This window comes from Telluria sp. ZB4P36 (assembly GCF_059685865.1).
The window spans coordinates 1-55,525 of the sequence record NZ_JCASIE010000021.1 but is presented as its reverse complement, the minus strand read 5'-3'; the positions used below and the strand labels follow the sequence as shown (position 1 = coordinate 55,525).

51 protein-coding genes, 2 pseudogenes and 1 riboswitch (1 of these 54 cut by a window edge) are annotated in these 55,525 nt (G+C 67.6%); of the genes and pseudogenes, 32 read left to right on the top strand and 21 right to left on the bottom strand.

The window, feature by feature from the left end; genetic code table 11:
- Nucleotides 1-986: the 5' end (the start) of a beta-galactosidase gene (locus AC56LK_RS21450; protein ID WP_497186498.1), read on the bottom strand. 1,366 nt of this gene lie to the left of the window's left edge; only the first 986 of its 2,352 coding nucleotides appear in the window; it begins with the start codon at nt 984-986; its stop codon lies off the left edge, out of view.
- Between the two features lie 144 nt (nt 987-1,130).
- Here AC56LK_RS21450 and AC56LK_RS21445 point away from each other — a divergent pair, with 144 nt between their 5' ends.
- The 3 genes from AC56LK_RS21445 to AC56LK_RS21435 are packed head-to-tail and all read left to right on the top strand — an operon-like array spanning nt 1,131 to nt 4,850.
- A complete protein-coding gene (locus AC56LK_RS21445; protein WP_497186497.1) occupies nt 1,131-2,456 on the top strand; it encodes a BNR repeat-containing protein in 1,326 nt (441 codons plus the stop codon).
- A complete protein-coding gene (locus tag AC56LK_RS21440) occupies nt 2,453-3,583 on the top strand; it encodes a glycoside hydrolase family 88/105 protein (RefSeq protein ID WP_497186496.1) in 1,131 nt (376 codons plus the stop codon). The genes AC56LK_RS21445 and AC56LK_RS21440 overlap by 4 nt, the downstream gene beginning before the upstream one ends.
- Before the next feature lie 13 nt (nt 3,584-3,596).
- Nucleotides 3,597-4,850 carry a DUF2264 domain-containing protein gene (locus tag AC56LK_RS21435; protein WP_497186495.1) on the top strand — a complete coding sequence of 418 codons (1,254 nt, stop codon included), beginning with the start codon at nt 3,597-3,599 and terminating at the stop codon, nt 4,848-4,850.
- 34 nt (nt 4,851-4,884) lie between these two features.
- Here AC56LK_RS21435 and AC56LK_RS21430 read toward each other — a convergent pair whose 3' ends face one another.
- Nucleotides 4,885-6,774 carry a PKD domain-containing protein gene (locus AC56LK_RS21430; RefSeq protein ID WP_497186494.1) on the bottom strand — a complete coding sequence of 630 codons (1,890 nt, stop codon included), beginning with the start codon at nt 6,772-6,774 and terminating at the stop codon, nt 4,885-4,887.
- Between the two features lie 258 nt (nt 6,775-7,032).
- On the opposite strand from AC56LK_RS21430, the gene AC56LK_RS21425 reads away from it, so the two are divergent.
- Nucleotides 7,033-8,187, top strand: a complete 1,155-nt coding sequence (locus tag AC56LK_RS21425) for an MFS transporter (RefSeq protein ID WP_497186521.1) — start codon at nt 7,033-7,035, stop codon at nt 8,185-8,187.
- 43 nt (nt 8,188-8,230) lie between these two features.
- Nucleotides 8,231-8,734, top strand: a complete 504-nt coding sequence (locus AC56LK_RS21420; RefSeq protein WP_497186493.1) for an arsinothricin resistance N-acetyltransferase ArsN1 family B — start codon at nt 8,231-8,233, stop codon at nt 8,732-8,734.
- A gap of 6 nt (nt 8,735-8,740) precedes the next feature.
- Here AC56LK_RS21420 and AC56LK_RS21415 read toward each other — a convergent pair whose 3' ends face one another.
- The 3 genes from AC56LK_RS21415 to AC56LK_RS21405 are packed head-to-tail and all read right to left on the bottom strand — an operon-like array spanning nt 8,741 to nt 11,626.
- A complete protein-coding gene (locus AC56LK_RS21415) occupies nt 8,741-9,052 on the bottom strand; it encodes an ArsR/SmtB family transcription factor (protein WP_497186492.1) in 312 nt (103 codons plus the stop codon).
- Nucleotides 9,049-10,284: an MFS transporter gene (locus AC56LK_RS21410; protein WP_497186491.1), complete on the bottom strand. Its 1,236-nt coding sequence runs from the start codon at nt 10,282-10,284 to the stop codon at nt 9,049-9,051. The genes AC56LK_RS21415 and AC56LK_RS21410 overlap by 4 nt, the downstream gene beginning before the upstream one ends.
- Nucleotides 10,285-10,312: 28 nt before the next feature.
- Entirely contained in the window at nt 10,313-11,626 is a 1,314-nt protein-coding gene (locus tag AC56LK_RS21405; RefSeq protein ID WP_497186490.1) for an FAD-dependent oxidoreductase, read from the bottom strand.
- A 166-nt stretch (nt 11,627-11,792) separates the two neighbouring features.
- Here AC56LK_RS21405 and AC56LK_RS21400 point away from each other — a divergent pair, with 166 nt between their 5' ends.
- From AC56LK_RS21400 to arsH, 7 genes are all read left to right on the top strand, one after another.
- Entirely contained in the window at nt 11,793-12,152 is a 360-nt protein-coding gene (locus AC56LK_RS21400) for an ArsR/SmtB family transcription factor (protein ID WP_497186520.1), read from the top strand.
- A gap of 116 nt (nt 12,153-12,268) precedes the next feature.
- Complete coding sequence (locus tag AC56LK_RS21395) at nt 12,269-12,793, top strand: arsenate reductase ArsC (RefSeq protein ID WP_497186489.1); 525 nt, start codon at nt 12,269-12,271, stop codon at nt 12,791-12,793.
- Nucleotides 12,794-12,803: 10 nt separating this feature from the next.
- Nucleotides 12,804-13,313, top strand: coding sequence for an arsenate reductase ArsC (locus AC56LK_RS21390; protein ID WP_497186488.1), 510 nt, complete (start codon nt 12,804-12,806; stop codon nt 13,311-13,313).
- 73 nt (nt 13,314-13,386) lie between these two features.
- Nucleotides 13,387-13,719, top strand: coding sequence for an ArsR/SmtB family transcription factor (locus tag AC56LK_RS21385; RefSeq protein WP_497186487.1), 333 nt, complete (start codon nt 13,387-13,389; stop codon nt 13,717-13,719).
- Nucleotides 13,720-13,746: 27 nt separating this feature from the next.
- Nucleotides 13,747-14,226, top strand: a complete 480-nt coding sequence (locus AC56LK_RS21380; protein ID WP_497186486.1) for an arsenate reductase ArsC — start codon at nt 13,747-13,749, stop codon at nt 14,224-14,226.
- Nucleotides 14,223-14,960: an aquaporin gene (locus AC56LK_RS21375; RefSeq protein ID WP_497186485.1), complete on the top strand. Its 738-nt coding sequence runs from the start codon at nt 14,223-14,225 to the stop codon at nt 14,958-14,960. The genes AC56LK_RS21380 and AC56LK_RS21375 overlap by 4 nt, the downstream gene beginning before the upstream one ends.
- A complete protein-coding gene (arsH, locus tag AC56LK_RS21370; protein ID WP_497186484.1) occupies nt 14,953-15,660 on the top strand; it encodes an arsenical resistance protein ArsH in 708 nt (235 codons plus the stop codon). The genes AC56LK_RS21375 and arsH overlap by 8 nt, the downstream gene beginning before the upstream one ends.
- Nucleotides 15,661-15,709: 49 nt before the next feature.
- Here arsH and AC56LK_RS21365 read toward each other — a convergent pair whose 3' ends face one another.
- Nucleotides 15,710-16,333 carry a head GIN domain-containing protein gene (locus AC56LK_RS21365; protein ID WP_497186483.1) on the bottom strand — a complete coding sequence of 208 codons (624 nt, stop codon included), beginning with the start codon at nt 16,331-16,333 and terminating at the stop codon, nt 15,710-15,712.
- A gap of 264 nt (nt 16,334-16,597) precedes the next feature.
- Here AC56LK_RS21365 and AC56LK_RS21360 point away from each other — a divergent pair, with 264 nt between their 5' ends.
- Entirely contained in the window at nt 16,598-17,065 is a 468-nt protein-coding gene (locus AC56LK_RS21360; protein WP_436107788.1) for a GyrI-like domain-containing protein, read from the top strand.
- A gap of 153 nt (nt 17,066-17,218) precedes the next feature.
- Here the strand turns inward: AC56LK_RS21360 and AC56LK_RS21355 are convergent, their stop codons facing one another.
- Entirely contained in the window at nt 17,219-17,491 is a 273-nt protein-coding gene (locus tag AC56LK_RS21355) for a hypothetical protein (protein WP_497186482.1), read from the bottom strand.
- A 220-nt stretch (nt 17,492-17,711) separates the two neighbouring features.
- Between AC56LK_RS21355 and AC56LK_RS21350 the strand changes: the two genes are divergently transcribed.
- Nucleotides 17,712-18,509 carry a DUF4142 domain-containing protein gene (locus tag AC56LK_RS21350; RefSeq protein WP_497186481.1) on the top strand — a complete coding sequence of 266 codons (798 nt, stop codon included), beginning with the start codon at nt 17,712-17,714 and terminating at the stop codon, nt 18,507-18,509.
- Nucleotides 18,510-18,547: 38 nt separating this feature from the next.
- Nucleotides 18,548-19,240, top strand: coding sequence for a DUF4142 domain-containing protein (locus tag AC56LK_RS21345; protein ID WP_497186480.1), 693 nt, complete (start codon nt 18,548-18,550; stop codon nt 19,238-19,240).
- Nucleotides 19,241-19,247: 7 nt separating this feature from the next.
- On the opposite strand, the gene AC56LK_RS21340 is transcribed toward AC56LK_RS21345, so the two are convergent.
- Entirely contained in the window at nt 19,248-19,787 is a 540-nt protein-coding gene (locus AC56LK_RS21340) for an FMN-binding negative transcriptional regulator (RefSeq protein ID WP_497186479.1), read from the bottom strand.
- Entirely contained in the window at nt 19,787-20,263 is a 477-nt protein-coding gene (locus tag AC56LK_RS21335) for an OsmC family protein (RefSeq protein ID WP_497186478.1), read from the bottom strand. Before AC56LK_RS21335 ends, AC56LK_RS21340 begins: the two co-directional genes overlap by 1 nt.
- 88 nt (nt 20,264-20,351) lie before the next feature.
- Between AC56LK_RS21335 and pdxR the strand changes: the two genes are divergently transcribed.
- From pdxR to AC56LK_RS21310, 5 genes are all read left to right on the top strand, one after another.
- Nucleotides 20,352-21,851 carry a MocR-like pyridoxine biosynthesis transcription factor PdxR gene (pdxR, locus tag AC56LK_RS21330; RefSeq protein WP_497186477.1) on the top strand — a complete coding sequence of 500 codons (1,500 nt, stop codon included), beginning with the start codon at nt 20,352-20,354 and terminating at the stop codon, nt 21,849-21,851.
- Between the two features lie 56 nt (nt 21,852-21,907).
- Entirely contained in the window at nt 21,908-22,441 is a 534-nt protein-coding gene (locus AC56LK_RS21325) for a DNA-3-methyladenine glycosylase I (RefSeq protein WP_497186476.1), read from the top strand.
- A gap of 1 nt (nt 22,442) precedes the next feature.
- Nucleotides 22,443-24,092 carry an FAD-dependent 5-carboxymethylaminomethyl-2-thiouridine(34) oxidoreductase MnmC1 gene (gene mnmC1, locus AC56LK_RS21320; protein ID WP_497186475.1) on the top strand — a complete coding sequence of 550 codons (1,650 nt, stop codon included), beginning with the start codon at nt 22,443-22,445 and terminating at the stop codon, nt 24,090-24,092.
- A gap of 90 nt (nt 24,093-24,182) precedes the next feature.
- A complete protein-coding gene (locus tag AC56LK_RS21315) occupies nt 24,183-24,884 on the top strand; it encodes a sensor histidine kinase (RefSeq protein ID WP_497186474.1) in 702 nt (233 codons plus the stop codon).
- Nucleotides 24,881-26,572 (top strand): response regulator, encoded by a 1,692-nt coding sequence (locus AC56LK_RS21310; RefSeq protein WP_497186473.1) that lies wholly within the window; start codon nt 24,881-24,883, stop codon nt 26,570-26,572. Before AC56LK_RS21315 ends, AC56LK_RS21310 begins: the two co-directional genes overlap by 4 nt.
- 2,672 nt (nt 26,573-29,244) lie before the next feature.
- On the opposite strand, the pseudogene AC56LK_RS21305 reads toward AC56LK_RS21310, so the two are convergent.
- Nucleotides 29,245-29,388, bottom strand: a pseudogene (locus AC56LK_RS21305) (patatin-like phospholipase family protein); the annotation flags it as partial.
- Nucleotides 29,389-29,869: 481 nt separating this feature from the next.
- Here AC56LK_RS21305 and AC56LK_RS21300 point away from each other — a divergent pair.
- Complete coding sequence (locus AC56LK_RS21300) at nt 29,870-30,280, top strand: DUF1428 domain-containing protein (RefSeq protein WP_497186472.1); 411 nt, start codon at nt 29,870-29,872, stop codon at nt 30,278-30,280.
- An 89-nt stretch (nt 30,281-30,369) separates the two neighbouring features.
- Nucleotides 30,370-30,888: a hypothetical protein gene (locus AC56LK_RS21295; RefSeq protein WP_497186471.1), complete on the top strand. Its 519-nt coding sequence runs from the start codon at nt 30,370-30,372 to the stop codon at nt 30,886-30,888.
- A gap of 24 nt (nt 30,889-30,912) precedes the next feature.
- Here the strand turns inward: AC56LK_RS21295 and AC56LK_RS21290 are convergent, their stop codons facing one another.
- Nucleotides 30,913-31,290: a GFA family protein gene (locus tag AC56LK_RS21290; protein WP_497186470.1), complete on the bottom strand. Its 378-nt coding sequence runs from the start codon at nt 31,288-31,290 to the stop codon at nt 30,913-30,915.
- Between the two features lie 5 nt (nt 31,291-31,295).
- On the bottom strand, nt 31,296-32,024 hold the full coding sequence (locus AC56LK_RS21285; protein ID WP_497186469.1) for a PhaM family polyhydroxyalkanoate granule multifunctional regulatory protein: 729 nt from the start codon (nt 32,022-32,024) through the stop codon (nt 31,296-31,298).
- 121 nt (nt 32,025-32,145) lie between these two features.
- Here AC56LK_RS21285 and AC56LK_RS21280 point away from each other — a divergent pair, with 121 nt between their 5' ends.
- The 5 genes from AC56LK_RS21280 to AC56LK_RS21260 all read left to right on the top strand — a co-directional run bounded on the left by AC56LK_RS21280 (nt 32,146) and on the right by AC56LK_RS21260 (nt 39,094).
- A complete protein-coding gene (locus AC56LK_RS21280; RefSeq protein WP_497186468.1) occupies nt 32,146-33,261 on the top strand; it encodes a DUF3108 domain-containing protein in 1,116 nt (371 codons plus the stop codon).
- A gap of 4 nt (nt 33,262-33,265) precedes the next feature.
- The gene (locus AC56LK_RS21275; protein ID WP_497186467.1) at nt 33,266-34,030 is read left to right on the top strand and encodes a DUF3108 domain-containing protein; all 765 of its coding nucleotides are present in this window, start codon (nt 33,266-33,268) and stop codon (nt 34,028-34,030) included.
- A 165-nt stretch (nt 34,031-34,195) separates the two neighbouring features.
- Complete coding sequence (locus AC56LK_RS21270) at nt 34,196-35,566, top strand: hypothetical protein (RefSeq protein ID WP_497186466.1); 1,371 nt, start codon at nt 34,196-34,198, stop codon at nt 35,564-35,566.
- Entirely contained in the window at nt 35,559-36,263 is a 705-nt protein-coding gene (locus tag AC56LK_RS21265) for a hypothetical protein (RefSeq protein ID WP_497186465.1), read from the top strand. Before AC56LK_RS21270 ends, AC56LK_RS21265 begins: the two co-directional genes overlap by 8 nt.
- Before the next feature lie 8 nt (nt 36,264-36,271).
- Complete coding sequence (locus AC56LK_RS21260; protein ID WP_497186464.1) at nt 36,272-39,094, top strand: ATP-binding protein; 2,823 nt, start codon at nt 36,272-36,274, stop codon at nt 39,092-39,094.
- Between the two features lie 285 nt (nt 39,095-39,379).
- Here AC56LK_RS21260 and AC56LK_RS21255 read toward each other — a convergent pair whose 3' ends face one another.
- Nucleotides 39,380-40,402, bottom strand: coding sequence for a S41 family peptidase (locus AC56LK_RS21255; protein ID WP_497186463.1), 1,023 nt, complete (start codon nt 40,400-40,402; stop codon nt 39,380-39,382).
- Nucleotides 40,403-40,562: 160 nt separating this feature from the next.
- Nucleotides 40,563-41,081 (bottom strand): CcdC protein domain-containing protein, encoded by a 519-nt coding sequence (locus AC56LK_RS21250; protein ID WP_497186462.1) that lies wholly within the window; start codon nt 41,079-41,081, stop codon nt 40,563-40,565.
- A 105-nt stretch (nt 41,082-41,186) separates the two neighbouring features.
- Between AC56LK_RS21250 and AC56LK_RS21245 the strand changes: the two genes are divergently transcribed.
- Nucleotides 41,187-41,357 (top strand): hypothetical protein, encoded by a 171-nt coding sequence (locus tag AC56LK_RS21245; protein WP_436107765.1) that lies wholly within the window; start codon nt 41,187-41,189, stop codon nt 41,355-41,357.
- Nucleotides 41,358-41,367: 10 nt separating this feature from the next.
- On the opposite strand, the gene AC56LK_RS21240 is transcribed toward AC56LK_RS21245, so the two are convergent.
- Nucleotides 41,368-45,825: a translocation/assembly module TamB domain-containing protein gene (locus AC56LK_RS21240; protein WP_497186461.1), complete on the bottom strand. Its 4,458-nt coding sequence runs from the start codon at nt 45,823-45,825 to the stop codon at nt 41,368-41,370.
- Nucleotides 45,825-47,699 carry an autotransporter assembly complex protein TamA gene (locus tag AC56LK_RS21235; protein ID WP_497186460.1) on the bottom strand — a complete coding sequence of 625 codons (1,875 nt, stop codon included), beginning with the start codon at nt 47,697-47,699 and terminating at the stop codon, nt 45,825-45,827. The genes AC56LK_RS21240 and AC56LK_RS21235 overlap by 1 nt, the downstream gene beginning before the upstream one ends.
- A gap of 150 nt (nt 47,700-47,849) precedes the next feature.
- On the opposite strand from AC56LK_RS21235, the gene queC reads away from it, so the two are divergent.
- The gene (gene queC / locus AC56LK_RS21230) at nt 47,850-48,560 is read left to right on the top strand and encodes a 7-cyano-7-deazaguanine synthase QueC (RefSeq protein WP_497186459.1); all 711 of its coding nucleotides are present in this window, start codon (nt 47,850-47,852) and stop codon (nt 48,558-48,560) included.
- Between the two features lie 10 nt (nt 48,561-48,570).
- On the opposite strand, the gene AC56LK_RS21225 is transcribed toward queC, so the two are convergent.
- Nucleotides 48,571-49,089 carry a hypothetical protein gene (locus AC56LK_RS21225; protein WP_497186458.1) on the bottom strand — a complete coding sequence of 173 codons (519 nt, stop codon included), beginning with the start codon at nt 49,087-49,089 and terminating at the stop codon, nt 48,571-48,573.
- A gap of 82 nt (nt 49,090-49,171) precedes the next feature.
- Nucleotides 49,172-49,558 (bottom strand): RidA family protein, encoded by a 387-nt coding sequence (locus tag AC56LK_RS21220; RefSeq protein WP_497186457.1) that lies wholly within the window; start codon nt 49,556-49,558, stop codon nt 49,172-49,174.
- Nucleotides 49,559-49,676: 118 nt separating this feature from the next.
- Between AC56LK_RS21220 and AC56LK_RS21215 the strand changes: the two genes are divergently transcribed.
- Nucleotides 49,677-50,570 carry a LysR family transcriptional regulator gene (locus AC56LK_RS21215; RefSeq protein ID WP_497186456.1) on the top strand — a complete coding sequence of 298 codons (894 nt, stop codon included), beginning with the start codon at nt 49,677-49,679 and terminating at the stop codon, nt 50,568-50,570.
- A gap of 37 nt (nt 50,571-50,607) precedes the next feature.
- On the opposite strand, the gene AC56LK_RS21210 is transcribed toward AC56LK_RS21215, so the two are convergent.
- On the bottom strand, nt 50,608-51,273 hold the full coding sequence (locus AC56LK_RS21210; protein ID WP_497186455.1) for a phasin family protein: 666 nt from the start codon (nt 51,271-51,273) through the stop codon (nt 50,608-50,610).
- A gap of 242 nt (nt 51,274-51,515) precedes the next feature.
- Nucleotides 51,516-51,622, top strand: a riboswitch (TPP riboswitch).
- Here AC56LK_RS21210 and AC56LK_RS21205 point away from each other — a divergent pair.
- Nucleotides 51,584-52,957 carry a D-amino acid dehydrogenase gene (locus AC56LK_RS21205; protein ID WP_497186519.1) on the top strand — a complete coding sequence of 458 codons (1,374 nt, stop codon included), beginning with the start codon at nt 51,584-51,586 and terminating at the stop codon, nt 52,955-52,957. It overlaps the preceding riboswitch by 39 nt.
- A 33-nt stretch (nt 52,958-52,990) precedes the next feature.
- Nucleotides 52,991-53,989 (top strand): GlxA family transcriptional regulator, encoded by a 999-nt coding sequence (locus AC56LK_RS21200; protein WP_497186454.1) that lies wholly within the window; start codon nt 52,991-52,993, stop codon nt 53,987-53,989.
- 10 nt (nt 53,990-53,999) lie between these two features.
- On the opposite strand, the gene AC56LK_RS21195 is transcribed toward AC56LK_RS21200, so the two are convergent.
- Nucleotides 54,000-55,004, bottom strand: a complete 1,005-nt coding sequence (locus AC56LK_RS21195; RefSeq protein ID WP_497186453.1) for a bestrophin family protein — start codon at nt 55,002-55,004, stop codon at nt 54,000-54,002.
- A gap of 6 nt (nt 55,005-55,010) precedes the next feature.
- Nucleotides 55,011-55,418: pseudogene (locus AC56LK_RS21190) on the bottom strand (SDR family oxidoreductase); the annotation flags it as partial.
- Between the last annotated feature and the right edge of the window lie 107 nt (nt 55,419-55,525).

Below are 55,525 nucleotides of genomic sequence, written 5' to 3'. Positions count from 1 at the left end.
GGCGCATCGTAGTCGTAGCTCGTCGTATCGGGACGGAAGGGGCGGTCGCAGCCGCCCCACAGACCAAAAGTGGTGCCGCCGTGCGCCATGTACAGGCTGAACGAACCGTTTGCCTTCAGCATGGTGTCGATATCCCGGATGGCGCGGGCATTGTCGCCGCGCTTGTGCGGCGTGCCCCAGGTGTCGAACCAGCCGGAATAATATTCGCCACACATCAGGGGGCCTTGCTGCACGGCGGCCAGCGCCTTGAAACCGCGTTCCGGATCGCTGCCGAAATTCGCGACCGAGAGCAGTTCCGGGATATGGGTCTTGGCCACCGCATTGGTCGGGTTGCACTGGAATAGCGGGACATCGAAGTGGGCATCCAGCAAGGCCTGGCGCATCACGCGCATGTAGTCGCGGTCTTCGCCGAAGAAGCCGTACTCGTTCTCGACCTGCACCATCAGGATCGGGCCGCCCTGCGTCACCTGCATCGGCGCCAGCACCCGGCCGACTTCCCGCAGCCAGCGCCGCGCCGGTTCCACGAAAGCCGGGGCGCTGGTCCGCAGGAAGCTGTCGCCCGGCTGTTTCAGCAGCCACCAGGGCAAGCCACCCATTTCCCATTCCGCGCAGGCGTAAGGACCGGGACGCAGGATGACCCACAGGCCTTCCGCCTGCGCCAGCCGGCAGAATTCGGCGGCGTCGCGCTGCCCGTCCCAGCGGTACTGGCCTTCGCGCCACTCATGGTAGTTCCAGAACAGGTAGGCGCAGACCGTATTCAGGCCCATGGCCTTGATCGCCTTCAGGCGATGCCCCCAGTATTCGCGCGGCACGCGGGCGAAGTGCATCTCGCCGCAGCGGATCTGCAGGGGCTTCCCGTCGAGCAGGAAATCCTTGTCGCCGATGGCGAAGCGGGGCGCCGCGGCCGCGGCCAGCGGCACATTCAGTGCCAGGGCCGTTCCGGCGGCGGCGCCGAGGAAGCTGCGGCGCGAAGGATGAAGGGGCATGGCGGTTCCTGATCGAGAGGCTGGTGCCCTTCATGGTAGAGGAAGTCCGCATGCCGCAGCAGGGGCTTCTGCACAATGATCAACAGCTTGATTCCGGACGCGGTGATTTGCATAGTAAGGTAGCCGGATTCGCTTGGAGAGATCATGAGAAGGAACCGCAGGATCCGGGGTCTGGCGCTGCCCCTCTTGCTGTGCGCATGCGCGGGGCCGATGAAGCAGCAGGGCGTGCGCATCACCGAAGTGGCGGACGGCTGGGCGGCCAACTCGGTCAATGCCGTGGTGTTCCGCAAGAACTCGCTCGTCACGCATGAGGGTAGCCAGTACATCGCCTTCTACGACGCCACCGGCAGGGTGGTGCTGGGCAAGCGCCGCGCGGGCGACGCGCACTGGCAGCTGGCGCCCACCCAGTACCTGGGCAATGCCAGGGACGCGCACAACAGCATCAGCATCATGGTCGACGGCGCCGGCACCCTGCACGTGGCCTGGGACCACCACAATGGTCCCTTGCGCTACGCCCGCGGCACGGCGCCCGGCGCGCTGGCCCTCGGCCCGCAAGAGGCGATGACCGGGCGCAACGAGAAGTCCGTGTCCTACCCGGAGTTCTACCGCACGCCGCAGGGCAGCCTGCTGTTCCTCTACCGCGACGGCGGCTCCGGCCGCGGCAACCTGGTGCTGAATCGCTACCACCCGGCCAGCCGGACCTGGGAGCGGCTGCAGGACAATCTGCTGAGCGGGGAAGGGCGGCGCAACGCCTACTGGCAGGCTGTCGCCGACGGGGCGGGCACGCTGCACCTGTCCTGGGTGTGGCGCGAATCGCCCGACGTCGCCAGCAACCACGACCTGGCCTATGCCCGCTCGCGCGACGGCGGACGGACCTGGGAGCGCAGCAACGGGGAGCGCTACCGCCTGCCGATCACGGCCGGCAGTGCCGAAATCGCGGCGCATATTCCGCAAAAGAGTGAACTGATCAACCAGACCGCCATGGCGGCCGACCGCGACGGCAATCCCGTCATCGCCAGCTATTGGCGCGAGGCCGGCGACGCCGTCCCGCAATACCGAGTGCTGCACCACGATGGCCAAGCCTGGCAGTCGCACAATCTCGCCTTCCGGCGCGCGCCATTCTCCCTGTCGGGCCTGGGGACCAAGGCGATCCCGATCTCCCGTCCGCAAATCCTGGTCGATGGCGCCGGCGCGGCCTGGGTGCTGTTCCGCGATGAGGAGCGGGGTAACAAGGTCTCGGTGGCCTGCACGGCCGACTTGCGCCGTGGCGGCTGGCAGCTGCTCGACCTCGACCAGCGCGCCATGGGGGCCTGGGAACCGAGCTTCGATACCGAATTGTGGCGCACCTCGCGCCGACTCAACCTCTACCTGCAAACCGTCCACCAGGCCGATGCCGAAGGCGTCCTGCCTACAGCGCCCACCAGGGTCGGCGTACTGGAGTGGACTCCCACCTGTCCAGGCACACCATGAAGACCTACCTCACTGCCGTTATGGTCGCATCCAGCTTCCTGCTCGGCGGCTGTGCGACGCCATCCGGCATCGGCGTCAAGCGCAGCGAAGCGATCGCCGTGATCGACAAGGTCAACAGCTACTGGCAGGCGAAGACGCCGGCGAAGCAGTGGGCGTTCTGGGACGTCGCGGCCTACCACACCGGGAACATCGAAGCCTACCGCGTCACCGGCAACGAAGGCTATCGGCGCTATTCCGAGGAGTGGGCCGAGCATAATGCATGGAAGGGCGCGACCTCGAACAACAAGGCGGCCTGGAAGTACAACTACGGCGAGACCCCCGAGCACGTGCTGTTCGGCGACTGGCAGATCTGCTTCCAGACCTATGCCGACCTCTATCGGCTGGACAAGGACCCGCGCAAGATCGCCCGCGCCCGCGAGGTCATGGAATACCAGATGAGCACCCCCAACAAGGATTACTGGTGGTGGGCCGATGGCCTCTACATGGTCATGCCGGTCATGACCAAGATGTACAGGATTACCGGCGATCGCCAGTACCTGGAGAAGCTGCATGAATACTACGAGTACGCGAACGGCATCATGTACGACGCCGAGGAACAGCTGTACTACCGCGACGCCAAGTACGTCTACCCGAAGCACAAGTCCAGTAGCGGCAAGAAGGACTTCTGGGCACGCGGCGATGGCTGGGTGTTCGCGGGGCTGGCCAAGGTGCTGGCCGAGCTGCCGCAGGACGATCCGTACCGCGCACAGTATGTCCAGCGCTTCCAGGCGATGGCGGCAGCCCTGATACGCCATCAGCAGCCCGAGGGGTACTGGACCCGCAGCATGCTCGACCCGGCGCACGCACCGGGACCGGAGACCAGCGGCACCGCCTTCTTCACCTATGGGCTGCTGTGGGGGATCAATCACGGCCTGCTGCCGCGCGCCGAGTATCTGCCGGCGGCGCAGCGCGGCTGGCGCTACCTGAGCACTGTCGCGCTGCAGGCGGACGGCAAGGTCGGCTACGTCCAGCCGATCGGCGAGCGCGCGATTCCGGGGCAGGTCGTCAACCAGAACTCGACGGCGCCGTTCGGCGTCGGCGCCGTCCTGCTGGCCGCGGCGGAGATGGCGCGCCTGGCCGACCAGTAACAAAGAAGACAATATGGAACGACGACACTTCATGCGCGCCCTGGCCGCCGCCCCGGCCGTACCCGGCATGCTCGCTGCAGACCAGGCTGTCGGTGCAGCACCGGCGGGAGCCGAGCATGCCTACCTGCTGCGCCTGCTGCAACGGATGGCCGAGCCGGTCCTGAGCCTGATGTCGAAAGGCGAACTGAAAAAGAAGTTCCCGCTCGAACTGAGCCCCACCTGGGACGGGCGCGACCGCTCGGTGGCCTATCTCGAGTGCTTCGGCCGTCTGATGTCGGGCATCGCTCCGTGGCTGGCCCTGCCGCTGGACGACACGCCGGAAGGCCGCTTGCGCAAGCGCCTGCAGCAGATGGCGCTGCAAAGCTATACCCACGCGGTCGATCCGCACAGCCCGGATTACCTGAAATGGCGCGGGGAAGGCCAGGCCCTGGTCGATTCCGCCTATTTCACGAATGCCCTCCTGCGCGCACCCAAGGTGCTGTGGGAGCCGCTCGACGCCGCGACCAAGGCGCGCATCATTGCGGAAATCAAGGGCCTGCGCCGGGTCGATCCCCCGTACACCAACTGGCTGCTGTTCGCCGCGATGAACGAAGCCTGGCTGCTGTCGATCGGCGAAGAGTCCGACCCGATGCGCATGAACGGGGCGATCCGCAAGATCAACGAGTGGTACATCGGCGACGGCTGGATCAAGGACGGCAAGGATTTCCACTTCGATTACTACAACTCCTACGTCATGTACCCGATGCTCGTGGAAGTGCTCGAGGTACTGGCGGCAAAGAGGGGGCCGTTCTGGCAGGCCAAGCCGCAGGAACTGCTGGCACAGGCCATCAGACGCGCGCAGCGCTATGGCGAGCACCTGGAGCGCTTCATCGGCCCCGACGGCAGCTATCCGCCGATAGGCCGCTCGCTCACCTACCGCACGGCCGCCTTCCAGCCGCTGGCGCTGCTGGCCTGGCGCAAAGCCTTGCCGGCCTCGCTGCCGGAAGGGCAGGTGCGCGCCGCCCTGCACGCGGTGCACCAGGCGATCTGGGATGTGCCGGGTAACTTCACGGCGGACGGCTTCCTGACCATCGGTTTCCGCGGCCACCAGCCCGAACTGGGAGACTGGTACTCGAACAACGGCAGCATGTATATCGCATCCAGCAGCCTGCTGGCCCTTGGGTTGCCTGCCACCGACTCGTTCTGGACCGCGCCCGCTCAGGACTGGACTCAGAAGAAGGCGTTCAGCGGCCGCAGCTTCCCCAAAGACTATCCGGTGACGTATTGAACAAGGGTGCGGCGGCCGCCGCACCCTTGCCTGCTTACTGCACGCCGACCAGCATCGTTCCGGTTCCGCTCACGACGCTCCCTTGATTGTTGGCCGCCAGGTTGTCGTAGTCGAGCACTTCCGCTTTCGTGACCGGATCGACGTGCGAAATCCGGATGCCGAAGCGGTGCCTGCCGCCGCCTGATCCGGCGCTTGCCGCCAGCGTGAAGCGATAGCTGCCCTTGCCGTTGACGGTGCCGGTGCCGCGGTAGTCGACCTGCGCGCCATTCAGGGACAGCGACTCGATCCGGCTGCTGCGGAAGGCCAGGTTCCCCACGTTGAAGGCGACCGCCGCATGCCCCGTTCCTTTCGCGTCGGAGGCGAACGAGAAGGCGGCGAGCGAGCTGCGGGCCGTGCCAAGCCTGTATGCGGCCGCAGGCGACAGGAAGGCTCCTTCACCCACGATGCCGGCCCCCGATCCGCATACCACCACCGTGCGCTTGACGCTCGTGCGCTTGCCGCCGCTATCCGTGACCGTCAGCTGCACCGTGTAGTTACCGGCCTTGCGGTAGGCATGCTGCCCGCTCGCGTTGCCGCTGCCGTTCTTGCTGCTGACCGTTCCCGCCGAGGCGCTGCCGTCACCCCAGTCCCAGTGGGCCTTGTGGGTGTCGCGCAGGTCCGCATCCCTGAACGCGGCGTAGAAGGAAAGCAGGGCGTTCACGCGCGGGGTGCCCGTGATCTTGATCGGCGCAACGACGGGAGCTTCGTGGTAGCCGCTGCCGCGCGGCACCAGCAGGACCAGGCCGGTGTTCCCGGCGGCGACGATCGACCCGTTGTCCGAGATCGCGACCGCCTGGCCCAGCTCGAGGTCGGACGGCGCGTTCGCGATGCGGGTATTCAGGTCGACGAAGCCTTCCGCGCGCGTCCACACATAGGCGCGGCCGTTGAAGCTCCCGACCACCTGGCCGCGCTTGTTCAGGTCCGCGGTATTGGTGGCGTCGGCCTCGGCGGTCCCGAACACGATGGGACCGGTCTCGCGGCTCCAGACGAAGCCGCGTGAGTTGCCGGGCGAATAGAGGTTGCCGATCACGAGGCCTTTTTCGTTGATCTGCTCGGCGCTGGGCACGTTCGCCGCCGTCACCCCCAGGTCGATGATGCCGGTCTGAGGAGACCACAGGAAGGCCCGGTCGGCGAAGGTCGGATCGAGGCCGCCGTTGCCGACGATCTGGCCGGCATTGTTGATGTCCCAGGCAGCCGAGAAGGGCGTGGCGAAGGGTGTCAGCACCAGCGGCGTCGTGGCCGGCCAGCGCACCGCGTTCTGGCCGATGCCGCCTTCGACGGACTCGGAGCCGCCGACGACCGTCCCGGCGTCGTTCAGCGCAAAGCCGTTGGAGCTCATGTTGAGCGAGCCCAGGTCCACCATGCTGGTCGCCGGCGCCCAGCGGAATGCGTGGAAGCGGCCGGGCGGGAACAGGGCGGTCCCCGTCACCCATCCCTTGTTGTTGATGTCAGCGCCCGTCGATATCCCCGCCCCCGGGGGCGCCAGGTCGATCATGCCCGTGGACCGGCTCCAGCGGAAGGCATGGCTGACATCCTCGGTACGGGTCGAGGATGTCCCCGTGACCTGGCCGGCATCGTTGATCGCCGTGACGGCCGTGGCAGGGCCGCCGAGTGTTCCGATATCCGTGATCACCCTGCCGTCATAGAATTTTCCCCGGGCCACGCCGCCGATGAACTCGGTGAAGGCGACCTGGCCTGCGGCGTTGATGTCCGCAAAGAACGAGCTCGGTGACAGTGGAATCAGCCTGTAGGTGGTGGCGGCCGGCGCGGTGGCGGAGGCGTGGGCGCCCGAAGCCAGCGCCAGAGCTGCCGTTGCCGCCACGGCGAGAAGTGGCCGCAGCAGCCTGCCGGAAACGACGCCGCACTGAACGGTGTTTGAATGCATTTGTTCCTCCTGATCAGTTTGTGCGCTCCGTCAACATGCCACGCGGGAATAGGTGGTAGACCGCGCACTCGGTCCAGCTTAGGGACTGTGGGTAGGAAGGCTTCTGCTTCAGCGCAAAGGCCCAGCGGCTGGCGACGCGTTGCGGCCGCGCATAGTAGACTGGCAGGGCTTTCCACCTTGCCTTGCCCCATGTCCACACCACCTTCCGCCGCATCGTCCACCGCATCTCCTACCCCTCCCGCGCATGCCGGCACGGTGATGCAGATCCTGTTCTCGGTCGCCTTCGTCCACCTGCTGAACGATTGCGTGCAGGCCGTGCTGCCCGCCATTTATCCGCTGCTCAAGCAGGAATTCGCGCTCAGCTTCACCCAGATCGGCCTGATCACGCTGACCTTCCAGTGCACCGCCTCGCTGCTGCAGCCCTGGATCGGCCTCTACACCGACAAGCGCCCGATCCCTTTCCTGCTGCCGGCCGGGATGTGCGTCACGCTGCTCGGCGTCGCGCTGCTGGCCAGCGCCGGCAGCTTCGCCATGCTGCTGCTCGCCGCGGGCCTGATCGGCATCGGCTCCTCGACCTTCCACCCGGAAGCCTCGCGCGTCGCGCGGCTGGCCTCGGGCGGGCGCTTCGGCTTCGCCCAGTCGCTGTTCCAGGTAGGCGGCAACCTCGGCTCGGCCTTCGGGCCGCTGCTGGCGGCGGCCATCATCGTCGGCAGCGGACAGGGCAGGATCGCCTGGCTGATGCTGCTGGTGCTGCTGGCGGTCGCGGTGCTGTTCAAGGTCAGCCGCTGGTATGCGGGCCACCTGCGCAGCGTGACGCGCAAGCTGGCCGTTCATGCCGGACCGGAACTGTCGCGCGGACGCGTGCTGTGGGCGCTCACGGTGCTGGCCCTGCTGGTGTTCTCGAAGTACATCTACATGTCCAGCCTGTCGAGCTACTACACCTTTTACCTGATCGAGAAGTTCCATGTGACGGTGGAGTCGGCGCAGATGTACCTGTTCCTGTTCCTGGCGGCCGTCGCGGCGGGCACCTTCGCGGGCGGACCGATCGGCGACCGCATCGGCCGCAAGCGCGTGATCTGGTTCTCGATCCTGGGCGCCGCGCCCTTCGCGCTGGCGCTGCCCTACGCGGACCTGTTCTGGACCGCCGTGCTGTCGGTGGTGATCGGGCTGGTGATGTCCTCGGCCTTTTCGGCCATCGTCGTGTTCGCGCAGGAGCTCGTGCCCAACAACGTGGGCATGATCGCCGGGCTGTTCTTCGGGCTGATGTTCGGCATCAGCGGCATCGGTGCGGCCGCGATGGGCGCGATCGCCGACACGACCGGCATCGAGTACGTGTACCGGATCGCGTCCTACTTACCGCTGCTGGGGATTCTGGCGGTGCTGCTGCCGCGGACCGGGACGGCGCGCCGCTAGCCTGCCTATAATGGCCGGGCAAACCCCACCGACCGAACCAGCCATGTCCGCCATCACGATCCGTCCCGCCACGCTCGATGACGCAGCCGCCATCTGCGCCATCTACAATCCTTACGTCGCCACGACCACCATCAGCTTCGAGGAAGCGCCGGTGCTTGCCCCCGACATGGCGCAGCGCATCGCCGACGTGGGGGCGGCAGGCCTGCCCTGGCTGGTCGCGGAATTGGGCGGGCAACTGGTCGGCTATGCCTACGCCACCAAATGGCGCGCGCGTCCAGCCTATCGTACTTCGGTGGAAATCTCGGTCTACGTGGATGGGGCAGCGGCCGGCCGCGGGACCGGCACGGCCCTGTACCGCGCGCTGCTCGATGCGCTGCGAACCCGCGAGGTCCACATGGTGATCGGCGGGATCGCCCAGCCGAACGAACGCAGTGTCGCGCTGCATGAGCGTCTGGGCTTTCGCAAGGTGGCCCACTTCAGCGAAGTGGGACGCAAGTTCGGGCGCTGGGTCGACGTCGCTTACTGGGAACTGCGTCTGCAGGACTAAGGGCTGTTACAGCGTGCCGATCATCGCCTTGAGCTGCGCAAGCCGTTCTGGCCGGACGCAGTAGCACACCCGCTGAACGTCGGACGAGCCTTCGATCAGCCCTGCCTCCTTGAGGATCGAGACATGCTTCGAGATGGTCGATGGCGCCAGCGGCAGCACGTCGGCCAGGCTGCCGAAGTAGCAGTCGCCGTGGCTGATGAGGTGGCGCAGAAGCTGCAGCCGCGCGGGATGGCCGATGGCCTTGCATAGGGCGGCAAGGTCATCGATGTCGATATCGGCCGGCGGTGTCGTCGCCGGGCCGCAGCAGGAAGTGGTCATGCTTGCTTTCGATCTGGTTGAGCTGCGAGGATGTCAGGTGTCGCGATGTGCTGCGCACCCGCCGCCGCGGGCTTGACCGCCGACAGGTAGAGTAGCAGCGAGGCCAGAGCGCAGCCGAACAGCACCAGCGGCAGCAGCACTTTCCCGGATGCGCCCGACAGGATCGCCGCCGCGATCAGCGGACCGGCCGCCTTCGACAGCAGCGAGGGCACCGCCAGCGCGCCGCTGATGGCGCCGTAGTGGCGCGGCCCGAACAGCGCGCGCGGCAGGGTGCCGCGGATGATCGTCAGCACGCCGTTGCTCATCCCGTACAGCATGCAGAACAGCGCCACCGCCCAGCCCCGCGTGCCCAGCAGCGCCAGCGCCAGCAGGCCGAAGGGCAGGGTCGCGAACACGAAACGTCCCACCGCCTGCGGCGCCTTGTCGCGCGCCAGCGTGCGCTCGCCGATGCGGCCGGCCACCTGCATCGGTCCCACCAGGGAGGCCAGCAGGACGGCGGTGGCGGCGCTGTGGCCGAGCGACTGCAGCAGCGGGATCAGGTGCACCGCCAGCGCGGAAAAGATGAACACGTTGGCGGAGAAGGCCAGCGCCAGCTTCCAGAATGCCGGGTGGCGTACCGCCTCGCCCAGCGTGTGGCTGTCGCGCGGCGCGTTGACGCAGGCGGGCGGACGCGGCGCATCGCGTCCCACCCACAGGTGCAGGGGCAGGCACACGGCCAGCTGCAGCGCCGCATAGGCGAGGTAGGTGTCGCGCCAGCCCAGCTGCGAGGCGACGGCCAGGGTCATCGGCCAGAAGATGGTGCTGGCAAAACCCGCGAACAGGGTCAGGTTCGAAATGGCGCGCGGCGCGCCGACCTCGATCTTGCGGTTGATGGTCGCAAAGGCGGCCTCGTACAGGGTCAGCGCCATCGCCAGGCCGATGACGGTCCAGGCGCCGAAGTAGGCGGCCGCCGTGGTACAGCGTGCCATCCAGGCCAGGCCGAGGGCGCTGGCGACGGAGCCGGCCGCCATCACGTAACGCCCGCCGTGCCGGTCGACCAGGGCGCCCACCGGCGTCGCCGCGACGCCGGCCACCAGCAGACTCCAGGAGAAAGCGCCGAAGGCGGTTTCGGTGGAGATGCCGAGCTCGCGCTGGATCGCCGGCGCGAGGACGGCGAAGGCGTAGTACAGCGATCCCCACGATGCGATCTGGGTGAAGGCGAGGATGCCGATGGTCTTGCGGGCGGGCGACAAAATATTCTCCTGGAGCGAACGGCGACGCTCAGCAGCAGGTGGCGTCGGCAGCCTTTACTGTACAGCAGGCCGGCGCCTTCTGCTGGTAGACCCTGCGAGTATTGCAGACCCCCGTTTCCGGCAGGTCGAGCTGGACGTCGTCCGCCGACTCCAGGTCGCCCGCGAGCGCCGCCACGACCGAGCGCACCTGCTCGTAGCCGGTGGCCAGCAGGAAGTTCGGCGCCCGGCCATAGCTCTTTGCGCCCACCGCGTAGTAGCCGGTCTCGGGATGGGCCAGCTCGCGGTGGCCGTGCGGACGCACGCTGCCGCAGCTGTGTTCGTTCGGATCGATCAGCGGGGCCAGCGCATCGGTGCTCTCCAGCCACGGGTCGAGGCGCACGCGCAGCTCGCGCGTCAGCGCCAGGTCGGGCCGGGCGCCCGTGGCGCAGACGATTTCGTCGATCCCGTCGATGGTATGGCCGACCGCGTCGATCACCAGGATGCGGCCGTCCATCTCCTTCAGACTCACGATCGGGAACTCCTGGCGCAGCTCGAGCTCTCCGTTGTCGCGCAAGGCTTGCAGGCGCTGTCCCAGGCGGCCGCGCGCCGGCAATCCATCTGCATCGCCGCCGCCGAACACGCGCGCCAGCTGGCTGCCGCGGGTGGCCCAGACGAGCTGGGTGCCGGGATGATCGGTGGCCAGCTGCGCCAGCGCCAGCAGGGTGCCGGCGGCGGAGTGACCGGCGCCGACGACCAGCACGCGCTTGCCCGCATAGCGCGCCAGCTGGCTGCCCAGCACGTCCGGCATGCCGTAGGCGATGCGCGCGGCCAGCGCCGCTTCGCCGATCGCCGGGATGCCGTTTGCGCCCAGCGGATTCGGCTGCGACCAGGTGCCGGTGGCGTCGATCACGGCGCGCGCCAGGTATTCGCGCGGACCGTCCGGCGTGTCGGCGCGGATGAGGAAGGGCGCCTCGCTGCGGCCGCGGGTCTTGACCTTGTCGGTGCCCTCGCGCGAGATGGCCGTGACGCGGTGGCGCAGGCGCAGGGCGCCAGCCAGGGCGGGGAGGGCAGCCAGCGGCTCCAGGTACTGGGCGAGCAGTTCACCGGCGCTCGGCAGCGCCTCAAGCGTCGGCATGCGCCAGCCCGCGCCCTCCAGCAGCCGGCGGGCGGCCTTGTCGACGTTGTACTGCCATGGCGAGAACAGCTGCACGTGGCGGAAGCTGGCAAGGTTCGCGCCCACGCCGGCGCCGGCTTCCAGCACCAGGGGCGTCATGCCGCGTTCGAGCAGGTGGGCAGCGGCGGCAAGGCCGACGGGACCGGCGCCAAGCACGGCGACGGGAAGGGTGGCAGCGATCTGGTTCATGGCGGTTCTCCTCGTAATGGTCTCGGTAAGTTATTCGTCATTCGTCGTTTGACGAATAAAGAATAAAACGCTTGTCATCGTTCTGTCAAATTATTTCGATAGGATTCGAAGCGTGACGCTTGCCGCTAACGGGTGGAAAAGAATGGAAATTTTCAAGGACGCCGACATGGACACCAGGACCGCGATTGCAGCACTTGCGGCATTGGCGCAGGAATCGCGACTCGCCACCTTTCGCCTGCTGGTGCGGGCTGGCCCCGCCGGCATGGCGGCCAGCCAGATCGCGGCGGCGCTCGGCATGCCGGCCTCTTCCCTGTCTTTCCACCTGAAAGAACTGAGCCATGCCGGTTTGACCGGGTCGCGCCAGGCAGGGCGTTTCCTGATCTACTCCGCGCGCTTCGATGTTATGACTGGTTTGGTCGGCTTTCTCACCGAGAACTGCTGTAAGGCCGATACCGGGGAATGCGTCATGCAACCGGTTCGTGCCGGAGCCGGCAGGGAGGTGAAGGCAAACTGCAAGGAGCGCTAATCCCGGCGCCTGAGCGCTCAGTGACCGGTGCAGACTTGCGCTCATGTCATCAAGCTGTCAAAAAAATTCGATATATTTGGAATTGTCGTAAGAGACTTACTCAATCGGAGCCCGCGATGACTGCGCATGCCACTTTCAATGTACTTTTTCTTTGCACGGGAAACACCTCGCGCAGCATCATCGCCGAAGCCATCCTGAATGCAATCGGCGGCGGCCGCTTCCATGCCTTCAGTGCGGGGAGTCACCCGGCGGGCACCGTCCACCCGATGGCGATCGAGGCGATCGCACGCCTGCGATTCCCGCTGGGTGAGCCGCGCAGCAAGAGCTGGGACGAGTTCAGCGGCGCCGGCGCTCCCCATATGCACTTCGTGATCACCGTATGCGACAAGGCGGCCGGCGAAGCATGTCCGCGCTGGCCGGGACATCCCATCACGGCCCACTGGAGCTTCGAGGATCCCGCGGCTTGTATGGGCAGCGAGGAAGAGCGACGCAAGGTATTCGCCAGGGTCAGCCGCGAATTGAAGAGCCGCCTCGACATCTTCGCCATGTTGCCGTTCGAGAAGCTGTCGCGCATGGCGATTGAGGAGGAGCTGGGCACGCTCGCACGGTCCGAAGCCGGTCCTGCGAACCCCCTGTCATGAGGCGCCGCGCATGAGGAACCAGGTTTATCGCGTGCTCTTTCTTTGTACCGGCAATTCGGCACGTAGCATCATGTCGGAAGCCTTGCTGGCGGTGCTGGGGAGGGGGCGCTTCATCGCGTATTCCGCGGGAAGCCGGCCGGCCGGTAACGTGAATCCCCTTGCGATCGAACAGATCAGGCGCTTCGATCCCGCATTCCCGGTCGCCGGGCTGCACAGCAAGGGCTGGGCGGATTTCGCGCAGCCGGCGTCCCCGCACATGGACTTCATCATCACCGTGTGCGATAGCGCGGCCGGCGAAGCATGTCCGCACTGGCCGGGGCGGCCGACCACTGCCCACTGGGGCTATCCCGACCCGGCCCAAGCCGGTGGCGGGGAGCGCGCCAGGCAGGAGGCCTTCGAACAGGTCTTCAGGCAAATCCGCAAGCGGGTAGAGCAATTCATCGCATTGCCGCTGGACTGGCTGGAAGACGATACGGTCCGGCGCGAAGCGGTACGGGCGATCGCAGCAAGGAAGCCTTGATGGCGCCAGGCGCGCCCGGTGCGCTATAATTAATTCCAATATTGTGGAAATATCGAATATAAGGATGGATGACATGGACACCAAACCGGCAATCGCCGCCTTGGCCGCGCTGGCTCAAGAGTCGCGGCTGGCCACATTTCGCCTGCTGGTGCAGTCGGGTCCGGAAGGCCTGCCTGCGACCAGGATCGCTGAGGCGCTGGACGTACCGCCTTCATCGCTGTCCTTCCACCTCAAGGAGCTCACGCATGCCGGTCTGGTTGTTCCACGCCAGGCCGGACGTTTCATCATCTATTCGGCGAATTTCGACACGATGAATGCCTTGTTGGGCTTCCTCACCGAGAACTGCTGTGGCGGCAATCCATGCACGCCGCTTCCAACAGCCGCCTGCACCAGCACAACCAATTGATCCCTCACCATTTTCGAAAGGCCTGACGTGAACGTATTGTTCCTTTGCACCGGTAACTCCTGCCGCTCGCTCATCAGCGAAGCGGTCTTCAACCATCTCGCGCCCGCAGGCTGGAAGGCGATCAGTGCCGGCAGCCAGCCCACCGGCCGCCTGAACGCGCGCGCCTTGCAACTGCTGGCCGAGAAGGGCATCCCGACCGAGGGCTATTACAGCAAGTCCTGGGATGACCTGCCGGACACGCCGGACATCGTCGTCACCGTCTGCGCCAGCGCCGCCGGCGAAACCTGCCCGGCCTACCTCGGCCCCGTGCTGCGTACCCATTGGGGCGTGGAAGACCCGAGCCACGTCGACGGCACGCAAGAAGAAATCGCCGAGGCCTTCGAGCGCGCCTATGCAATCCTGCGCGCCCGCATCGAAGCCTTCCTGGCCTTGCCCCTCGACGCGCTGAAGAACGACAAGGCCCGCCTGAAGGCGGAGCTGGACCGCATCGGGACCCTGCTGCCATGACATTTGCCAGACGAATAGTCGCCGAGGGACTCGGCACGGCGCTCCTGCTGGCCGTGGTCGTGGGGTCGGGCATCATGGCCGAACGGCTGGCGGGCGGCAATGTGGCCATCGCCCTGTTGGCCAATGCGATCGCGACCGGCGCCGGCCTCATCGCCCTGATCCTGATGTTCGGAACCATCTCGGGCGCGCACTTCAATCCGGTCGTCACCCTGTCGGAGGCATGGCAGAAAAACATGCCGGCCGCCGAGGTCATCCCCTACATCGCCGTGCAGATCGCCGGCGCCTTCGCGGGCGTGGCTGCCGCGCACCTGATGTTCGATGTCCCCGTGTTCTTCGCGTCGGAGCATGTGCGCACCGGCGCCGCACAATGGTGGAGCGAATTCGTGGCCACCTTCGGCCTCATCGCCGTCATCATCGGCTGTTCGCGCAGCCGGCCGGGCGTCACGCCGTTCGCGGTCGCGGCCTACATCACGGCAGCCTACTGGTTCACCTCGTCCACCTCGTTCGCCAACCCCGCGGTGACCCTGGCGCGCAGCGCCACCGATACCTTCGCCGGCATCCGTCCCGAGGATGCATTCGGCTTCATCGTGGCCCAGCTGCTGGGTGCCGCTGCCGCGACACCGCTGTTCTGCTGGCTGTATCCGGCGGCACACCGCGAGGCGACAGTGGCCGGCACGGTAGCGCAGAGCGATTTCGCCGGCGCGGAACGAACCCGGGAGATCAAGCATGGCTGAGCTGCCCAACATCAAGCCCGAGCTGCTCGACATGCCGACGCTCGGGAAGCTGGCACCGGTCGGCGACATGCATCACCCGCCGCGCATCCTGATGCTGTACGGCTCGCTGCGCGAGCGCTCCTTCAGCCGCTTCCTCACCTTCGAGGCGGCGCGCATCCTCGAACACTTCGGCGCCGAAGTGAAGATCTTCGACCCGATGGAATTGCCGATGGCCGGCAGCGTGCCCGAGACCCACCCGAAGGTGGTCGAGCTGCGCGAACTGTCGCTGTGGTCGGAAGGGCAGGTGTGGTGCAGCCCCGAGCGCCATGGCGCGATCACGGCGGTGATGAAGAACCAGATCGACTGGATTCCGCTGGAGCAGGGCGCGCTGCGCCCGAGCCAGGGCCGCACGCTCGCCGTGATGCAGGTCTGCGGCGGCTCGCAATCCTTCAACGTGGTGAACACGATGCGGCTGCTGGGACGCTGGATGCGCATGTTCACGATCCCGAACCAGTCCTCGGTGCCGATGGCCTACAAGGAATTCGACGAGGCGGGCCGGATGCGCCCGTCGGCGTATTACGACCGCGTGGTGGACGTGATGGAAGAACTCTTCAAGATTACGCTCCTCATGCGCGGGCGCAGCGATTACCTGACCGACCGGTATAGTGAGCGCAGCGAGCGCGCACTGCGCAAGATCGACGCGCAGATCGCGCGCCTATAGGGGGCGAGGACAGTCCGGAAGGTTTGCTCGACATCGCCAACGAGTAAGCTTATTTGGCGGCGACCACGCTGCCGATACCCGACACCGACTTGTTCACCACGCGCGGGTTGCCGTAGTAGGTAAGGTCGCCCATGCCGCGCACGTTGGCGTTGAGCTTGTCCTTGGCGTAGATGCTCACCGAACCGATGCCTTCGAAGCTGACGTTGGCGTCCTGCGCGACCAGGCCCTTGGTGTCGACTTCGCCGACGCCCTGGGCGCGCAGGCGCAGGTCGCGCACTTCGCCGTCGATCACCAGGCGGCCGGCGCCGCGGTAGTTCACGTCCAGGCGCTCGCCACGGATATTGCTCAGACGCATCACACCGGCACCTTCTCCCTTGAAGGTCTGCAGCGCCGGCAGCGTGACGATCACGCGGTCGCTGTTTTGCAGGCTGTTGCGGGTGCTGTCCTTCATGTCGAGGCGCAGTTCGCCATCGACCACTTCGCTGGTCACGCGTTCGATGAAGCGCGGGTCGCCCTGCACCCTGAGCGAGAAGGATTTGCCGGCTTCCACCACCAGGCTCACCGGGCCGTGCACGGCGATACCCTTGAACGGCGTGACGCTACGGAGTTGCTCATCAGCATGAGCGCACATCGACGTGAGGGACAGGACGGCGGCAAGGATCAGGCGTTGCATGGTGGTCTCCGGTAAGTGGTATGAGACCATTGTAGGGAGACCGCACAGACCGGGTTGACGTTTGCGACGAACTGCAAAAATGCGAGGGTGGACGGTTGTGAATGCGGAATGTACCTACAACAGCGCCAGCGTCAATACGACTGTGTGCGCTGTTGCACATTTGTCCTGCCAGATCGTGAAAAAACCGTGCGCACGATTGGCGGCGTGACAATATTGTCGAGGAGTTAAGGCTATAATTTTCCTGTCCACTTTGTCGCCAATACCATGCACATCTCTACCGTTACCCTACCTGAAATGAAGCTCGCCGGGCTGCCCCTGGCAGGTCCCTTCTCGGTTCTGGAGGCGGACATGCCGGACATCTGGAGCAGCTTCCTGGAGCGCGAAAGCGAACTGGGCGAGACCAACGGGCTGCGCTACGGCGTGAGCCTGCAAGACAAGGACGGGGTGCACATCGAGTGCGTCGCCGCCGAAGTGAGCGACCTCAACAATCTGCCGCCGGGCATGATCGGGATCCGCATCCCGGAGCGCCGCTACGCGATGCTGACCCACCGTGGGCCGGTGACGCGGGTGCAGGCCACCTACCTGACCGGCTATGCCGCGATCGAGCAGCTGGGCATGGTGCAGGACGAGGAAGGCTGGCGCATCGAACGCTACGACCGCCGCTACACGCCGGCGCTCCACGACGGCAACCGCCCGGACAACGCCTACGACATCCTGATCCCGCTGCTGTAAGTGGGCTGCGCGCGTGCGCAGCCCACGAATATGGTGCCGGTATATTTCCCGACCGCCGGCGCCGGTAGGGCGGCTTGCGCCGCCAGCATCCCTTCCCAAGGACAAGGCCATTCTGCCTGCCGATTGTGACAGGCGTTTGACGGAATGTGCCGGTCAGGGAGCGTCGTCGGCCGGCCGTTCGCCCGGTTCCTCATGGGTCGCGGCGAAAATCGCGCTTTCGGTGGACTGCTCCATGTCCTCGAGGCTGTCCTCGTCGATTTCCGGCGGACTGAGCATGTCGGCGAGCATGGCCCGCAGTTCTGGGGTGTCCCAGTCGATGCCGGCCCGCTCGCAGCGTTCGATGTAGTTCAGCACTTCGCGGTTCTGTGCCGGGCTCAGCGGGAGTCCGTGCCAGGTCTCGCCTGGAGACAATTCGGTTTTCATCATCCACCTCGCTTCGCGGCTGCCTGCCGCGTCCATCCAACTATACGCCGGACAGTGTCATGCAGCGCACGACAGGGCCCCCGAACTGGAATTGCAATACGGCTAACGTGCGCTGTTCCGACCTACCCGGCGCTACACTCGAAAACGCTCGACATCGTGCGATGTCATGCCGTCCGGCGATCCCGGAAAGGCCGCCCATACCATCGAAAAACAGGAGAAGATCATGCAGAAGAACCAGGTCGTCAAGCACTTGCTCGCAATCGGCGCCGTGGCCGCCATGTTCAGCGCCTTCGGCGTGCAGGCCCAGACCAGCGGCCAGAGCGCCCAGTCGATGACGAACCAGAGCGCGGCCGGCAAGCCCAACCTCACCGGCAAGACTGCCGCCGACGGCACCGTCAACAACACCAGCAGCCAGGGCATGGAAGACCGCAGCGCGCAGGCGGGCGCAACCGGCAGCCAGGGCACCACCCGCGCCGAGGGCGCGAAGTCGCACACCGCCGACGCCAGGCATTCCAGCTCGGGCGCATCGGGCGCCGCCGGCGCCACCGCGTCCGGCGCGGCCAAGCTGAGCGCCGTCGACAAGAAGGCGATGACGGACATGGCGATCGCCAACATGGCCGAAGTCGAAACCGGCAAGCTGGCGCTGAGCAAGAGCCAGAATGCCGAGGTGAAGACCTTCGCCCAGCAGATGATCGACGACCACGGCAAGGCCCTGTCCGAACTGCAGACCCTGGCCCAGACCAAGGGCGTGACCCTGCCGACCGAACTCGACGCCAAGCACAAGGCGATGGCGGCCAAGCTGGAAAAACTCACCGGCGACGCATTCGACAAGGAATACATGAAGCAGGCAGGCCTGAAGGACCACAAGGCCACCCATGCCAAGCTGCGGAAGATCAGCAAGAGCGCCAAGGATGCCGACGTGAAGGCCGCGGCCGACAAGACCATCCCGACGGTCGAGCAGCACCTGAAGGCGGCCCAGCAGATGTCGTCGGCCAAGTCCGGCACAACCTCGGGTAAATAAGCGGGGCCGGCCTGCACGCAAGCTACAAGGAGAATTCCATGCAGAAGACACTGCGGCTTCACCATGTTCTCGCGCTGTCCCTGGCCGGCGCGATGTTCGCCGCAGGCGCCGTGCGGGCCCAGGCGACGGCACCGGCCGCGACCGCCGCCGCCGCGGCAGCGAAGACGGCGCCGGCCGCTGCCACGACGACGGCCAGCGCTCCTGCGGCCAAGCTGGACCGCTCGGACCGCAAGGCCCTGACCCAGCTGGCCGAGGCCAACATCGCGGAAATCACTGCCGGCAAGCTGGCCCTGTCCAAGGCGAGCAATCCCGAGGTCAAGGCTTACGCCCAGCGCATGGTCGACGAGCACACCAAGGCCCTGGCCGAGGTCCAGGCGCTGGCCCAGGCCAAGGGCGTCGAGTTGCCGAAGGAGCAGAACGTCACGCACAAGGCCAAGGGGGCGATGCTCGAGGCCCTGAGCGGCGACATCTTCGACCGCACCTACATCAAGCAGTCGGGCCGGCGCGACCACCGCGTCACGCACGAGAAGCTGAAAGACAACATGGACAAGATCAAGGACCCGGACATCAAGGCCCTGGCCATGAAGATGCGTCCAGTCGTCGAGCAGCACCTGCTGGCGGCGGAGGAACTGATCGCCAAGACCGCGCGCGGCGCCACCGGCACCGCGGGCACGCCGGGCAACGACACCAGCACCGCGACCGGCAAGGAACCGACGCCGATGAAGAAGTAGGGACGGTTCAGCTTCCCGGCGCGAGGCCCTTCCATTTGCCTTCGATGCGCTCGATGGCGATCTCGATGCCGACGATCGCCTTGAGCATGCCGTCGATATAGGCCGGCGGCGCATCCGCCACCGACCACGGCTGCGGCTGCGCCGCTTCGTGATGCCGGGTCTGCCCGTGCAGGAAGTCCAGCAGCCAGGCCGGATCGTCCACCGCGCGCAGCCGTCCGTGCACGTGCACCACGTGGTAGTCCCAGGTCGGCACCACCCGCCCGCCGGTGTCGCGCTTTTCCTGCTGGTCGGGCGTCACGTAGGCGGCGGGACCGCGGAACACGGCCAGCACCTGCTGGCCGGCGCGGCGCCAGACCGGGTTCGCGCGCGCCACGTGGGCGCGCAGCAGGCCGTGGCCGTCGCCCGACGTCTCCACGAATTCGAAGGGAAGATGGTCGGCATCCGGCCGCCCGTCATCCTGCGTGACGAGCATGCCCAGCGCATGCTGCCTGATGAGCTCCCGCATGGCTTGCGGGTCCTGCTGGCGGTTGCGGGTCGGCAGGTACATCAGCGCTCCCCCACGACCACAGGAATGATCACAATCGCGGTCTTCAGCGAATTCGCGATATAGCAGCGCGCATGGGCTGCGTGATGCAGGGCGTCCAGGTCTTCAGCGGCGGGCTGGCGCTCGCCTGCGAAGGCGATCGCCGGGCGCAGTTCGATGCGCGTCATCGCGACGCGGCCCTCGCCGTCCTCGCCCAGGTAGCCGATGGCATGGTCGACATAGCTGTCGACCCTGAAGCCGCGCTGGGCCGCGAGCGAGAGGAAAAACAGCATGTGGCAGCTGGCGGCCGCGGCCACCAGGGCTTCTTCCGGATCGACGGCCGCCGGGTCGGACATCGGCAAGGCTACCGACAGCGGCGAGGACGAGGCCGGCACTTGCAGGCCGCCGTCGAACCGCCAGTCATGGGCGCGGCTGTAGCGCCCGTCCAGGAAATCCTGGCCGGCACGTTGCCAGGCCACTTGTGCTTCGAACTCCTTCATCGCTCCTCCATGCTGGTGAAGCCATGATCTTAAGCCTGCCTTTGGCTTGCCCAAAGTGCCAATCTGCGCGAAGATGGGCGTACCAATCATGCACATCCACGACCTGTTTGCTTCCGTGCCGCTCGAGCGCAGCGCGGCCACGCCCCTGTTCCGCCAGCTTTATGCCCGGCTCAAGGACGCCATCCTGCACGGCGGGCTGGCGCCGGGCGCGCGCCTGCCCGCCACGCGCGAGCTGGCGCAACAGCTGCAGGTATCGCGCCAGACCGTGCTCGCCGCCTACGAGCAGCTGACGGCCGAGGGCTACCTGCGCGGCGGGGTCGGGCAGGGCACTTTCGTGGATGCCGCGCTGCCGGTGGCGCGCCAGGCGCCGGCCGCGCCGTCGGTAGCGGCCGGCCTGCTGCGCCCGCTGCCGGAGCGGGGCGCCGCGATGGCCGCCAGCATGGCGCGCGTGCGCTACCACGACGGCCCGGTGCGCGCCTTCCGGCCCAGCATGCCGGGACTGGACCTGTTTCCCTTCGAGGTCTGGCGCAAGCTGGAGATGCGTGCGCTGCGCCGTCCGGGACCGCACCTCGGTTATGGCGCCCCGAGCGGCGACCTGCGCCTGCGCGAACTGCTGTGCGCCTACCTGCGCGCCTCGCGCGGCGTCGACTGCACGCCGGAGCAGGTGATCATCACCTCGGGATCGCAGCAGGCCCTGTACCTGCTCGCGCACCTGCTGCTGGCGCCGGGCGACGGCGTCTGGGTCGAGTCGCCGGGCTACCAGGGCGCCTGCGCGCCGATGACGGTGGCGGGCGCGCGCATCTGCACCGTGCCGGTCGATGCCGAGGGCATGGACGTGGCCTGGGCCGCCTCCCACCATCCGGATGCGCGCATGGTGTTCGCGACGCCGTCGCACCAGCTTCCGCTCGGCGTGACCATGAGCCTGGCCCGCCGCCTCGCGCTGCTGCGCTGGGCCGGCGCCAACAAGGCCTGGATCATCGAAGACGACTACGACAGCGAATACCGCTACACCGGGCCGCCGCTGGCCTCGCTGCAAAGCCTCGACCGTGCCGGCTGCGTGATCTACACCGGGACGCTGTCGAAGGTGCTGTTCCCCGCCCTGCGCCTGGGCTACGTGGTGGCGCCGCCGGCGCTGGCCGAACCGCTGGCCCATGCGAAGGCCGTGGTCGACCGCCACAGCGCCATCCTGCCGCAGATGGTGCTGGCGGACTTCATCGCCGAAGGCCACTTCGCGCGCCACATCCGGCGCACCCGCGATGCGTATGCCGAGCGGCGCGCGGCGCTGTTGGATGCGATCGATGCCCGCCTCGGCGACCGCCTGCGCTGCGGGCCCTCGGATGCGGGGCTCGACCTGTGCCTGCATTTCCGCCGCGGCGCCGATGGGCGCTTCCCGGACGAGGCAAAGGTGGCGCAGGCGGCGCTCGACGCCGGTATCGAGCTGCGTCCGCTCGCCTACTACGCCAACCCGCAGGCCGCGTCCGCGTGCGCGGTCGATCCCGGCCTGGTGCTCGGCTTCTCGGCCGTCGGCCCCGACGACATCCGCCGCGGCATGGAACAGCTGGCCGCGGTGCTGGAGCGGACGGCCTGATTTATACTTCCGCGATGACCACCGCGACCTCTCCCATCCGCTGCTCCTGGGCCAATATGGCCAATCCCCGCTACCTCGCCTACCACGACCACGAGTGGGGCGTGCCCTGCCACGACGAGACCACGCTGTTCGAGATGCTCAACCTCGAAGGCGCGCAGGCCGGCCTGTCCTGGGAGACCATCCTGAACAAGCGCGACAGCTACCGTGCCGCCTTCGACGGCTGGGACGCGTCGACCATCGCGCGCTACGACGAGGCCAAGGTGGCCGAGCTGCTGGCCAATCCGGGCATCGTGCGCAACCGCCTGAAGGTGGCCGCCGCCATCACCAATGCGAAAGCCTACCTGGCGATGCGCGAGCAGGGACTGACGCTGGACGCCTACCTGTGGGGCTGGGTCGACGGCAAGCCGCTCGTCAACGTCTGGCCGGACGGCGCGCGTCCCGCCAAGACCGAGCTGTCCGACCGCATCTCGAAAGACCTGTCCAAGCGTGGCTTCAAGTTCGTCGGCTCGACCATCATCTATGCCTACCTGCAGGGCATCGGCGTGGTGAACGACCACGACAAGGCCTGCTTCTGCTACGCGGGAACTTGAGATGGACCTGCGCGCACACTGGCGCGGCCGCGAGCGCTATACGGTGTTCGACACCGCGTATGGCGACGGCGCCCGGGTGCGCGCGCTGCAGGATGCCTGGCGCGCCGATCCCGCGCGGCCGGCGCGGCTGCACGTCGTGGCGCTTGCAGGGGGACTGCTGCCGGGCTTCCACCGCATTCCGCAGGACGACCCGGGCCTCACGCTGACGCTGCTGGCGGCGCCGCTCGACGAGGCGCTGGCGCAACTGGGCGCGCAGCCCGATCACTTCCGCCTGCAAGGCATCGCCGGAACCGGCTTCGCGCGGCCGCTGGCACGCATCGCCGCGGCCGGCGCGCGCCTGCATGCCGAGGGCCTGGACGTTGAACAGCGCGCGGCGCTGCAGGCGCAGGGCTTCGTCTTCGATGGCGACAGCGGACTCGCGAGCTTCGCCAGCCGCAAGCCGCGCCTGCCGCTGCCGCCGGTGCCGCCGGCAGCGCAGAAGCGCGCCATCGTCCTCGGCGCCGGACTGGCCGGCTCCGCCGCCTGCGCCAGCCTGTGCGCGCGCGGCTGGCAGGTAACGCTGGTCGAGCGCCACCCGGCTCCGGCCATGGAAGCTTCGGGCAACCTGGCCGGCATCTTCATGCCGCTGCTGTCGCGCGACGACAATATCCCCACCCGCCTGACGCGCGCGGCCTACCTGTATGCGCTGCGCGCCTGGCGCCAGCTGGGCGGCGTCGGCAACGCCATCGAAGGTGCGGGCTGCGGCGTGCTGCAACTGGCGCGCGACGCCGGCCATGCCGAAGTCTCGCGCGCCATCGCGCGCGAAGCGCACTATCCGCCGGACTTCGCACGCTGGCTCGAACGCCCAGAGGCCGAAGCGCTGCTCGGGCTGCCCGCACCCGATGGCGGCTGGCTGTTCCCCCAGGGCGGCTGGGCGCGTCCCGGCAGCGTGTGCGAGGCCATGCTGCGGTCCTGCGGCGGTCGGCTGGAACGCCGTTTCGGCGCCGGCACGGTGGCGCTGGTGCGCGAGGGCGACGAATGGCTGGCGCGGGGCGAGGACGGTGCCGTCGTCGCGCGCGCGCCGACCGTGGTGCTGGCCAACGGCGCCGGTGCGCGCAGCCTGGCGCAATCGCACGCGCTGCCGCTGGCCGCGCTGCGCGGGCAGGTGAGCCACCTGGACAGCGGCAGCCTGCCTGCCTTGCCGCTGGTGCTGTGCCGCGAAGCCTACCTGACCCCGGCCGCCGGCGGCATCGCCTGCGCCGGCGCCACCTACGACCTGGATGCCGACCCGCGGCTGCGCATCGCCAGCCACGAAGAGAACCTCGAACGCCTGCGCGGCCTGGTGTCCGACCCCGCCGCGGCCGCGGGTGCGCCGCTGGCCGGCCGCGTGGGCTTCCGCTGCGTGGCCCCGGACCGGCTGCCGCTGGTGGGCCGCCTGCCGGATTTCGCCGCCGCCGGCGCCACCGAGCGCCTGCGCGACGTGCCGCGCCATCCCGGCCTGCACGCGCTGCTCGGCTATGCCTCGCGCGGCCTGATCTGGGCGCCGCTGGCCGCCGAACTGCTGGCCGCGCAGCTGGAGGGCGAACCGCTGCCGCTGGAGATGGCCCTGGTCGACGCGCTCGATCCCGCGCGCTTCGTGCTGCGCGCCCGCCGCTGCAGTGTGTTGCTTTGACGCAAAACGTTACATTCCACCATAAACTGTCAAATCGCGGGCGGTATAATTGACGTAAGGTAATTTTCGGCCGAAAGCCCGGCCACTCAGATGGAAGATCCACACTCGCCCCTGTCCATGTTCCTCGCGTCGACTGCGCACGACATGAAGAATTCGATCAGCGTCCTGTCCGGCACGCTCGAGCGCCTGCTCGTCGACGCCTCGCCCGAGACCGAGAAGGCGTATCCGCAGATGGCGCAGATGCTGTACCAGACGCGCCGCCTGAACGACAACCTGATGCAGCTGCTGGCGCTGTACAAGCACGTGGGCACGCCCGAATACCCGTTCGACGTGCAGCCGCTCGAGGTCGGCCAGCTGGCCGAGCAGGTGGTCGGGCTCGAACGCGTGCTGCTGGAATCGCGCGGCATCCGGCTCGACCTCGATCTCGATCGGGAGCTCGTGTGGCACTTCGATGAAGACCTGATCGTCGGCGTGGTGTCGCATGCGATCAACAATGCCGTGCACTACACCCGGGACCGCATCCTGCTGGTGGCGCGCGAACGCGACGGCTGGCTCGAGATCCGCGTCGAGGACAACGGCGCCGGCTTCCCGGCCACCTTGCTGGAGGCGGGGAGCGAGGCGATGAGCGGCACCGCCTTCGGCGTCAACTTTCTGACCAACAGCGCCGGCCTGGGGCTGCATTTCTCGCGCGAGGTGGCGCGCATGCACCGCCACCGCGAACGCAGCGGCACGGTGCGTCTCGAAAACGGCGGCCGGCTCGGTGGCGGCTGCTTCATCCTGGCGCTGCCATGAATGCCGTCGTGAACAGCTTCGCGGCACCGTCGGCGGACCAGGTCGACTGGGCATCCAAGACCTACCTCGTGGTCGACGATTTCATCGGCGTGCGCCAGTTGCTGCGCGAAGCCCTGCGCAGCCTGGGCGCGCGCAACATCGACCAGGCCTCCAGCGGCGGCGAGGCCATGGGCCTGCTGAACAAGACCCGCTACGACGTGGTGCTGTGCGATTTCAACCTGGGCGAGGGCAAGAACGGCCAGCAGGTGCTGGAAGAGGCCCGCATGCGCAACCTGCTGCTGCCCTCGAGCGTGTTCCTGATGGTGTCGGCCGAAAAAAGCGTCGAGTCGGTGATGGGCGCGGCCGAGCACCAGCCGGACGCCTACCTGGTCAAGCCGATCACCGAAGGCGTGCTGCTCACGCGCCTGAACCGCGTATGGCGCAAGAAGCAGGTGTTCAGCCTGATCGACCAGGCTTATGCCGAGAAGGACTACCTGCGCGCCGCGCGCCTGTGCGACGAGCAGATCGCGGTCAACAAGCCGCACGAGATCGACCTGCTGCGCATGAAGGCGCGGCTGATGGAAAAGAGCGGGGAGCCGGCCAAGGCGCGCGAGACCTACGAGCGCGTCCTCGCCCAGCGCGAGTACCAGTGGGCACGCGCGGGACTGGCCAAGATCCGCATGGCCGACGGCGAGTTCGAGCAGGCGCGCCAGATGTTCCAGACCGTGATCGCCGAGAACCGCTACTACATCGACGCCTACGACCAGCTGGCGCTGGCCTGGCAGAACATGGGCAAGCACGAAGAAGCCCTGAACATCCTCGAGCGCGCCGCCAAGCTGTCGCCCAATTCGGTGCCGCGCCAGCGCAACCTCGGCCAGGCCTGCCTGAAACTGGGGAACGTCGGCATGGCCGAGAAGGCCTTCCGCAAGTGCATCGCGATCGGCGAGTACTCGATTCGCAAGACGCCGGACGCCTACCTCGGCCTGGCGCGCGTGTGCGGCCTGAAGAACGACCCGAAGGAAGCGCTGCAGCTGCTGATCGCGGCCCAGCGCGAGTTCGGCGCGGACCATCCGGACATGGAGCTGCGCACCAAGATCACCGAGGGCCTGGTGTACCACGAGAGCGGCGACTACCGCCGCGCGCGCAAGGCCGGCGACGAGCTGGAAGCGCTGCTGCAGGCGACCCCGGAACGTCCCGACGTGCCGACCTGCCTCGAGATGGCGACCCTGCTGTTCGCGGTCGGCGTCAAGGAAGCACCGGTCGACCTGCTGTGCTACGTGATCCGCAACAACCACGACAACAGCCTGCTGCAGGACGAGGTGCAGCAGATCTTCGAGAAGGCGCGCATGGGCGAGGAAGGCGAAAAGCTGATCCGCGGCGCGCGCAAGGAAGCGATCGACCTGATGAACCAGGGCGTGCTGCTGTGGAAGACCGGCAAGCTGGCCGAGGCGGTCGAATGGATGCGCAACGCGCGCGCGGCGCTGCCGCACAACGTGCGCATCCTGTTCAACTCGGCGCAGATCCTGATCTCGCACATGCAGCAGCGCGGCTACAGCGCCGAGCTGCACGAGGAGGCGCACGGCGTGCTGGGGCACGTGGACCGGGTGCAGCCGGGGCAGCAGCGGTTCGCGCAGCTGATGGAACAGCTGATGGGGCTGGTGCCCAAGGTGGAAGAGGTGCCGGCGGTGACCGAGGCTTCCGCCGCTTGAGTGAGCGCCGCGCACAAGGCGGCGACATCGAGCGCACCATCCTGCCTGCGCGCCGCCGCCATCGCCCCGCCCAGCGCGCACTCCCCGACGTACTGCCCCAGCGCCCGGTAACTCTCGAACTGCGTCTCGTCGAACCACTGGTCCACCGAGCTTTCGTGCGGATACGCCGGGTGCACCTTGCGGTAGTTGAGCAGGTCGGCGTTTTCCTTGCCGACGATGGCCGGTTTCAGGTACAGCAGCGTGCCGTCGACGCCGCCCTGGTTGACCCCGCTGTAGCGCACCGTGCCGACCGCGCAGCTGGACCCGCACAGGCCTGCATCGCCCAGCTGCGCCAGCTTCGAGACGTCGAGGTCGATGCGCACGTGCAGGTCGGTGGCGCACTTGCGGATCGCATTGCCCAGGTCCTCGAAGGCCAGGCGTCCGTCGCTGGCCACGTCCACCGCGATGATCAGGCGGCAGCGCCGCCGCACCAGCTCGTAGATGCCGAGGTTGTCGAAGTGCCCGCCGTCGGACAGGTAGACGTAGCTGGCGTCGGCATTGGTCAGGCCGAACAGCTCGGCCAGGAGGCTGAACAGCCCGACCGGCGGCGAGGACTGCTGCCAGGCCGCCTTGCGCGGATTGGGGCACCAGCGGCCGAGGCGCACGTTAAACATCGTCATCAGGAAGTTCAGCGGCGGCGACGAGTGCGCGCCCATGTTCGGGCTGGCCGCCGCGCCCGAGACCGCGATCGCCATCCCGAGCCGCACGCCGGCGTCGTCGTCGGCCCCGGCGCCCGAGCGCGAACCGTAGGCGTCGGTCGGGCGGTAGCAGCCGCTGACCGATCCCACCGGCAGTTCGAAGCCGCAGTAGCGTGGCGTGAAGGTGAACGAGGCCGCCTTGCGGGTGCGCCAGGCCAGTTCCTCGCCGCCGACCAGGTTGAGCGAGGTATTGATGATGTGGCAGGGCCGCTGCTGCTTCAGGTCCGCCAGCAGCGGGTCGTCGCCCGGGTCGAAGCCGGTGAAGGGATGGGGCTTGCGCGCGCGGCTGCTGGCGCCGAAGTAGGCCCGCACCAGGCGGTTCCGGTACAGCATGTAGAGCGAAAACTTGTTGATGTCGACGCGCCAGCCAAGCAGCAGGGCGGCGCCGAGGAATCCGGCGAAGGCGATCGCCAGGCGGCCGCCGTCGGTCGCTAGGGTGGCGCTGGTGTGGGCGCCGTAGACGCAGGCCAGGGTGACGGCGCCAGGGCAGGCAAGGCGCGGCGGCGCCACCGTCGCCTGCACCAGCGCGCTGAGGAGGGCGAACACGCCGGCGGTGAACACGTAAGGGGCCAGCCTTGCCGCCAGGTCGAGCCGCAGGTCGAGCTGTGACTCGGTGGCGCGGATGCCAGTGGCGCTGCCGCTGCCCGCCTTCAGTCCGAACCAGGTCATGGCCAGCCAGCCCAGCACCGTGCCGGCATGCGACCAGGGGTCGTAGGTGAGCCAGGCCCAGTGCAGCAGCGGCGCCAGGAAGAAAGCCACGCCGAACATCGCGGCCCAGGCCAGCGCGAAGATCCAGGTCCAGGCGCCTTGCCGGCTCCACCATTCGCGGCTGGCGTCGCTGTACATGCGGCCGATCAGGCCGATCATCAGGGTCATGGTGCCGGCGAACAGCGCCATCATGAGCGGCATGCCGAAGCTGGTGAGGGCGATCGCGTTGTTCAGCACCGGGTGCGTGCTCGGGTCGGGCAGCAGCGACAGTCCGACCAGCAGCAGCACCGTGCCGATGGTGAGCGCGCCGAGGGCGCACAGCAGGTGCGACACGCCCTCGACCACCTCGATGCGGGTCACGTCGGCCGAAGGCGGATGCGCCTGCAGGCGCTGCTGCACGGCGAGGGCGACGGCCAGCAGCACCAGCACGGCGCACAGCACCGACAGGCCGATCACCACATGGAAGCTGGTGTCCGGCGCCATCAGCCGCAGCATGGTTTCGGGCGCGAAGGCGCGCGCCGCCGCGCACAGCACCGCCATCACCGCCACGAAGGCCGCGGCGCAGAAGGTGTAGCCGGCGCGCCGGTAGACGCTGGTGCGGTCGTGCGCCAGGTACCAGCCGATCGCCCACACCACGAAGTACACGAAGCCGGGCGCCAGCAGCCAGTAGGCGCGTCCCTGCAGCTGGGCCGGCAGCATGCCCGATTCCCAGAACGGCAGCTCGCCGCCGTGCCGCCACAGGCCCACGCTGCCGAGGAAGCCCGCCAGCAGCAGCGGCAGGTTGATCCACCAGAGCACCGCCCCCTGCGACAGCGGAAAGCGGCGCCGCCCGCGCGAGCCGGTGGGCTTGCTGGAGATGCTCAGGGCGATGCAGAACACGGCGAACAGGAACAGCAGCACCCCGGCCATCCAGGCCAGGTCGGCATGCCTGGCCCAGGCCCCGCCCGGGTCGACGATGCGGTGCACCGCCCAGACGGCGACGCGCGGCAGCAGGAGCAGGGCGCACAGCCAGGCGACCAGCATGGTCAGGTTCAGCCCGGTGTTGCGGATGTAGGTGCCGATCAGGGTCCAGGTGTCGGCGCTGAACATGCCGCCGCGCGGCGACAGGTAGTTGCTGTACTGGCGCAGGAAGCGGATCGCCGGCGCCTCGGCGCTGCCGCTCGGGGGGGCCAGCATCTCCTCCACCTTGCGCACGTCGCCGCCCTGTTCGTGGATGCACTTCGACAGCCAGCCGCCGATGAAGCCGCCGCCGGAGACGGTGGACAGGTAGTCGAGGTGGCGCAGCAGCCCCTGCGCCGCCAATGCTTGCAGCACGCCGAGCCCGAAGGTGGCGCTGCGCACGCCGCCGCCGGACAGCGCCAGTCCGACCATCCCGGCCTGGTGGGCACGCGCCGTGATGTCGGTGTCGGGGGCGCTGTCGGGATCCGGACGCAGCAGCGCGAGCTCGTCGAGGAAGACATCGTGGAAGGTGGCTCCGCTGACCTCGTCGAGGCGCTGCATGGTCGCTTCGTCCAGCACGCCGCGGCCTGCGATGCCCTCGCGCCGGCGGAACTCGACGATCGCCTCGGCCAGCTCGCCCAGCGTGCAGGCATGCGCCGGCGGGCGGCAGGCGGCCGCCTCCAGTTTGCGGCGCAGGTCGGCGATGTGCGCCGGGGCCAGATTGGCAGGGTCGAAAGTGGGCACGCGCACTCCTGCTGAAGACGTGGGCGGGACGGCAAGGACCTGTCCCGCCGGGTCAGTTCAGCACGCCAGTGCAGCCTGCGCTACCGATTGCATCAAGAGTACGCAGATGAGCATGTCTGGTAATCTTTGCTTGCGGCTTCGTCCTGCCGCACGACCTGGAGAGCCATCCATGCGCTATATCGATTGTTTCCTCGCCCCGGTGCCGCGGGCCAACCGGGCGCAGTACGAGCAACTGGCGCAGCTGTCGTGGGAAGTCCTGCGCGACCATGGTGCCTTGCGCGTCGTCGAATGCTGGCTCGACGAGTCGGGCCCCGAAGCGTCCACCTACCATGGGGTCGACGCCCGCCAGCCGGCGGACAAGTACGGAAGCTTCCATGCCGCTGCCGGCGCCGGCAGCGACGAGACCGTCGTGATGTCCTGGGTCGAATGGCCCGACAAGCCGACCCGCGATGCGGGTATGGAAAAGGTTACGGCCGACCCGCGCATGCAATTCGGGGACCGGCCGCCCGCATTCGATGGCGCACGCCTGATCGCGGCCGGCTTCCTGCCCATGCTCGATCGCTCGCTTGTTCGAGAGTAATTGAAAGCTGGAAAACATCCGGTACTTACATTACAGTGCAGGCGCACGACAACGCAGCTGTCCCGATCGCTGTACCAACCGGTATGTCCATGAAGCTGAAACCCGCGTTCTTCCCCTGGCTCGTCGTCGTCTTCTTCATCACCAATCTCCTGCACGAATCGGCACACTGGCTCATGGGGGCGGCGCTCGGCTTCGAGATGCGCTTCGGCCTGAATGCGGTCCGCTACCTCACGCCGGCCGAGCCCTGGCAGCGGATGCTGGCGGATATCGCCGGCCCGGCCTATACCATCCTGCAGGGCCTGGTGGCCTACGTCCTGGTCCGGCGCAGCGCCTCATCGACGGCCTTCGCTTTCCTGTATGCGGCGGCGTTCTCGCGCCTGACCGCCGGCCTGGTCAGCTTTCTCCATCCGAACGACGAAGCGCGTGTCAGTCTGTATTTCGGCTTGGGTAAATGGACCTTGCCGGTACTGGTGGCCGGCGGCCTGATCGCATTGGTCGTGGCGGCAAGCAAGCGCCTGGGACTGGGCTGGAAAGACCAGGTCCTGTGTTACGTGGTGGCATCCCTGGCGGTGTCGGCCATCGTGGGACTGGATCGCTTCGTGCTGTGAGCGCGTGAGCGCTCACGCAAGAGATCAGGCATCGCCACGGTTCCGTTCGTAGTGCTTCTCGAGCGGAAACGGCGGCAACCAGGATTCGCGCCGCAGGATCCAGTTCTCATAGGTCGGCATCAACTGGTCCGGCGCATCGAGCGCACCCAGGTGCACCTCGACTTCATCTCCACTGCGCGCAAACACCGAGGAACCGCAGCGCGGACAGAAATGCCGCCCGGCGTACTCGCGGGTCTCGCCGCTGACCGTCACTGCATCTTGCGGAAAAATCGCGGCGGCATAGAACAGCGCGCCATGGTGCTTGCGGCAGTCGAGACAGTGGCACAGGCCGACCCGATCGGGGCGGCCCGTCGCCAGCAGGCGGACCTCGCCGCACAGGCAGCCGCCGCTGAACCCATCCATGCGGCTCAGCCCTTGTCGGCCTTGACGCGCGGATTGCGTCCCACCCGCCCGGAACCGTTGCCGCCGCCGGGAGCCGCTTCCGGCGCACCGCCGGACACGTCCAGCGGCGAGCCGCCTGCCTTCGGTTCGGCGGGCGCCGCCTTTGCCGCGCCGTCGGACTTGTTGCCCGCTTCCGGCGCGCCGCCGGCCGCCGGCATGGCGCTGCTTACGGCCTGGCGAAACTGATCTTGAAGCAAATTCCACCAGGCGACCGCGGCCGGCATCGCACTGCTGGCGTTCGGCGGGCCCGCGCTGTCGGCGGACTGGCTGGAAGCGGCCTTGGCATGGTCGGCCTGCGGGGTGGAAGCCGGATTCGGAGCGGGCGGCGGGGGAGGGGTCGGCGCTGCCGCCGCCTGGGCGAAGAACTGCGCGAAGGGCGCCGTCATGGCCGGGTCGCTGCCGGCACGCTGCATGGCCTGGGCCATGCTGTCGCCCATGGCCTTGAGCGTGGCCAGGGTGCCGCGCTGGACCTCGAGCGCCTGGATGGTCCCGCGCAGCATGCCCAGGTTCAGGTTCAGCCAGGATTCGACCGCCTTGAGGTCGGCGATCTTCTTGTCCAGGTCGTCCACGGACAGGCTGGAAGCGGACATGCCCGGCATGCCAACGCCGGGGATGTTCATGCCCCCCCAGAGGTTTTTCACGAATTCCAGGGTATCGGTCATTCCGGCAGCGTTCGGCATGGGTGGCTTGAGCATCGGTGTCTCCTTAATGGAAAGCTAAGCGTAGCAGATAACTAACACGGGACAAAGCCCGTGCGTTAAAGCGTCATGCGGGCAGCGGTCTGCGCCGCGGCCGTGCTCAGGCTACACTAGCGGCATGAGTTCCGCTTTCCATCCTCAGCGGCTCCGCGCGGTGGTGCTGGGCACGCTGATCGTGCTGCTGCACTGGCTGGTGCTGGGCTGGCTCACGGCAGGTACGCAGGGCATCGCGCTGCCGGGGCGCGAGGGCGAAGCCATGCTCAGCCTCGCGCGGCTGCTGCCGTCGACGCCGCCTGACGCGCCGGTCACCGAAGCGGTGCCGCCGCCCGCGCCGAAGATCGTGCAGCCGCCGCTGCCGGCGCATTTGCTCGACCTTGTGCCACTGCCGAGGATCGCGATCAAGGAGGACGCTGTAGGGGAGCCGGTAGCGCCCGGTCCTCCCGCGCAAGCCACTACGCCACCGGCCGAGCCCGCTCCCGCACCGCAAGTCGCTGCCGCCGAACCCGCACCGGCCGTACCCGAACCCGGCCCGGCGCCGGTCGTGCACACGATCCGCCGCTACAAGGTGGACGTGCCGCCGCCGGCCGAGTTGACGTATGAGGTCGCGCGCACGGACGCCGACGGCACCCGCTGGTCCGGCCAGGCCCTGCTGTCGTGGAAACGGAACGAGCAGGCCTACCGGGTGCGCTTCGAAGCCGGCATCAAGATCGTGTTCGCGCGCGTGAACCTGGCGGTGCTCACCAGCGAAGGCCACCTCGGCAACACCGGCCTGGCGCCGGTGAAGATGACGGAAAAGCGGCGCGGCCGCGCGCTGACGGCCACCCATTTCGACTGGCCCGCCAACAAGGTGAGCTTCTCGGCCTCGCAGAATAACTACGCGCTGCTGCCCGGCGCCCAGGACAAGGCCACGGTGCCGCTGCAGCTGACGGCCATCGCGCGCGGCGACGAGAAGCAGCTGAGCGGCGACATCGACATGTTTGTCGGCGAAGATCGCTGGGGCAGCGTTTATACCTTCAACGTCATGGGACCGGAGGAGATCGATACCCCGGTGGGCCGCCTGCAGACCGTGCGCGTGGCGCGTCCGCCCAAGCAGGGCTCGTACAAGTCGCGGCTGGACATCTGGCTGTCGCCGGCGCACGGCTGGCTGCCGGTGCAGATCCGCAGCAGCGAAGCCAATGGCGCGGTAACGACGCAAACGGTGAATCACATCGCCATGACCCAACCAGGACTGTAAACACATGCATAGACTCACCGTAGGACACAGCGGCTGCGGCCTGCTGCTGGCGCTGGCCCTGGGCACGGCGGTAGGCACGGCCCTGGCGCAGGATGCGCCGGCAGCCATCAAGCGCCCCTTCGAACTGCCGCCCTCGGCCGACCTGAACTACGAACTGCAGGCCCGCCATCGCGGCTTCAGCCTGAAGGGCGAGGCCGTCGTCACCTGGCGCGCCGGCGACGGCCAATACGCCGTCACCGCCGAATCGCGGGTGCCGGTGCTGGGCACCATCACGGAAAACCGCAGCAGCGGGGCGATCGATGCCTTCGGTCTGGCGCCGGCCGAATTCCACGAGAAGCGCATGCGCAAGGACCCGACCACGACCAGCTTCGACCGCGAGGCGAAGCAGCTGCGCTTCAGCGACGGCAAGCAGGTCTATCCGCTCAAGGGCGGGGAGCAGGACCGCGCCTCGATCACCTGGCAGCTGGCGGCGGTGGCGCGCGGCGCCGGCGCGAAGTTCAAGCCGGGTTCCCTGTGGCCGTTTTTCGTGGCCGGCCGCAATGACGCCGAAACCTGGGTGTTCAAGGTCGTGAAGCGCGAAAAGCTGCGCACCGGCCTGGGCGAGGTCGAGGCCGTGCTGGTCGCGCGCCAGCCGGTGCTTGAGAAGAAGGACCAGGTGCTGGAAGTCTGGCTGGCGCCCCGGCACGAGTGGTATCCGGTCAAGCTGCGCTTTGCCGACGGCGACAAGGAACAGATCGAACAGACGCTGAATACTGTTACGAAACACTAAAGCCGGCTTCACATTTTGCAACATTGTCTTGTTTTCAAGGCAATAGATGGGTGTGTCTTTCCTGCAATGGCGGGTCTCCGCGGCTGCTAGTTGCCGATCCTAAACTGTTATACTGGCGCCCCCGCGGACCGGTTGAGCCTGTCCGCGCCAGAGAACGGTACTTATATGATCGACCACCTTGCCGGCGCGGCGCTCGCCGTAGATTCCCTTTCGACTCCGCTGGAAGACGACCCTTTGCAGGCGCACTTCCAGAACGGTGTCGCGCCCGACGAGATCGAGCAGGTCTACCACCTCAAGCGCGCCCAGCCCATGCTGTCGGCCTTCACGGCGCTGTTCCATGGCACCCAGGACGGCGTGCTGGTGCGCTTGCTGGTCCTGCGCGAGCTGGCCAGCGACACCGGCAGCTCGGCCTTCTCGCGCGCCGACATCAACAACAAGCTGGCCTACCTGACCGCGGAAAGCCTGGAAACGGTGCTGAACCGCCTGCGCGGCCACGGCCTGCTGGCCTGGGACGCTCCGGCCGCCGTCTACCGCATCACGCCGCTGGCGCGCAACGTGCTGTCCGCCCTGGACACCCTGATCGCGCTGGCCAAGCCGGAAGAAGACGACGCCGAGATGGGCTTCCTGCTGTCGCAGGTGGCCGGCGCCCAGGCCGTGGGCGGCGTCACCGTGGAGCAGCTGCGCCACCTGCTGGGCCGCCTGGTGGAGCTGACCGAGGAATTCCGCGACGCCATCGCCTCGGGTTCCGAATTCCGCCTGCGCACCTCGCAGGCCAAGTGGCACATGGCCTGCGACTGGGTCGAGAAGGGTTCGGTCATCCTGCGTGCGATCACGATGGACCCGAACGCCGATTCGGCCACGCACAAGGCGGCGCAGGCGATCGGCCGCGCCCAGAGCGCGCTGCTGAACATGCAGGGCATGTTCTCGCGCGCCCTGAACCAGATCGAGCGCCAGCGCGTGCACCTGGGCCAGTCCGGCCTGTCGACCACCGACGTGAAACGCTGGCTGCTGGCCCACGAAGACCTGGCCAGCCTGGCCGAGGAGGCGATCGACCGCCCGGTGGTGCCGCTGTTCGGCACCCCGGCCGAGATGATCGACGTGGCCGAGACCGAGCTGCTGCTCGAGCGCGTGGTGTCGACCGGCCCCAAAGGCCTGCCGGCCGGTACCGACGCGCCGCTGACGGTCGACGACAACCCGGCCATGCAGGCCGAACTGAACGACTGGATCAACAAGCTGGCCGACTTCGCCAACCTCGGCAACTTCCCCGAATTCTCGGAGAGCGGCCCGAAGAAGGTGGCGCTGCACGAATCCCTGCTGCCGGCCAGCTTCGCCGTGGCGTCCTACCGCGCCTCGCTGCTGCCGCTGCTGGGCGACGCCGCCGAGGCCAGCCTGCAGGGCGCGACCGCCGAGCTGGCGCGCCTGCCCGTGAAATTCGAGCCTACCGACGAGATGATCCAGCTCGACGACCCGGAAGTGGCGGCGATGTCGATCGCCACCCTCTCACTGAATCCTGAAAGCGGTAACACCGATGAATGACGACGCACAAATCCTGATCGCGCGCCTGCTGACGCACCAGACCCTGCGCCGCGACGACAAGATGGTCAAGCGCGCGCTGTCGGACGAGCAGTTCCGCATCGAAGTCGACAAGCGCCTGCTCGAATGCGGCCTGAAGCTGCTCGACAACGTCTATGCCGACCACGTCACGATCGCCCTGCACCGCAACGTCGAGCCGAAGATCTTCGGCGCCAAGGACATCTGGCAGAACAATAACTTCGGCCTGACCCGCGACGGCGTGGCCCTGCTGGTGGTGCTGTGGGCGCAGATCATCCTGCCCAAGCGCGAGCGCCAGGAGACCCACGTCACGGTGGCGGACGACCAGACCGACATGTTCGAGAAGGACGCGCCGATCCCGCGCGCCGAGGACACCTCGATCGGCATCTCCTACACCGCGCTGCTGTCCGACTTCGGCGACAAGCTGGGCAAGAAGACCCGCATGGACATGAACCTGGGCGTGCTGTCGAAGCTCGGCTTCATCGAGCGCCGCGGCGACGTGATCCTGGAGGGCCCGCTGCTGGACCTGATGATGGACACCGACGTGCTGAAGGAACGCATCATCAATGGCGCGCTGGCCGACGTGTTCAAGCGCGCGCCGCTGGCTGCGGCCCCGCGCAAGATCGACGCCGCCAATGACGCCGTGGTGGAAACCGCCGACGACGCTGAAACCCCGACCTGAGGTAGCCCATGTTCCACATCAAATCACTCGAACTGGTCCACTGGGATTACTGGCAGCGGATCAAGAACATCCCGCTGGACGCCAAGATCATCACGATCGCCGGCCAGAACGGCTCCGGCAAGACCACGCTGCTCGACGCGCTGCGCACCCTGTTCGGCCTGGACTGCTCGATGGGCCGCACCTACAAGCACTATGCGCGCCACTCGGGCCAGCAGAGTGCCTGGCTGCGCGCCGTGGTCGACAACAAGCCGGTCGGCAAGCAGCTGTCCAACCGTCCCTTCCGCCATTCCGGCTTCTTCGCCGACGATGAAGTGACCCTGTTCTGCCAGGTGCAGAAGAACGGCGGCGACTGGAAGCGCCAGTACCTGATGCGCCCGGGTAACGTCGAGATCGAGGAAGTCACCGAAGCCACCGACTGGCTCGGCGTCGAGAACTACAAGAAGCGCCTCGCCTCGGCCGGCCTGTCGCCGGCGATGTCGAAAGTGCTGGCACTGGAGCAGGGCGAGACCGATAAACTATGCGAATACGCGCCGCGCCAGCTGCTCGACCTGGTATTCCAGGTCTTCGGCGACAAGGAAGTGCTGGACGCCTACGACGAAGCCAAGCGCCACCAGCGCGACACCGAGACGGAGCTGAAGCGCTTCGAGGCGGAGCTGGAAACCTCGCGCGTCAACCTCGAGGGCCTGCGCCTGCGCGTGGCCAACTACCACCAGTGGGAAGACCTGCACAAGGAAAAGCGCGCGCTGCAGGAAGAAGTGCTGCCGGCGCTCGAATACCACGAGGCCCGTGAAAAGGCGGCGGCCATCAGCCGCGCTATGCGCGAAGCACGCAAGCCCCTGCTGCAGGCCGATTCCATCCTGGCCGAGAAGCGCCAGCAGCTGGCGGCCCAGCAGCGCGCCCTGACCGAGGCGCAGAAGCTGGAAACCCAGCTGGAACAGGAAGCCACCGAACTGGCCAGCCGCCTCACGCAGGTCAACCAGAAGCTCAAGCCGCTGGAGAGCCTGGCCGAGCAGAAGGAACGCCTGCAGAAGCTGTCGGCGGACGCCGGCGCCGACCTGGCCGCGGTGGCCAACCAGCTCAACGAAAAAGAAGCCGAGCTGGCCAAGCAGAAGGCGGCGCGCGACAACATCGCCGCCAAGATCGCGGGCGAGCTGGCCACTATCTCCGCGCTGCAGGGCAAGAGCGCAATGCCGGAGCCGGAAGCCCAGCGCCAGATGCGCCGCGCCCTGCGCGACGAGGGCATCCCGCACGCCATGCTGTCGGACATCGTCGAAGTGACCGATCCAAAGTGGCAGGGCGCGGTCGAGGGTGTGCTGGGCGGTTACGCCTCGGTGGTGCTGCTGGAGAAAGCCAAGGATGCGCCGGCGGCTTACCGCCTGGCCGAGAAGGAGCGCTACCGCCACTTCATCGTGCCGGACTGCGTGGAAGCGCCGGTGGTCAAGGATGACAGCCTGCTGTCGGTGGTGCGCTTCTCGGGCAAGGCGCCGGGCTGGCTGATCGACCAGCTGGAGCGCATCGAGCGTGTGGAATCGGTGGACGCCGGCTTCAAGGCCAAGGCCGACGAATGGATCACGCCGGACGCCTACCACCGCGAACGCCGCGGCGGACGCTCGCTGTTCGTCGAGCCGTCGCGCTACCGCTTCGGCTCGGCCGGCAAGACCCAGCGCCTGGAAGCGATCCAGAAGCTGCTGCCTAGCCTGGAAGCGCAGGAAGACGCGCTGACCCTGGCGATCAGCAAGCTGGCCGCGGAAGTGGGCGCGCTGAAGGGCCGCATCGCCGGCGTCGACGCCGCCAAGGAACTGTCGGCGCGCCAGGCCGAGTTCGAGGAAGCCGCACGCGCGCTGGCTCCGCTCAAGGCCGAGCGCCTCGAAGTGGGTGCACGCCTGGGCGAGCTGTCGATGCTGACCAAGAACGCGACGGTGGCGCGCACCCGTGCCGACACCGTGTGGCAGAACGCGCGCATGGCCCTGTCCGAAGCGGAAGCCGGCATGCGCCTGAACAACCGCCGCACCATCGAACAGCGCGCCGAGCACGCGAAGGCGCTGCTGGATCTGCGCAAGGGCTGGCGCCACGTGCCGAAGAACTGGAAGAACGCCGGCTGGCGCGGCGCTATCGTGGCCAAGCACCAGAACGCGCACCAGGTCAACCTGCGCCTGTCCTCGCTCGAGCATGCGCTGGGACGCGAGGACTGGGAACAGGACGCGACGGTCATCGACCAGTACGCGCGCCTGAACGACCAGCTGTCCGGCCGCCAGAGCGAGACCGAGGAGCGCCGCTACCAGAACAACCGCGCGATCGAGGCCACCGCCAACGCGCGCGGCGCCTACATCGAGCGCCTGCGCTACACCATCAAGACCTACTCCAAGAACATCAAGGAGCTGGGCGAGCTGGCCGGCATCGACGTCCAGGCCGACCCGGTGCGCCTGGAGAACGACGACGTGCAACTGGCCCAGGCCGGCCTGCACGTACGCTTCAAGTTCGACGGCAAGGACCAGATCGGCATGAACGACGGCGAAGCCTCCGGCGGCCAGCAGGTGATGAAGTCGCTGGTGCTGCTGATCGGCCTGCTGAAGTCGGAAGAAGGCTCGGGCGGCTTCGTGTTCATCGACGAACCCTTCGCGCACCTGGACATCCGCAACATCCAGCTGGTGGGCGAGTTCCTCAAGAACACCGACGCGCAGTACCTGATGACCACGCCGCTGACGCACAACACGGACGTCTACGATCCGTCGGAGCTGACGCTAATCACCAGCAAGAAGAAGAAGGACGTGCAGTGGGCGCAGCCGATCTTCGTGCTGCAGCGGAGGAAAGACGAGGCGAAAGCCGCATAAGACCAAGGGGCGCCAGACCTGCGGTCTGGGCGCGAATGCGGCGTTCAACAAGCTGATGGGCTTGTATAGCGAGCTGGTGGTCAAGTACGCGCCGGTGACGCCCCGGTGATGCAAGGCCTGCCGGCCCGCATGGCAGGCTTACTGCATGAGCCACGCCAAGGGCGTCTACGCCCAGGGGCGCTGGAATCCTGCGCGTTCCCTGCATGCGCCTTTTGGATGCTTCGCGGATCTGGTCCTGGACGTCATGCTGCGGCGTCCGAAGCGACGCGCACGGATTCCGGCGTCTTAGCGTGGAACAAGCTCGTCAATGCGCTGTTGGAGCGCTGCCCGGGTCTTCGCATCCTGCGTGCTCGCCTGGAATTTTTTGAGGATGAGCAGCTGTGCTCGGGTGAATGCTTCTGCGGCGGGTACCGCGAGATCCGGCGCCACGCCGACGCCTTCCCAGTCCTTGAGCGTGACAGGATCACGGGCCGTGGATGTCGGCAGCATGAGCCGAAAATGCGCACCGATTTTCTTGATGCGCGACGGGTGGGCGCCGCCGCGCGTCGTTTCACCGACGATCGTGACGCGCTGCTTGTTTTTCAATGCGAAGGCCAGCCCTTCGGCGGCCGAGAACGTCGACTTGCTGGTCAGCAGATAGACGTCTTTGTCGGAACCGAAGCGGGTGCCCGGCACAGCCAGGGACGTCCATTGCTGTTCAGTGACATTGCCTTCGCGCCGGTACAGGTCGGCGATGTGCACCCGCTCATCGAATAAGTAACTCGCCAACAGGGGGACGCCATCGGTGGAACCGCCGTCGTTCTCTCGCAAGTCGATGATGAGCGCGTCCGTGTTGGCTAGCAGCGTCATGGCTGCGCCAATGAAGGGCGCCGAGTCTCCGGCAGGAGCGAAGAAGCTTGTCTTCAAATAACCGATATTTCCAGGCAGACGTTCGACGCGTTCGATGCCGAAATTTTCCTTCCGAAGCAGCGCCTGCCGTTGAGCGATGTCAGCCAGGGAGGGTTTGCTGCTTCGCTGTTCCGGAATCGGCTCGGCGCTGTACATGAGACGCAGGTGGGAGTCCTTGGTCGCGTCCTGCATTATCTGCGTCACCGTCTTCGCAAAGACTTCGTCACTCATCGCCTTGCCGAGATCTGCGCGGCGCAACACCGCGTCTAGTTGTCGTGCTTTATCGACATCGATGTACGAGGTGTTCAATTCATTGACGATGGCTTGTATCGTGGCTGTCCGTGCGGCGACGGGTCCAGGCTCCGCCCGGGCTGGGCATGTCAGGAAAAGTGCGGCGATCAGTAGGGCGCAGCGGTGCATGAACACTCCTCGAAGAGATGAATATCGGCTGTCTTCAGCCTTGCATTTCTTCGACCTAGGATAGCTTTTCTAGACAACAGTGTCTACTTATCGCGGTGCTTGGCCGCATTTCATGCTGGCTGAGTATGGAAAAGGCTGGCGGATGGCTCCGCCGACGACATCATTCGACATCCACCGCCTTGCGCAGCTTGCGCCGCCACAGCAGCAAGCCCGCCGAATACCGCTCGAAGTAAGCCGCCGTCAGACCGACGCACAGCATCGTGAGCATATCGTCCGCCAGCTTCGGCGCCGGAATCCCCTTGCCCTGGTTCGCATAGATTTCCACCCCGAGATAGAGGATGCGCGCCACCAGGATCATCGCCATCAGGATGCCCAGCCGTGCCGGTGGTGTGAAGTAGTAGCCCTGCTCGGTGTCCTCGAAGCGGGTCCGCCTCAGGGCGTAGTGGCCCCAGCCGGCGCCGAACGCAGAACCGGCCAGCAGGGCGGCCAGGTTGGTCAGGTTATCGAACAGCTGCGTCATCGGCACCAGGATCATGGCGCCGAACACCAGCACGCCGGTGTAGTGGCGCGACACGATCGAGCGCTGGCGCGTCATCTGGGCCTTGACGCGGTTGTAGACGCGCCAGACCAGCAGCGGGGTCAGGACGAGCAGGGCGAGGGTGGTGATCGAAAGGTCCATGGTGGGCTGAATGTAATGAGGCCGCTATTGTAATGGAGCCGGGCGCGCCACCCTTGCGCATCATGATAAGGTGTCTGCTCCGCCTGTCTCGAGGAGATCCCTGCCATGAATGCTGTTTTCCCCGTGGAAGCGCACCGCGCACCGGACCCGGCCCCCGTCGAGGAACCGGCGCCTGAGCCCTTCGACGCGCCGCATCCGCACCACCAGCCCGGCCATCCGCATACGCCGCAAAACGAGGACCCGGTGCCCGATCACAAGCCCAGCGTCTTGCATTAATTTCGCTTAATCAATCGAAGGCCCAGGAGTACAGCACGTCCAGCGCGGTATTGGTGCCGGTCTGGAACTGCAGCGTGATCTTCGGGGTCCACTTGTAGCGCAGGCGCACCAGGCTCGAGGCCGTGGTCGCGCCCTGCTCGAAGCTGAGGTAGGTGCGCGAAGAGATGCGCTTGCCCACGGTCACCACGGTGCCCTCCAGGCCGCCGCCGCTTTCCGCCTGCTTCAGCCCCAGTTCGTCCACGCCGAGCGAGGTCGCCAGTTTCTGGGTGATGCCGCCGGTGCCACCCTTGCCGCCGAGCAGTGCGCCCGCCGCGGCCGCCAGCACGTCCTTCTCGTTGCCGCTCGTGCCTTCCATGCCGTGGCCGAGTACCAGCCAGGACAGCTTCTCGCTGTCCGGCACGTTCGGCGTCGACACCAGGCGGGCATCGGGCGACTGCGCCGTGCCGCGCACCTGCACGCCGGCTTCCACGTTGGTCTCCGACAGCTGTTCGCCCTCGGGCTGGGCGCGCACCGCGAGTACGTCGAGGGCCGGGTTGTCGTAGGGGCCGCTGAAGGTGATGACGGCGCGCCGGATCTCCAGCTTCTGGCCGTAAGCCGCGTAATCGCCTTCGACCGCGCGGATGCTGCCGTTGACGCGCGGCGCGCCGGCGCCGACCTTGCGCACGCGGACGTTGCCGGCCAGGGTAGCGTCGATGCCGAGGCCGCGCAGGCGGAACTCGTCGCCGAGGTTGGCGCGCAGGTCGATCGTGAGTGGCAGCTCTTCTTTCTTGTTCGAGGGGACCGGCCTGGCGCCGCCCTGGCCCAGCACGATGACGTCGTCCGACATGGTCGGGCGGCCCTGGGGCGCGAATTCGATCAATGCGCGGTCGGCGCGCACATTGCCCTCCAGGGCAAAGCGCTCGGCATCGCGCACCAGCGAGGCCGAGCCGCTCAGGACCACGGTGCGGTCCGGGCGCGACAGTGCTTCGAGCTTGTCGAGCGTCAGGCGCAGGTCGGCCGCGGCCAGGCCGCTCGAGAAGCGCAGGAAGCCTTCGGCCGAGGCGCTGCCCTGGCGGCCCTGGAAGAACAGGCGCTGCAGCTGCAACTGGTCGCCGGCCAGGCCCGCGCGCAGCTCGCCGTTCTGCAGGCGCACGCCTTGCTCCGGCCAGCGCACCGACAGCTTGTCGCCCTGGACGCTGCCGTCCAGGCGCGGGGTGCCGATGGTGCCGCTGCCGGTCAGGGCCAGGCGCAGCGCGCCGTCCAGTTCCAGACCCGACTGCCCCGCGAACGAGGCCAGCCAGCCGATCGAGGCCATGTTGGCATTGGCCGTCATGCGCATCGGGCTGTCGCGATCGAGGCGGCCCTGCAGCAGCTGGGCCGTGGCATCGACCTTGGCGTTGCCGGTGCGGGCGCCGTCCAGGTTCATCCGCACGCGCAGCGAGCTGCCGACGACGTCGGCCTGCGCATCCAGGGTGCGCAGGCCGAGCGGCACCGGCTGGTCGCTGCCGGCGATCAGGTCGCCCTTTTCGCGGAATACATGGACCATGCCGTCCAGCGCCGGGGCGCCGCCGGTGGCAGCGCCGTTGGCACGTGCCGTGCGCAAGTCGAGCGCCCACCGCGCGCCCAGGGTCAGGTCGCCGCGCGCATTGTCGCGGATCGCCGGCGAGAACTGCGCCAGGTAGGCCAGCGGCACGTTGTCCGCATGGCCCTTGCTATTCCAGCGCGGGCCGTTCTTGACCAGCGAATCGATCGTGATGCTGCCCGCCGGCAGCCTGACGACGGCGCCGTTGAAGGCGATGTTCTGCGGCTTGGCCAGGCCCATCACGCCGCTGCCCGGCGCGCCGCCGATGCGCAGCGGGACCGGCGCCTGCAGCGCCATCGCGTAGCGGCCGCGGTTCTGCAGCGCGGCCAGGGTGCCGCTCCAGGTGTCGCGCGTCCAGCCTCCGCGCACCTCGAGATTGGCATCGAAGGCATCGCCGACGGCGGCCGCGCGCAGGGTGTGGGCGCCGCGCGTGCCTTCGGTCTTCAGGCTGGCCGAGGCGACGCGCGTTTCGCCGCTGACGTACTCGGTGACCTGGATGTCGCTCGCCAGCGCGTCGCGCGCGCCGCGGCCGGAACCGAGGGTGGCGTTGGCGCGCAGCGCGCGGATGTTGTGGGTGCCGAGCAGGCGCAGGTTCTGGCCTTCCAGCGCGGCGCTGAAGGAGGGCGCGTCCATGGTGCCCGACAGGCTGCCCTGGCCGCGCAGCAGGCCGGCGAAGTCGGGGCCGAGCGCGGCCAGTTGCGGCGCGTCGATGCGCCAGGCCAGCTGGTCGCTGCCGGCGCCGAAGCTGCCCTTGGCCGCGACCACATTGGCGCCCACGTGCAGGTCGACGTCCGCATTCGCTATGTGGCGGCGGTCGGCCGTGAGTCTGGCGTGGCCCCACAGCGGAGAACTCGACAGGGTCGAGTCCTGCACGCGCAGGTCGAGGGCGCCGCGCCAGTCGGCGCCGCTGCGGCCGCCGGCGTCGAAAGTGCCGCTGATCGAGCCGGCCAGCGGCGAGCCGAAGGCGGCCGGATTGAAGCGCTGCATCGCGCCGCTCATCTTCGCTTCCACGAAGCGGGCGCCTGCGGCGCCGGCCAGCCAGGCATCGCCGCTGGCGCGCAGGCTGCCACCCGCATTCTTGCGCTGGGCGGCGACCCAGCCGAGGCCGTTCGCATTCAGCTCGAAGCTGGTGCGCGGGGCAGCCATGGCCCCGGTGGCGACGCCGTTCGCCGTCACCGCGCCGTACAGATCGCTGCGCAGCGCCGACAGCTGGCGGCCGTCGAGGCGCCATTGGAGCTTGTCGCCGGCGCCGCCGAAGGCGCCGTTGAGGGCGACCGTGTTCTGGCCCAGCGCCAGGTCGGCGTCGATGCCGCTGATGCGCCTGGCGTCGGCGCGCAGCTTGCCTGCGCCCGACAACGGCTGGTTCAGCACGCGGCTGCGGCGCACGGCGAAGTCGGCGTCGACGCGCCATGCGGGGGCGAGGGCGCCGGCCGCGTTGACGCTGGCATTGATGTCGGCCTGCGGGAAGTCGCCGAAATCGGCCGGATTGAAGCGGCTGGCGCTGGCGCTGGCCTTGAAGGCCTTGTCGTCGAGCAGGTTCATGTTGCCGCTGACGTCTATCCGGCTGCCGCCGCTCGACAGGCGCGCTTCGCGCACCGTCACAATATTGTTTTCCAGCGTCGCCAGCGCGGCAAGGCGCAAGGTTTTGTCGGCCAGGTTCGCCTGCAGGGTCTGGGTCGTGCCGGCATTGGTCACCTGGATGTCGCCGCGGATGGCGGTCGGCTTCATGGTGGAGTAGATGTGCTTCAGGTCGAAGCGCTCGGTGTGCAGGGTGAAGCGCGCGGTGCCGATTCCTTCCTGGTCTTTTTCGCGCTGGACGCCCCCTAGGCCCGTGAAGCGGCCGGCCGCGCCGAAGTCCATCAATACGTCGGACACCCGCAGGGCATCCAGGCTCCCGCCCAGCTGGCCGCGCATCACACGCAGCGGCAGGCGCTGTTTGTCGATCGTGCCTTCCGGGCCGTCGTTGCTGATGTCGACGCGGCCGCTGATATTGCGCTTGTCGTCCAGCTTGCCCGTGACGGCGAAGCTCAGGTCGGCCGTCGGCAGCGCCGGGTTGAAGAAGCCCGGGTCGACGTTGCGGCCCTTGATGCGCATCTCGCGCAGCGGGATCTCGGCATAGGGCGAGAGCACGAAGCGGGCGTCGCCCACGGCGCGGCCGGCCTGGCCGTTCGCATCGACCAGAGTCGTTTCCAGGTCGCCGCCGACCTTCAGGCGCAGCTGGGCGGCACGCGAAGTTGCCCCACCTTCGGCCTTGGCTTGCGACTGCGTCAGGCTGGCGCTGGCATCCAGCTTGAAGGGACGCCGGGCGCCGATCGTGCCGTTTGCCGCCACGTCGCCCCAGGGCGTCACGGCGGCGGCGTCGCGTACCTGCCAGCGCTGCTTGTTGCCGTCCAGGCGCAGGCGGATGTTGTCGATGTGGGTCTCGGCACCCTCGTTCACGAAGCTCGCGCGGTTCAGGCGCGCATCGTCGATCGAGACGGTGAAGGGCGGCGCCAGCTTGACCGGCATGGTCGAGGGCTCCTCGCTTTCCTTGAGCATCTCGACCCGCATAGTGGCCGCATGCAGGGTGTCCACCAGGATGCCGCGCGAGACGATCTGTCCGGGCGACCAGCGCAGATTGATCTTGTTGGCGACGACCAGCTGCTCGTCGGTGCGCCAGACGATGCGTTCGATGTACATGGCGCCGTACAGGGAGCCGCGCACGCCGGTGAGGGTGAGCTTGCCCCCGGTGGAGGCGGCGACCTTTTGCGCGATCATCTGCAGCGTGGTTTCGCGGCCCAGGTACCACAGGGTGCCGCCGACGATCACGCCGGTCACGACCACGCCGATGGCGACGCGGCGCGGCCAGCGGCGCTTGTGCGGTGCGGGGGCGGGCGCCTGGCTTGGCGCGGTGTCGTTCGTGTCCATCAGAAGGTGAATCCCAGGGAGAAGTGCAGGCGCGCCTTTTTCACGGCGTGGCCATAGGCGACGTCGACGTTGATCGGGCCCACCGGGCTGCGCCAGCGCGCGCCGACGCCGAAGCCGGATTTCGGCTGCAGGTCGCCGACCTTGTCGGCGGCATTGCCGACGTCGTAGAAGAAGGCCACGCCCCAGGGCGGGCGGAACCAGTACTGGTACTCGGCGCTGGCCGTGGCCAGGTACTTGCCGCCCACGATGGCGCCGTTCTCGCCCACGCCCAGTTCGCGGTAGCCGTAGCCGCGCACCGACTGGTCGCCGCCGGCGCGGAACAGGAATGTACTTGGCACGCCGATCTTGTCCTTGGCCGCCACCGCGCCGAATTCGCCGCGCAGCACCAGGGTGCCGCTCTCGCCCAGCGGCTTGAACATCTGGCCGCGCAGGTAGAGGCGCAGGAATTTTTCGTCGGTCAGGATCGGCAGCAGGGCGCCGCCCAGCTGGCCCTGCAGCACATAGCCGTTGGTCGGCTGGATCAGGCTGTCGAGCTTGCGGCGGGTGATGCTGTAGGTGAGCGGCAGGCTGCGCGTGTTGGTGGACGGATCGGGCGGCACCTCGCGCTTTTCGACCAGGGCTTCCAGGGTCAGGCTGCGCTCCAGCAGCGGCGTGCCCCACTGGCGCCGCGCGGCGACCGTGGCCAGGGTGGTGATCTCGCCGCGCACGTCGTTGCGCTCGACGCCGGCGCCGACGCTGTCGTTGTAGCCCTTGGGCGTGGTCGGCCAGTAGAAGTCGACGCGCGCGGTCTGGCGCTTCTGTTCGTAGACCAGGTCGCTCTTCATGCGCTTGCCGAGCACGTTCAGGTCGTCGTAGCTGGCCTGCAGGCGTCCGCCGGTATCGGTCGAGAAGCCGACGCCGACCTCGACGTTCTTGCGCAGGTTTTCGGTGACGCGCACCAGCACCGGCAGCACGGTGGGGCCGGTGGGCGGCTCCGGCGTGGCCGCGCTTGCAGCCGAATTCGCGTCGGGATCGTCGTCGCCTTCCTTCAGTTCCTTCAGCTCGGCGTTGAGGACGGCGCGCATGTCGGCGCTCACTTCGACGCTGCTGAAATAGCCGGTGTCCTGCAGGCGCGACTGCAGGGCCTGCAGCGCCGCCTCGCTGTACTCGTCGCCCGGCTTGATCTTGTTCAGGTTGGTGATCACCTCGCGCGGATAGCGCTTCAGGCCGCGGATGCGCAGCTCGCCGAAGCGCATCTCCGGGCCGCTGTCGATGACCACGCGCAGCAGGGCGCGGCGTTCTTCCGGATCGACGGTGGCGCTGGTCTCGACCAGGCGCGCGCGCGGGAAGCGGGTCTGCGCGACGTCGCGCAGCAGCTCGCGCTTGGCGGCTTCCCAGTCGGCCTGGCGGAAGCGCGCGCCGATCGGCAGCTGCCAGCGCTGGCGCAGGGCGGCGGGGTCGAAGGGCGCGGCGCCCTTGTCGAGCTGGACGAAGCCCTGCAGCACCAGGTCGATGTCGCCGACCACGGTCGGCTCGCCCGGATCGACGATCACGCGCGCCACCGTACGGCCGCCGCCGGTGTCGAGGCCGGCCGAGATCTTGGGCGAGTAATAGCCCTCGGTGGCGATGAAGGTCCTGGCCTGGGCCGGGGCTTCCTTGACCAGGCGCTGCAGCTGTTCCATGTCGACGCGCGGGTTGCCGCGCCAGCGCATCAGGTCGAGGTTTTCCTCGAGCATGTTCTCGATCTGGCGCGGGGCGTCGATGCGCACCTGGTAGTCGATTCCCCGGGTGCTTTCCTGTGCGTAGACTGCGGTCGCAAATACCAGGGCGCCCATCCCCATGAAGAGGCGGGGCAGGGGACGCAGGCGGCGGGAATTCGATCTTGCAGGAAACATGGCGCTCCGTAGGGTAAGTTCATGGCAATCTTAACGGATTGGCAAAAACGGTGACGGACGCTAAGCCCGGCCCTGTCTGTTTTGGGGAGCTGACGCGGCGCGCGGTTTTATGCCAGAATTCGCGGTTTCCCCTGTCCACGAACCCCGATCATGCCTACCAACGACACCGCGCTCGTCCTCTTCAGCGGCGGCCAGGATTCCACCACTTGCCTCGCCTGGGCCCTGCAGCGCTATGCGCGCGTGGAGACCATCGGCTTCGACTACGGCCAGCGCCACGCCATCGAGCTGGAAGTGCGCCCGACCCTGCTGTCCAAAATGCGCGCACTCAATCCGGACTGGGATGCCAGGCTGGGCGAGGACCACATGACCGACCTGTCCCTGATCTCGAAGATCTCGGACACGGCCCTGACCAGCAACGTGGCCATCGCGATGCAGGAAAACGGCTTGCCGAACACCTTCGTGCCGGGCCGGAACCTGCTGTTCATGACGGTGGCGGCCACGGTGGCCTACCGCCGCGGCCTGACCGTGCTGGTGGGCGGCATGTGCGAAACCGATTTCTCGGGCTATCCGGACTGCCGCGACGACACCATGAAGGCGCTGCAGGTGGCGCTGAACCTCGGCATGGCCACGCGCCTGAAGGTCGAGACTCCCCTGATGTGGATCGACAAGGCAGAAACCTGGCAGCTGGCCCAGGATTGCGGCGGCGAGGCGCTGGTGGACCTGATCCGCTTCGACACCCACACCTGCTACCTGGGCGAGCGCGGCGCCGCGCACCCGTGGGGGCACGGCTGCGGCACCTGCCCGGCCTGTGCGCTGCGGGCGCGCGGCTACGCGCAGTACGTGGCGGGCAAGGGGGCCTGAACGGGCCTGCCTACTTCGCGGCGCGCAGGAACTCGGCTTCCTGGCGCCCGTTCATCAGCTCCCACTCCGGCATGCGGTTGGCCCGCAGGATCTTGCCGGCCCTGGCATACACCAGGTACATATCGCCGGTGCCGTTCGCGCGCGGCAGGCTGGCGCGGATGTCGCTCCCGCAGCCGATGACGACCCGGGTCTTGTCCCTGGTAAAGCTCAGCACCTGCTGCGCCGCGTACTTCCCCTTGATGTCGTCGACCAGGTCGAAGGTGGCTCCGTAGACCTGCACGAGGTGGGGGATCGGCGAGCTTGAGGGCAGGGTCTCTTCGTGGGACGTGAGCATGGCGATGCGCCCGACGAAGACCAGGTCCGCTTCGTCCCTCAGCGCCAGCAACTGCGCCTTCGTCTCGGCCACGACTTCCTGCTGCCTGCGGGCGGCTTCCTCCGGCGTGTACACCCGGCATGCCGAGGCTGGAATCGCAGTTGCGCCGGCCACGAGGAGCAGCGCTGCGAGGAAGGTCTTTGCGGGAGAGTTCATGGCGATGGAGGCGGAATCACGATACCGCCATGATGCCTGATCCGCGCGCCGGAAAATGCGCGGAAGTTCACAGCGCCATCCATCACGCCGGCAGCCGCGCCACGACCTTGATCTCGAACTGGAAGCCGTACAGCCAGGTCACCCCGACCGCCGTGACAGTCGGGTAGGGCGCCTCGCCCCAGTAGTCCCGCGCCACTTCCCAGATGCGTTCGAACTTCGATTCCGGATCGACGATGAACAGGGTCACGTCGGCCACGTCCCGGAAGCTGCAGCCGCCCGCCGCCAGCACGGCGTTCAGGTTCTGGAAAGCCAGCCGCACCTGCGCGTCCAGCTCCGGTTCGGGCGAGCCGTCCTCGCGGCTGCCGACCTGTCCCGACACGAACAGGAAGCCGTTCGACCGCACCGCCGGCGAATAGCGGTTCTTTTCATACAGGGCCTGGCGGCCCGTGGGGAAGATGACGTCACGCATGGTTTGCTCCTTCTGTGGATGATGAGAGGAGCTTAACGCTGGAATTTGTTGCGATAAACAGGCAAATCGGCGCAACACTGTTTGTATAATCGTGACAATTCAGCGAGGGAGCAGCAGGATGGACAGGTTCGACGGCATGCGCGCATTCGTCCGGGTCGTGGAAGCGGGCAGTTTTACGAAGGCGGCCGAGACCCTCGGCATGAGCCGCACCAGCGTCACCCAGCTGGTGCAGCAGCTGGAAAGCCACTTGCGCCTCAAGCTGCTCAACCGCACGACGCGCAAGGTCAACGTGACGCTCGATGGCGCCGCCTACTACGAGCGCGTGGTGCGCCTGCTGGCCGACCTGCACGACATCGAGAACAACCTGCCGGGCGCTTCCCCGGCGCCGCGCGGCCTGCTGCGGGTGGACGTGCCCAGTCCCTTCGCCAACATGATCCTGGTACCGGCGCTGCCGGCCTTCCATGCGCGCTATCCCGAGATCCGGTTCGACCTGGGCGCCAGCGACCGCAAGGTCGACCTGATCGGCGAGAACGTCGACTGCGTGGTGCGCGGCGGCAGGATTACCGACGAATCGCTGGTGGCGCGCCACGTCGGCGACCTGCAGCTTGGCGTGTACGCGGCGCCATCCTACCTGGCGCAGGCCGGCACACCGGCGCATCCCCTGGCGCTGCAGGATGCGCCTCATTACATCGTGCGCTTTCGCTGGTCCAACGGCCTGCCCTATGCCATGCACCGCGGCGGCGAGACCGTCAAGATCGCGGGACGCTACGTGCTGGCGATCGACGACGGCAACGCCTACCTGACCGCCGGACTGGCCGGCCTGGGCGCGCTATGGCTGCCGGATTACATGGCCCGGGACCATGCGGCGAGCGGCGCCCTGGTGCGGCTCTTTCCCGACTGGCGCATCGATCCGATGCCGCTCTACGTGGCTTATCCGCCCAACCGCTATCTCGGCAAGGCACTGCGCGTGTTCATCGACTGGATCGCCGAGTTGATGCTGCCCGAAACGTGAAAACGGCCGGGAAGGCCGGCCGTTTCAAGGAATGCTCTCAGCCCGGCTTGCGCGGCGGCTTGTTGCCCGCCTGCGGGGCCGGCTGCGCGGCCGGCCCCTGCACGTGGCCCTGCACGGAACCGTTGTCGGCAAGCCCGTCGAACTGCATGCTGGCACCGCTGCCGGCGTTCGCGTTGGCGCGCTCGGCATGCAGGTTCGCCGCGGCATGGACATGGCCGTTGCCACCGCCGTTGCCGCGTTGCGCATCGACCGGCTGGAAGGGATCGCGGAAGGTCTTCAGGACTTCTTCCTGCTGGCGCATGCTGCGCGCGCTTTCTTCGGCGGCGGCGCGCGTCACGTCGTCCGCCAGGGCGTGGGCGGTGCGCGAGGTTTCCGGACCGTGCTGCTCGGCGACGCGGGCCAGTTCGACGTGGACCTCGGCCGCCAGGCGCGAGAGATGCTGCTGGTAGGCGCGCAGCTTGTCGGAAGCCGGCTGGGCATGGGCCGCGGCCGCACCCATGGCATCGAAGGGACGCTCGCTCGACAGCATGCGCTTGCCGGCGTTCATGGTTTCTTCGATCATGCTCTGGCTGAGCTTGAGGTTGGCTTCGCACACGGCCTGGAAGGAGCCGGTCAGGGTCTTGTTGAGGTCATTGAACCAGGCGAGCTGGGAATCCACATGGGAGCGGAGGGCGGGATTGCTGGAAGGGGAATAAGGGAACATGGGGAGGTCCTTGTCGGTGTCGAGCCGCGTGAGGGCACGGTCCCGATGGATCGGGAGCGGCAGGAGGGCGGGTCGAGGAGAGGCAGCGGATTGCTGCGAAGATGCAGGATCGGAAAAGCATCGAGCGAACACAGGACACTATGCGCCCCTTTTGGCGCGCACGGGACGAATCGGCAAAAGTATTTGCGCGTCGTTCTCCGCGGACACATTTGGAACGCGATAGAATGCTTGCGCCCGACAAGGGCAAACGCTAGGGGTCCTGCGCCGCGCGAACGCGCGTCGTGGGTGAGAGATACCCTCGGAACCTGATCTGGATAATGCCGGCGAAGGGAAGCGTGGCGATCCCGGTCATGCCGCATCCAACCACTCCCTTGCCCGCTCCTGCCCAGGCGCCCGAGACGCAGACAAGGATCCGATGAAAGTCATTGTGCTGGGAGCCGGCGTGGTCGGCACGGCCTGCGCATGGTACTTGCGGCAGGCAGGGCATGAGGTCACCGTGCTCGATCGCCAGCCGGGGCCGGCGCAGGAAACAAGCTTTGCGAACGGTTGCCAGATTTCGGTATCGCATGCCGAGCCCTGGGCCAACCCTGCCGGCCTGTTGAAGGTCCTGCGCTCGCTCGGCCGCGAAGACGCACCGCTGCTGTTCCGCCTGCGCGCCGATCCGCTGCAATGGCGCTGGTGCCTGCAGTTCGTGCGCGAATGCCGCCCTGCGCGGGTGGCCGCCAACCTGCGCCGGATCGTCGCCATCGCCGATTACAGCCGCCGCAGCCTGCAGGCCCTGCGTGCCGAGACCGGAATCGACTACGATCACCTGGCGCGCGGCATCCTGCATGTGTACACCGACCAGCGCGAGTTCGACCGGGCCTGCCGTGCCGCGGCGGCGATGCGCGACCTGGGCTGCCCGCGCATGACGATCGGTGCCGATGAGGTGCTGCGCATCGAACCCGCGCTGGCCGGAGCGCGGGTCCGGCTGGTGGGCGGCGACTTTACCGCCAGCGACGAGTCGGGCGACGTCCACGCCTTCACTGCGCAACTGGCAGCGAGGGGTGAGGCGGCGGGCATCCGCTTCCGCTACAACACGAGCGTGACGCGCCTGCTGGCCGAGGCGGGAAAGATCAGCGGCGTGGAGCACATCGACGGTGAAGGCCGGCACGGAGTGCTGAACGCGGACGCCTTCGTCGTCGCACTCGGCAGTTTTTCGGCCGGCTTGCTGGCGCCGCTGGGTATCCGGCTGATGATCTATCCCGGCAAGGGCTACTCGGCGACCTATCCAGTCATCGACGCGGCCGCGGCGCCGACGGTGTCGCTCACCGACGACGGCCACAAACTGGTGCTGTCGCGGCTCGGCGCGCGCCTGCGCGTGGCCGGCACTTGCGAGCTCGACGGCTATTCGCGCGCGCTGAACACGGTGCGCTGCGAGGCGATTACCCGGCGCGTGCGCGAACTCTTCCCCGGCGCCTGCGATTACGATCGTGCGCGCTACTGGGCCGGCCTGCGGCCCCTGACGCCCTCGAACGTCCCCTACATCGGCGCGACGCGCTATGCGAACCTGTACCTGAATACCGGGCACGGCACGCTGGGCTGGACCATGGCCTGCGGCTCCGGGCGGGCGCTGGCCGATCTCATCTCGGGCCGCAAGCCCGAGCTGCACGTCGCTTTTTCCGGGCCAGACACGATCCGGTAAGATGCCGGGGTCGATATCGCATTCCCGTTCGCCATGCCAGCCACCCGCCAGGCCCCGCTCATCCTGTTCCTTGCGTTTCCCGGGACGGGTCTGCTCGACCTGACCGGTCCGCAGACCGTCTTCTGGGCCGCCCAACGGCACATGGGCGGGCGCGACCTGCTTCCCTACGAATTGCAGACGGTGAGCCTGCACGGCGGCCCGGTGCGCACCGAAGAAGGCGTCGTGATCGACACGCTGCCCGTGTCCGCGTTCGGCCAGCGCGCCATCGACACGATCGTCGTACCCGGATCGTCCGGCATCGCCGGGCTCCTGGGTCAGCTGGATGCGAGCGTCGACTGGCTGCGGCATGCGGCGCCGCGCGCGCGGCGCACCGCATCGGTCTGCACCGGCGCCTTCCTGCTGGCCCAGGCCGGCCTGCTGGACGGCAGGCGCGCCGCCACGCACTGGGCCATGTCGGACCTGCTGGAACAGCGCTTCGCCTCCGTGACGGTCGACCGGGATGCCATCTTCGTGCGCCAGGACCAGGTCTGGACCTCGGCCGGCGTGACCGCGGGGATCGATCTGGCGCTCGCCCTGGTCGAGGAAGATTGCGGCAGGGCCGTCGCCATGGACCTGGCGCGCGACCTGGTGGTGTTCATGAAGCGCCCCGGCGGCCAGTCGCAGCACAGCGAACTGCTGCGGGCGCAGTCGCGCGACAGCGCCGGTTTCGACGCGCTGCATGCCTGGATCCTCGACAATCTCCACAATGCCGACCTCAGCGTCGAGCTGTTGGCCGAACGCGCGCGCATGAGCGCCCGCAATTTTTCACGGGTCTACAAAAGCAGGACGGGACGTTCGCCGGGCAAGGCGGTCGAACTGTTCCGGGTCGAAGCGGCGCGGCGGATGCTGGAACAATCGGAGCGCAAGCTCGACCAGATCGCCCTGCAATGCGGTTTCGGCGACGAAGACCGGATGCGCGTCAGCTTCCTGCGCAACCTGGGCCTCACGCCCTCGGCATACCGGCGCCAGCTGGCCAAGAGCCCGGCCGCGTAGGCAGGCGCGCCTACAGGAGGATGTGGCCGTCCGGCGGCGGCGCGCTGCGGTCGGGCGCCGATCCCAGCAGCGCAAGCAATTCCTGCTCGATCGCGCGCGACATATGGGTGATGGGAACATCGTTGGCACCGCCTTCGAAGGGGTTCTCGGTGCTTTCGCCGACCTGGTCGAGCGCCAGGTACATCCAGGCGATCAGGACGCTGAAGGGCACGGCGAACCAGCCCATCTGCCCGTCCAGCAGGGCGGGCGCGGGCAGCTGGGCGAACTCCCGTACCATCCCGAGGGGCAGCAGCAGGGCGAACAGCCACACGAACAGTGAATTGACGATCGTGTACTGGCGCGGATAAGGAAAATTCTTGATCCGCTGCGCACGCGCATGCTGGTCGATCAGGTCCTTGAGGGTTTTCTGCATCTCGGTGTGATGCAGCACCGGCAGATCCTGGGCGAGGAACAGGCCGCGGATGGCGCGGCTCTGTTGGGACATCAGCGCGGCAGGGATGTCGCCGCCCGCCAGCAGTTCCGCGATGGTGGCCGGCGGGAGGTACTTGGCCAGTTCGGCTTCGAGCGGGATGCTGCGTTCCGCCACCACGAAGCTGCGCTCCCGGTATTCGGCATTCGGGGCGGTGGCCGCCGCCTCCCAGACACGCGGGGTGCGCAACTGGTAGCGGACCGCCGTGAGCCAGGCCAGGTGCCGGGGAATCAGCTCGCGGACGGCGTTTTCGTCGGCCGGAAAGTCGCGGCTGATCAGGCCCCAGTAGCGGCTGGAGGCCGTAATCGACGACCAGATCTGCTGCGCTTCGACGGTGCGGCCATGACTCTGGACGTTCTTGAATCCGACGATGAAGGACGCCGCGGTTCCCAGCAGCGCCAGCACCGGCCAGGGCAAGGCCGGCCAGCGCCAGCCGCCCAGCTGGTAGAGCGCCGCGACCGCGCCGGCCGCCGCCGCGGCGACGTAGATCCTGCGCCGCGTCCAGTAGACGAATTCGGCCAGGCCGTAGGACTTTCCGATATGCATTTGTGCTCAGCTTGAGGGCGCCTGCGCCTGCAGCCAGCCCTGCAGCCGGACCGCGCCCAGCTGTGCTTTCCCGTGCGGCACCAGCGTGTCTTCCTGCAGCTCCGCGCCGAAGTAGGGGGCATGGACGTCGGCACGCACGGTACGCGGGTCCTTCCTGGCCACCAGGTACTGCTGCACCAGTTCGGCCAGACGGAAGCGCTCCGGGCCGGCGATCTCGACGATGCCGTTCACCGGCGCGCCGAGGGCGGCGTCGGCCATCGCCAGGGCCACGTCGTCCGACGAAATCGGCTGCACGAAGGCGGGCGAGAGGGCGATGCTGTCGCCTTGCGCCGCCGATGCGGCGATCCCGCCCAGGAATTCGAAGAACTGGGTGGAATGCACGATGGTGTAGGGCAGGCCGGATTCTAATGCCAGTCAGTTAAGCTGACTGGCATTTTTCATTGGAAACTTGGATCTGGGCTGTTTGACGACTCTTGGATAGGAGCGCGTTCGACGTTCCGGCAAGAGATAGGCACGTGCCT

Coding starts and splice junctions, on each gene's coding strand:
- AC56LK_RS21235 (WP_497186460.1), bottom strand. CDS start 47,699: ATGTTTCCTGCAAGATCGAATTCCCGCCGCCTGCGTCCCCTGCCCCGC.
- AC56LK_RS21425 (WP_497186521.1), top strand. CDS start 7,033: ATGCAGATCCTGTTCTCGGTCGCCTTCGTCCACCTGCTGAACGATTGC.
- AC56LK_RS21300 (WP_497186472.1), top strand. CDS start 29,870: ATGCGCTATATCGATTGTTTCCTCGCCCCGGTGCCGCGGGCCAACCGG.
- AC56LK_RS21260 (WP_497186464.1), top strand. CDS start 36,272: ATGTTCCACATCAAATCACTCGAACTGGTCCACTGGGATTACTGGCAG.
- AC56LK_RS21220 (WP_497186457.1), bottom strand. CDS start 49,558: ATGCGTGACGTCATCTTCCCCACGGGCCGCCAGGCCCTGTATGAAAAG.
- AC56LK_RS21345 (WP_497186480.1), top strand. CDS start 18,548: ATGCAGAAGACACTGCGGCTTCACCATGTTCTCGCGCTGTCCCTGGCC.
- AC56LK_RS21335 (WP_497186478.1), bottom strand. CDS start 20,263: ATGAAGGAGTTCGAAGCACAAGTGGCCTGGCAACGTGCCGGCCAGGAT.
- AC56LK_RS21210 (WP_497186455.1), bottom strand. CDS start 51,273: ATGTTCCCTTATTCCCCTTCCAGCAATCCCGCCCTCCGCTCCCATGTG.
- AC56LK_RS21265 (WP_497186465.1), top strand. CDS start 35,559: ATGAATGACGACGCACAAATCCTGATCGCGCGCCTGCTGACGCACCAG.
- AC56LK_RS21385 (WP_497186487.1), top strand. CDS start 13,387: ATGGACACCAAACCGGCAATCGCCGCCTTGGCCGCGCTGGCTCAAGAG.
- AC56LK_RS21315 (WP_497186474.1), top strand. CDS start 24,183: ATGGAAGATCCACACTCGCCCCTGTCCATGTTCCTCGCGTCGACTGCG.
- AC56LK_RS21430 (WP_497186494.1), bottom strand. CDS start 6,774: ATGCATTCAAACACCGTTCAGTGCGGCGTCGTTTCCGGCAGGCTGCTG.
- AC56LK_RS21375 (WP_497186485.1), top strand. CDS start 14,223: ATGACATTTGCCAGACGAATAGTCGCCGAGGGACTCGGCACGGCGCTC.
- AC56LK_RS21435 (WP_497186495.1), top strand. CDS start 3,597: ATGGAACGACGACACTTCATGCGCGCCCTGGCCGCCGCCCCGGCCGTA.
- AC56LK_RS21275 (WP_497186467.1), top strand. CDS start 33,266: ATGCATAGACTCACCGTAGGACACAGCGGCTGCGGCCTGCTGCTGGCG.
- AC56LK_RS21415 (WP_497186492.1), bottom strand. CDS start 9,052: ATGACCACTTCCTGCTGCGGCCCGGCGACGACACCGCCGGCCGATATC.
- AC56LK_RS21355 (WP_497186482.1), bottom strand. CDS start 17,491: ATGATGAAAACCGAATTGTCTCCAGGCGAGACCTGGCACGGACTCCCG.
- AC56LK_RS21245 (WP_436107765.1), top strand. CDS start 41,187: ATGAATGCTGTTTTCCCCGTGGAAGCGCACCGCGCACCGGACCCGGCC.
- AC56LK_RS21350 (WP_497186481.1), top strand. CDS start 17,712: ATGCAGAAGAACCAGGTCGTCAAGCACTTGCTCGCAATCGGCGCCGTG.
- AC56LK_RS21225 (WP_497186458.1), bottom strand. CDS start 49,089: ATGAACTCTCCCGCAAAGACCTTCCTCGCAGCGCTGCTCCTCGTGGCC.
- AC56LK_RS21325 (WP_497186476.1), top strand. CDS start 21,908: ATGGCCAATCCCCGCTACCTCGCCTACCACGACCACGAGTGGGGCGTG.
- AC56LK_RS21295 (WP_497186471.1), top strand. CDS start 30,370: ATGAAGCTGAAACCCGCGTTCTTCCCCTGGCTCGTCGTCGTCTTCTTC.
- AC56LK_RS21270 (WP_497186466.1), top strand. CDS start 34,196: ATGATCGACCACCTTGCCGGCGCGGCGCTCGCCGTAGATTCCCTTTCG.
- AC56LK_RS21365 (WP_497186483.1), bottom strand. CDS start 16,333: ATGCAACGCCTGATCCTTGCCGCCGTCCTGTCCCTCACGTCGATGTGC.
- AC56LK_RS21215 (WP_497186456.1), top strand. CDS start 49,677: ATGGACAGGTTCGACGGCATGCGCGCATTCGTCCGGGTCGTGGAAGCG.
- arsH (WP_497186484.1), top strand. CDS start 14,953: ATGGCTGAGCTGCCCAACATCAAGCCCGAGCTGCTCGACATGCCGACG.
- AC56LK_RS21285 (WP_497186469.1), bottom strand. CDS start 32,024: ATGCTCAAGCCACCCATGCCGAACGCTGCCGGAATGACCGATACCCTG.
- AC56LK_RS21340 (WP_497186479.1), bottom strand. CDS start 19,787: ATGTACCTGCCGACCCGCAACCGCCAGCAGGACCCGCAAGCCATGCGG.
- AC56LK_RS21195 (WP_497186453.1), bottom strand. CDS start 55,004: ATGCATATCGGAAAGTCCTACGGCCTGGCCGAATTCGTCTACTGGACG.
- pdxR (WP_497186477.1), top strand. CDS start 20,352: ATGCACATCCACGACCTGTTTGCTTCCGTGCCGCTCGAGCGCAGCGCG.
- AC56LK_RS21400 (WP_497186520.1), top strand. CDS start 11,793: ATGGACACCAGGACCGCGATTGCAGCACTTGCGGCATTGGCGCAGGAA.
- AC56LK_RS21280 (WP_497186468.1), top strand. CDS start 32,146: ATGAGTTCCGCTTTCCATCCTCAGCGGCTCCGCGCGGTGGTGCTGGGC.
- AC56LK_RS21405 (WP_497186490.1), bottom strand. CDS start 11,626: ATGAACCAGATCGCTGCCACCCTTCCCGTCGCCGTGCTTGGCGCCGGT.
- AC56LK_RS21445 (WP_497186497.1), top strand. CDS start 1,131: ATGAGAAGGAACCGCAGGATCCGGGGTCTGGCGCTGCCCCTCTTGCTG.
- AC56LK_RS21250 (WP_497186462.1), bottom strand. CDS start 41,081: ATGGACCTTTCGATCACCACCCTCGCCCTGCTCGTCCTGACCCCGCTG.
- AC56LK_RS21440 (WP_497186496.1), top strand. CDS start 2,453: ATGAAGACCTACCTCACTGCCGTTATGGTCGCATCCAGCTTCCTGCTC.
- mnmC1 (WP_497186475.1), top strand. CDS start 22,443: ATGGACCTGCGCGCACACTGGCGCGGCCGCGAGCGCTATACGGTGTTC.
- AC56LK_RS21290 (WP_497186470.1), bottom strand. CDS start 31,290: ATGGATGGGTTCAGCGGCGGCTGCCTGTGCGGCGAGGTCCGCCTGCTG.
- AC56LK_RS21255 (WP_497186463.1), bottom strand. CDS start 40,402: ATGCACCGCTGCGCCCTACTGATCGCCGCACTTTTCCTGACATGCCCA.
- AC56LK_RS21200 (WP_497186454.1), top strand. CDS start 52,991: ATGCCAGCCACCCGCCAGGCCCCGCTCATCCTGTTCCTTGCGTTTCCC.
- AC56LK_RS21360 (WP_436107788.1), top strand. CDS start 16,598: ATGCACATCTCTACCGTTACCCTACCTGAAATGAAGCTCGCCGGGCTG.
- AC56LK_RS21390 (WP_497186488.1), top strand. CDS start 12,804: ATGAGGAACCAGGTTTATCGCGTGCTCTTTCTTTGTACCGGCAATTCG.
- AC56LK_RS21395 (WP_497186489.1), top strand. CDS start 12,269: ATGACTGCGCATGCCACTTTCAATGTACTTTTTCTTTGCACGGGAAAC.
- AC56LK_RS21310 (WP_497186473.1), top strand. CDS start 24,881: ATGAATGCCGTCGTGAACAGCTTCGCGGCACCGTCGGCGGACCAGGTC.
- AC56LK_RS21420 (WP_497186493.1), top strand. CDS start 8,231: ATGTCCGCCATCACGATCCGTCCCGCCACGCTCGATGACGCAGCCGCC.
- queC (WP_497186459.1), top strand. CDS start 47,850: ATGCCTACCAACGACACCGCGCTCGTCCTCTTCAGCGGCGGCCAGGAT.
- AC56LK_RS21240 (WP_497186461.1), bottom strand. CDS start 45,825: ATGGACACGAACGACACCGCGCCAAGCCAGGCGCCCGCCCCCGCACCG.